47 protein-coding genes and 1 pseudogene (2 of these 48 only partly in view) are annotated in these 57,671 nt (G+C 73.1%); 20 read left to right on the top strand and 28 right to left on the bottom strand.

From position 1 onward, the window contains the following. On the bottom strand, positions 1-663 hold the 5' end (the start) of the coding sequence (locus ASE27_RS19485; RefSeq protein WP_235534607.1) for an ABC transporter family substrate-binding protein. It extends 1,131 nt beyond the left edge of the window; 663 of the gene's 1,794 nt are visible here — the first part of the coding sequence; its start codon is at positions 661-663; the stop codon falls past the left edge of the window. 444 nt (positions 664-1,107) lie between these two features. Between ASE27_RS19485 and ASE27_RS19480 the strand changes: the two genes are divergently transcribed. Then, a complete protein-coding gene (locus ASE27_RS19480) occupies positions 1,108-1,665 on the top strand; it encodes a hypothetical protein (RefSeq protein ID WP_157257730.1) in 558 nt (185 codons plus the stop codon). A gap of 58 nt (positions 1,666-1,723) precedes the next feature. Here ASE27_RS19480 and ASE27_RS19475 read toward each other — a convergent pair whose 3' ends face one another. From ASE27_RS19475 to ASE27_RS19450, 6 genes are all read right to left on the bottom strand, one after another. Continuing rightward, the gene (locus tag ASE27_RS19475; RefSeq protein ID WP_056654567.1) at positions 1,724-2,095 is read right to left on the bottom strand and encodes a zinc ribbon domain-containing protein YjdM; all 372 of its coding nucleotides are present in this window, start codon (positions 2,093-2,095) and stop codon (positions 1,724-1,726) included. A gap of 85 nt (positions 2,096-2,180) precedes the next feature. Next, positions 2,181-3,431 (bottom strand): DUF6357 family protein, encoded by a 1,251-nt coding sequence (locus tag ASE27_RS19470; protein ID WP_056654602.1) that lies wholly within the window; start codon positions 3,429-3,431, stop codon positions 2,181-2,183. Continuing rightward, positions 3,428-4,081 carry a hypothetical protein gene (locus ASE27_RS19465; RefSeq protein ID WP_056654565.1) on the bottom strand — a complete coding sequence of 218 codons (654 nt, stop codon included), beginning with the start codon at positions 4,079-4,081 and terminating at the stop codon, positions 3,428-3,430. Before ASE27_RS19465 ends, ASE27_RS19470 begins: the two co-directional genes overlap by 4 nt. A 105-nt stretch (positions 4,082-4,186) precedes the next feature. Beyond that, positions 4,187-5,272 (bottom strand): redox-regulated ATPase YchF, encoded by a 1,086-nt coding sequence (ychF, locus tag ASE27_RS19460; protein ID WP_030152107.1) that lies wholly within the window; start codon positions 5,270-5,272, stop codon positions 4,187-4,189. 136 nt (positions 5,273-5,408) lie between these two features. Continuing rightward, the gene (locus tag ASE27_RS19455; protein WP_056654563.1) at positions 5,409-6,995 is read right to left on the bottom strand and encodes a hypothetical protein; all 1,587 of its coding nucleotides are present in this window, start codon (positions 6,993-6,995) and stop codon (positions 5,409-5,411) included. After that, the gene (locus tag ASE27_RS19450) at positions 6,977-7,885 is read right to left on the bottom strand and encodes an ABC transporter ATP-binding protein (protein ID WP_082609171.1); all 909 of its coding nucleotides are present in this window, start codon (positions 7,883-7,885) and stop codon (positions 6,977-6,979) included. The genes ASE27_RS19455 and ASE27_RS19450 overlap by 19 nt, the downstream gene beginning before the upstream one ends. Positions 7,886-8,017: 132 nt before the next feature. Between ASE27_RS19450 and rmuC the strand changes: the two genes are divergently transcribed. Continuing rightward, positions 8,018-9,628, top strand: a complete 1,611-nt coding sequence (rmuC, locus tag ASE27_RS19445; protein WP_235534606.1) for a DNA recombination protein RmuC — start codon at positions 8,018-8,020, stop codon at positions 9,626-9,628. A gap of 218 nt (positions 9,629-9,846) precedes the next feature. On the opposite strand, the gene ASE27_RS19440 is transcribed toward rmuC, so the two are convergent. Then, complete coding sequence (locus ASE27_RS19440; RefSeq protein WP_056654561.1) at positions 9,847-10,866, bottom strand: 4-hydroxy-3-methylbut-2-enyl diphosphate reductase; 1,020 nt, start codon at positions 10,864-10,866, stop codon at positions 9,847-9,849. 151 nt (positions 10,867-11,017) lie between these two features. Here ASE27_RS19440 and xseA point away from each other — a divergent pair, with 151 nt between their 5' ends. Both xseA and ASE27_RS19430 read left to right on the top strand, forming a co-directional pair. Further along, positions 11,018-12,289 (top strand): exodeoxyribonuclease VII large subunit, encoded by a 1,272-nt coding sequence (gene xseA, locus ASE27_RS19435; protein WP_056654560.1) that lies wholly within the window; start codon positions 11,018-11,020, stop codon positions 12,287-12,289. Between the two features lie 65 nt (positions 12,290-12,354). After that, the gene (locus ASE27_RS19430; RefSeq protein WP_056654559.1) at positions 12,355-12,615 is read left to right on the top strand and encodes an exodeoxyribonuclease VII small subunit; all 261 of its coding nucleotides are present in this window, start codon (positions 12,355-12,357) and stop codon (positions 12,613-12,615) included. Positions 12,616-12,625: 10 nt separating this feature from the next. Here ASE27_RS19430 and ASE27_RS19425 read toward each other — a convergent pair whose 3' ends face one another. The 4 genes from ASE27_RS19425 to ASE27_RS19410 all read right to left on the bottom strand — a co-directional run bounded on the left by ASE27_RS19425 (position 12,626) and on the right by ASE27_RS19410 (position 17,214). Further along, positions 12,626-13,897: an ABC transporter ATP-binding protein gene (locus tag ASE27_RS19425; RefSeq protein WP_056654557.1), complete on the bottom strand. Its 1,272-nt coding sequence runs from the start codon at positions 13,895-13,897 to the stop codon at positions 12,626-12,628. Positions 13,898-14,075: 178 nt separating this feature from the next. After that, entirely contained in the window at positions 14,076-14,930 is an 855-nt protein-coding gene (locus ASE27_RS19420) for a carbohydrate ABC transporter permease (protein WP_056654552.1), read from the bottom strand. Next, positions 14,927-15,922 (bottom strand): carbohydrate ABC transporter permease, encoded by a 996-nt coding sequence (locus ASE27_RS19415; RefSeq protein WP_082609169.1) that lies wholly within the window; start codon positions 15,920-15,922, stop codon positions 14,927-14,929. The genes ASE27_RS19420 and ASE27_RS19415 overlap by 4 nt, the downstream gene beginning before the upstream one ends. Next, the gene (locus ASE27_RS19410) at positions 15,919-17,214 is read right to left on the bottom strand and encodes an extracellular solute-binding protein (RefSeq protein WP_056654550.1); all 1,296 of its coding nucleotides are present in this window, start codon (positions 17,212-17,214) and stop codon (positions 15,919-15,921) included. The genes ASE27_RS19415 and ASE27_RS19410 overlap by 4 nt, the downstream gene beginning before the upstream one ends. Before the next feature lie 232 nt (positions 17,215-17,446). Between ASE27_RS19410 and ASE27_RS19405 the strand changes: the two genes are divergently transcribed. Continuing rightward, entirely contained in the window at positions 17,447-18,127 is a 681-nt protein-coding gene (locus ASE27_RS19405) for a carbonic anhydrase (protein WP_056654548.1), read from the top strand. A 107-nt stretch (positions 18,128-18,234) separates the two neighbouring features. Next, a complete protein-coding gene (locus tag ASE27_RS19400) occupies positions 18,235-19,644 on the top strand; it encodes an aspartate ammonia-lyase (protein WP_056654545.1) in 1,410 nt (469 codons plus the stop codon). Between the two features lie 204 nt (positions 19,645-19,848). Here ASE27_RS19400 and ASE27_RS19395 read toward each other — a convergent pair whose 3' ends face one another. Next, positions 19,849-20,337, bottom strand: a complete 489-nt coding sequence (locus ASE27_RS19395) for a MarR family winged helix-turn-helix transcriptional regulator (RefSeq protein WP_056654543.1) — start codon at positions 20,335-20,337, stop codon at positions 19,849-19,851. Between the two features lie 72 nt (positions 20,338-20,409). On the opposite strand from ASE27_RS19395, the gene ASE27_RS19390 reads away from it, so the two are divergent. Then, positions 20,410-21,765 (top strand): FUSC family protein, encoded by a 1,356-nt coding sequence (locus ASE27_RS19390; RefSeq protein WP_056654542.1) that lies wholly within the window; start codon positions 20,410-20,412, stop codon positions 21,763-21,765. Positions 21,766-21,781: 16 nt separating this feature from the next. Here the strand turns inward: ASE27_RS19390 and ASE27_RS19385 are convergent, their stop codons facing one another. The 4 genes from ASE27_RS19385 to ASE27_RS19370 all read right to left on the bottom strand — a co-directional run bounded on the left by ASE27_RS19385 (position 21,782) and on the right by ASE27_RS19370 (position 26,620). Beyond that, positions 21,782-22,444, bottom strand: coding sequence for a GrpB family protein (locus tag ASE27_RS19385; RefSeq protein WP_235535506.1), 663 nt, complete (start codon positions 22,442-22,444; stop codon positions 21,782-21,784). A 32-nt stretch (positions 22,445-22,476) separates the two neighbouring features. Next, on the bottom strand, positions 22,477-23,736 hold the full coding sequence (locus ASE27_RS19380; RefSeq protein ID WP_056654600.1) for a PhoH family protein: 1,260 nt from the start codon (positions 23,734-23,736) through the stop codon (positions 22,477-22,479). 463 nt (positions 23,737-24,199) lie between these two features. Continuing rightward, positions 24,200-25,900, bottom strand: a complete 1,701-nt coding sequence (locus tag ASE27_RS19375; protein WP_082609166.1) for a DHA2 family efflux MFS transporter permease subunit — start codon at positions 25,898-25,900, stop codon at positions 24,200-24,202. Between the two features lie 84 nt (positions 25,901-25,984). Beyond that, on the bottom strand, positions 25,985-26,620 hold the full coding sequence (locus tag ASE27_RS19370; RefSeq protein WP_056654540.1) for a PadR family transcriptional regulator: 636 nt from the start codon (positions 26,618-26,620) through the stop codon (positions 25,985-25,987). Positions 26,621-27,279: 659 nt separating this feature from the next. Here ASE27_RS19370 and ASE27_RS19365 point away from each other — a divergent pair. Together ASE27_RS19365 and ASE27_RS19360 are read left to right on the top strand one after the other, a co-directional pair. Then, complete coding sequence (locus tag ASE27_RS19365) at positions 27,280-28,437, top strand: formylglycine-generating enzyme family protein (protein ID WP_056654598.1); 1,158 nt, start codon at positions 27,280-27,282, stop codon at positions 28,435-28,437. A 3-nt stretch (positions 28,438-28,440) separates the two neighbouring features. Continuing rightward, positions 28,441-29,016 carry a DUF1697 domain-containing protein gene (locus ASE27_RS19360; protein ID WP_056654538.1) on the top strand — a complete coding sequence of 192 codons (576 nt, stop codon included), beginning with the start codon at positions 28,441-28,443 and terminating at the stop codon, positions 29,014-29,016. Between the two features lie 5 nt (positions 29,017-29,021). Here the strand turns inward: ASE27_RS19360 and ASE27_RS19355 are convergent, their stop codons facing one another. Then, positions 29,022-29,795, bottom strand: a complete 774-nt coding sequence (locus ASE27_RS19355; protein WP_056654537.1) for a hypothetical protein — start codon at positions 29,793-29,795, stop codon at positions 29,022-29,024. A gap of 378 nt (positions 29,796-30,173) precedes the next feature. Between ASE27_RS19355 and nhaA the strand changes: the two genes are divergently transcribed. After that, complete coding sequence (gene nhaA / locus ASE27_RS19350) at positions 30,174-31,442, top strand: Na+/H+ antiporter NhaA (protein WP_056654597.1); 1,269 nt, start codon at positions 30,174-30,176, stop codon at positions 31,440-31,442. A 131-nt stretch (positions 31,443-31,573) separates the two neighbouring features. Next, positions 31,574-33,448, top strand: coding sequence for an alpha/beta-hydrolase family protein (locus tag ASE27_RS19345; RefSeq protein WP_082609165.1), 1,875 nt, complete (start codon positions 31,574-31,576; stop codon positions 33,446-33,448). Positions 33,449-33,533: 85 nt separating this feature from the next. On the opposite strand, the gene ASE27_RS19340 is transcribed toward ASE27_RS19345, so the two are convergent. Beyond that, a complete protein-coding gene (locus ASE27_RS19340) occupies positions 33,534-35,039 on the bottom strand; it encodes an MFS transporter (protein ID WP_200955990.1) in 1,506 nt (501 codons plus the stop codon). A 103-nt stretch (positions 35,040-35,142) separates the two neighbouring features. On the opposite strand from ASE27_RS19340, the pseudogene ASE27_RS21055 reads away from it, so the two are divergent. Then, positions 35,143-35,337 (top strand): annotated as a pseudogene (locus ASE27_RS21055) (helix-turn-helix domain-containing protein); the annotation flags it as partial. A 359-nt stretch (positions 35,338-35,696) separates the two neighbouring features. On the opposite strand, the gene ASE27_RS20020 reads toward ASE27_RS21055, so the two are convergent. Continuing rightward, positions 35,697-36,902, bottom strand: coding sequence for a saccharopine dehydrogenase NADP-binding domain-containing protein (locus tag ASE27_RS20020; protein ID WP_082609163.1), 1,206 nt, complete (start codon positions 36,900-36,902; stop codon positions 35,697-35,699). 56 nt (positions 36,903-36,958) lie between these two features. Between ASE27_RS20020 and ASE27_RS19325 the strand changes: the two genes are divergently transcribed. Then, positions 36,959-37,597 (top strand): TetR/AcrR family transcriptional regulator, encoded by a 639-nt coding sequence (locus tag ASE27_RS19325; RefSeq protein WP_056654530.1) that lies wholly within the window; start codon positions 36,959-36,961, stop codon positions 37,595-37,597. Between the two features lie 258 nt (positions 37,598-37,855). Continuing rightward, positions 37,856-39,466, top strand: a complete 1,611-nt coding sequence (locus tag ASE27_RS19320) for a methionine--tRNA ligase (protein WP_082609162.1) — start codon at positions 37,856-37,858, stop codon at positions 39,464-39,466. A 79-nt stretch (positions 39,467-39,545) separates the two neighbouring features. Here the strand turns inward: ASE27_RS19320 and ASE27_RS19315 are convergent, their stop codons facing one another. Next, positions 39,546-41,072, bottom strand: a complete 1,527-nt coding sequence (locus ASE27_RS19315; RefSeq protein WP_082609161.1) for a helix-turn-helix domain-containing protein — start codon at positions 41,070-41,072, stop codon at positions 39,546-39,548. A gap of 177 nt (positions 41,073-41,249) precedes the next feature. On the opposite strand from ASE27_RS19315, the gene aceA reads away from it, so the two are divergent. The 3 genes from aceA to ASE27_RS20400 all read left to right on the top strand — a co-directional run bounded on the left by aceA (position 41,250) and on the right by ASE27_RS20400 (position 46,052). Continuing rightward, positions 41,250-42,665 (top strand): isocitrate lyase, encoded by a 1,416-nt coding sequence (gene aceA, locus ASE27_RS19310; protein WP_235535504.1) that lies wholly within the window; start codon positions 41,250-41,252, stop codon positions 42,663-42,665. 108 nt (positions 42,666-42,773) lie between these two features. Beyond that, on the top strand, positions 42,774-44,555 hold the full coding sequence (gene aceB, locus ASE27_RS19305) for a malate synthase A (RefSeq protein WP_082609160.1): 1,782 nt from the start codon (positions 42,774-42,776) through the stop codon (positions 44,553-44,555). 471 nt (positions 44,556-45,026) lie between these two features. Continuing rightward, entirely contained in the window at positions 45,027-46,052 is a 1,026-nt protein-coding gene (locus tag ASE27_RS20400) for a hypothetical protein (protein ID WP_157257728.1), read from the top strand. Positions 46,053-46,079: 27 nt separating this feature from the next. Here the strand turns inward: ASE27_RS20400 and ASE27_RS19295 are convergent, their stop codons facing one another. The 7 genes from ASE27_RS19295 to ASE27_RS19265 all read right to left on the bottom strand — a co-directional run bounded on the left by ASE27_RS19295 (position 46,080) and on the right by ASE27_RS19265 (position 55,729). Further along, positions 46,080-48,014 (bottom strand): glycerophosphodiester phosphodiesterase, encoded by a 1,935-nt coding sequence (locus ASE27_RS19295; RefSeq protein ID WP_157257726.1) that lies wholly within the window; start codon positions 48,012-48,014, stop codon positions 46,080-46,082. 62 nt (positions 48,015-48,076) lie between these two features. Then, positions 48,077-48,937 (bottom strand): DUF1353 domain-containing protein, encoded by an 861-nt coding sequence (locus ASE27_RS20715; protein ID WP_056654523.1) that lies wholly within the window; start codon positions 48,935-48,937, stop codon positions 48,077-48,079. Positions 48,938-48,946: 9 nt separating this feature from the next. After that, the gene (locus tag ASE27_RS21050; protein WP_056654521.1) at positions 48,947-50,095 is read right to left on the bottom strand and encodes a 5'-nucleotidase; all 1,149 of its coding nucleotides are present in this window, start codon (positions 50,093-50,095) and stop codon (positions 48,947-48,949) included. 74 nt (positions 50,096-50,169) lie between these two features. Beyond that, complete coding sequence (locus ASE27_RS19280; RefSeq protein ID WP_056654519.1) at positions 50,170-50,688, bottom strand: hypothetical protein; 519 nt, start codon at positions 50,686-50,688, stop codon at positions 50,170-50,172. Positions 50,689-50,787: 99 nt separating this feature from the next. Further along, a complete protein-coding gene (locus ASE27_RS19275) occupies positions 50,788-53,607 on the bottom strand; it encodes a multicopper oxidase domain-containing protein (RefSeq protein WP_235535503.1) in 2,820 nt (939 codons plus the stop codon). Continuing rightward, positions 53,604-54,731, bottom strand: a complete 1,128-nt coding sequence (locus ASE27_RS19270) for a hypothetical protein (protein ID WP_056654517.1) — start codon at positions 54,729-54,731, stop codon at positions 53,604-53,606. Before ASE27_RS19270 ends, ASE27_RS19275 begins: the two co-directional genes overlap by 4 nt. Then, positions 54,731-55,729: a metalloregulator ArsR/SmtB family transcription factor gene (locus ASE27_RS19265; RefSeq protein WP_082609157.1), complete on the bottom strand. Its 999-nt coding sequence runs from the start codon at positions 55,727-55,729 to the stop codon at positions 54,731-54,733. The genes ASE27_RS19270 and ASE27_RS19265 overlap by 1 nt, the downstream gene beginning before the upstream one ends. A gap of 67 nt (positions 55,730-55,796) precedes the next feature. Between ASE27_RS19265 and ASE27_RS21225 the strand changes: the two genes are divergently transcribed. The 3 genes from ASE27_RS21225 to ASE27_RS19250 form a co-directional block, all read left to right on the top strand. Next, complete coding sequence (locus ASE27_RS21225) at positions 55,797-56,690, top strand: DUF2249 domain-containing protein (RefSeq protein ID WP_056654511.1); 894 nt, start codon at positions 55,797-55,799, stop codon at positions 56,688-56,690. A 188-nt stretch (positions 56,691-56,878) separates the two neighbouring features. Beyond that, positions 56,879-57,148 carry a DUF2510 domain-containing protein gene (locus tag ASE27_RS20520; RefSeq protein WP_056654509.1) on the top strand — a complete coding sequence of 90 codons (270 nt, stop codon included), beginning with the start codon at positions 56,879-56,881 and terminating at the stop codon, positions 57,146-57,148. A gap of 357 nt (positions 57,149-57,505) precedes the next feature. Further along, a protein-coding gene (locus ASE27_RS19250; protein WP_056654507.1) for an alpha/beta fold hydrolase crosses the window boundary here: on the top strand, positions 57,506-57,671 show its start. It continues 662 nt past the right edge of the window; 166 of the gene's 828 nt are visible here — the first part of the coding sequence; the start codon lies at positions 57,506-57,508; the stop codon falls past the right edge of the window.

The raw sequence follows: 57,671 nt of genomic DNA, 5'->3' as shown, positions 1-57,671 counted from the left end.
GAGCTGAGCGACGTCGCCGTTCACGATGGCGTCGCGCAGGGCGTCCTTGGCCTTCTGAGCGTCCTCGATGCCGAGCGCCTTCTGGCCGACCACGTGCGCCGGGACGAACTGGTTGGTGAAGTTCAGGGCCCAGTCACCGAACGGCTTGTCGTACACGAAGGTGATCGACTTGCCGTCTTCGCTGATCTCCGGGATCGCGCTGATGAGCGAAGAGCCGGGGGTCGTGCCGTCGAAGTAGACGCCCGCGTCCAGGGCAGCCTGGTTGGAGACGTTGCCCTCTTCGTCGTACTCCGCCTCGACGTTGTTGTACTTGGCCGAGGTGGCGACCCACTGGAGCAGGATGTCCGTCGCGTCGAACGCGGTGCCGTCGGACCACTTGGTGTCGTCCGCGACCGTGTACTTGACCGTCAGCGGGTCGTCGGAGACCTTCTCGTACGTGCCGAACGAGGAGTCCTCGACCAGGTCGAGGTTCTCGTCGTAGTAGTTGAAGCCCGAGTTCAGCATGTAGCCGATGACGGCGTTCTGCGTCGCGTTGCCGTTCGTCGAGCTGAGGTTGAGCTCGTTGAGCGGTGCTTCCCAGGCCACGGTGACCGCGGACTCCTGGTTGATGCCTGCGTCGTCAGTGCTCGCGTCGTCGGAAGTGCCGCCGCATGCGGTCAGCACCAACGCGACCGAGGCCACGGCCGCGGTAACGGCACTTGTGCGCCTGATGTTCAATGTTCCTCCTCAAGGGGATGGCGACTCCCTTGCCCCGAAGGAACGCGCGGGGTGACCCGCAGGGCGTCCCTCGGCGGCGTCGTCAGGGAAGCCCACCATGGTTTGGGGCAACGGTACCGACCAAGATGGGCGACTTCACCCGGTTGCGCCTTTCGGGCAGCCGATCGTTACCGAGTTGATACTGGCCGGTACGGTCCTGTTTCCATCGTGATACCGGGAGAAACCGGTACGTAACACCCTGGACACGAAGAACGGGCACCTGCCGCGTCTCACGATACGGCGGCACGCGTCCCACGGACGGGCAGTGTGACCGGTCTCTCGGAGACCTCGGTCACGCTCCGCACCAGCGGCCCACGAGAGGCAGGAGCTCGTCGCCATAGGCTCCTCGTCGTGACCATGCCCCCTCCGGCGACAGCCGCCCTCCCCGCCCGGACGCTGCGCACCGCCTCGATCATCGTCCTCGCCTTCGCGGCCGTGCTCCTGCTGTTCGGCCTGAGCATGCTCAGGGCCGCGCTCGGACCGGGCCTGGAGGCCAGAGAGCTCGTCGCGTCGGGGCAGTCGGGGACCGTGACCGATGCCCGCGTGCACTCCTGGTCCGCGGACCAGCAGATGCACAGCTCGCTGGAGCTCACGTTCACCGGCACCGACGGAGAGCGGCTCGTCGCCGAGACCGACCACCGGCCGGAGTACGTCCGCGGTCGGTCCGTCACCGGGTGGGCCGACGAGTTCCAGGGGAAGGACCAGCTCATCGGCCGGCCTGTCACGTACCTGCTCGGCGACCCGCCGACCGTCGAGCTCACGAGCGAGCTGCCGGCCCTCGCGTCCGGCGGGTGGGGCTTCCCGCACTTCCTGGGACTGGCGTTCGTCGTGATCGGCTGCGGCGCCGCCGTGGGCGGGCTGATCAGCCTGCGCCGTGCCCGGCGGCGGATGGCGCTCGAACTGTCCTGAGCTCGCCGCGCACGAGGAGGCAGACCAGGTACCGGTCGGGCCGGACGCATCGAACGGGCTAGAGAACCTTCTTGACCACGCTCGACTTCAGCTGCATCTGCCCGAAGCCCGGCACCTTCGCGTCGATGTCGTGGTCACCCACGCCGTCGGAGATCAGCCGGATGCCGCGCACCTTGGTGCCGACCTTGACGACCCCGCCGCCCGCGCCCTTGACCTTGAGGTCCTTGGCGATCGTGACGTCGTCGCCGTCCTCCAGCGGATTGCCGACGGCATCCTTCACGACACGTGCGTCTGGCGCGTCGGCGTCGTCGGTCTCCTCGACGCTGCTGGGCGCCCACTCGTGGCCGCACATCGGGCACACCAGCAGCGCGCCGGACTCGTACGAGTAGTCGCTCGCGCACGAGGGGCACGGGGGCAGCTGATCAGACATTGGACCTCCAGGTCGTCGTGTGTCGTGGAATCGGCCTCGAGCCGACTCTCGTTCCTCGTCGAGGCGTGGGTGCGTCGAGCCGGGACTACCGGGCGTCGCGCCGCCGGCGTGCACGCTCGAGCTCGGCGGCATCCGACATCCACGGGCCGTGCTGGTCGAGCCCGGCGCAGCCGCCGCGGACGAAGGCGCTCACCACGGTCCGGTACCCGCTCATCCCGTCGACCAGACCGTACTCGACCCGGTACTCCGGTTCCGCCCCGCCGACACCCTTGCGCAGCGTCGTGACCCGGGCGATCGAGTCCGCGTAGAAGTGGAGCTGGATCCCTTCGCCCATCGTCTCGTCCTCGATGGTGAACACCTCGTTGTCCGAGGCCGACCGATCAGCGACGAACTCCCAGAACTCCGCGTCGGCAGTGCGTGGGCCACCCTGCTGCCACCGCTTCTCGACCTCCTTGTCGTCCGTGAACGTCAGCCTCGTCCTTCTCGCGCCGGCATGGTCGCCCAGCACCACGGCTTCGTCCTCCACGGGCAGGTCCCGTGTGCGGTCCGCGACCTCCGAGCACATCAGGAAGCTCACGGTGCGTACCGCGTCGTCGACGAGCTCAGGGTGTGCGCCCCGCACCGCGGCCTCGACCGCCTCCGCCACGCGGTCCCACTCGCGCTTGTCCGTGGCACGCCTTCCCCGTCGCGGGTCGAGGCCGATCCGCATCCCGGAGCTCGCCTGCTCCGCGGTCGCGATCACGCGCATGACCTCGGAGAGCAGCGCAGGGTCGACGGCGTCCGGAAGGCGTCGCGGGATCGTCGCACCGTGCAGGTACTGTCCGGTGAAGCTCAGGATCGCGGCGTCGAGCGGGCCGAGGACCACCCCACGCCCGGCTCGACGACGGTCCGCCGAGTACGCCTGCGCTCGTCTCCCGTCGGGCGTCTCCGACGCCTCGCGCATCGAAGCGCAGACCTGACCGCGCTCGAGCAGATCGATGTGGGCCCCGTGCGCGACGAGCCGGCTCCTGTCCCACGGGATGCGCTCGAACAGCGCGTCGACGTCGGCGGGCAGCGAGAGGAGGACCGGGTCCAGGAGCGCGACAGCGGCGTCCTCGTCGAGGCGCCCCCGGGTCCCGGCCGCGTCGCAGAACGGAAGGACCGCGCTCCACAGCAGCAGGTGTCTCGCCAGGTCCTCGCGGATCACCGCCAGATGGGCTTCCCCGATCGGGAACGTGAAGGTCCGCGGATCGTGGTTGGCGTCGGCCCCGGCAGCGAGCATCAACCTCAGCTCGCCGTCCTCCCGGATCACGGTCGGGATCCAACCGCTCGCGCGCGTGAAGACGACGTCCCTCATGACCACTTCTCGAGCTCGACGTCGAGGCGTTCGTCGGTACGCACCCAGACCTCACCTGCGGCGGCCCCGGCCGCGGCATCGACCCGCTGGAGCCCGAGGAACGTGATCAGTCCGAGCAGCTCGGCTCGATCTGCCGGGGCATCGTCGAGAGCGTGCGCATCGAAGAAGACGTAGAACTGGTCGCTCGGGTCGACGATGCCCGAGTCTCCCCAGATCCGAGCGACATTCTCGATCGCCTCGGCTTCGGTCGTGATCGCCGCGGCGCGGGCGGCACCGCGAGCCTCCGGTGACGCGTCGAGGTCGTCGAGCTCCGGGAGCCACTGGCCGAAGCGGTCCAGGCCGGCATACCCGTTCTCGAAGAACAGCATGGCGCTCGGCAGGTAGCGATGGGGCCCGTCGACCGTGAGGTGCTCGCTCCGGGCCCGTCCCGTCACCTCGCTCCGCGCGATCACACCTCGACCGGGCATGAGCACCAGGCGTTGGCCTGCCGGCTCGTCGTCGACGGTGTAGGTGTCGGACTCTCGACCTCTGAAGAACGCAGAGAACACGACGTAGGCCTCCTGCGGGTCACCCACGGAGACCTCGTGGTCGTTGCCGTCGCCGACGCCGAAGACGAACTGCTTCGGTCCCGGGTGGTACGGGCGGGCCATGGCTGTCCTCCGTCGTCGTTCGTGCGGTCCCCACCGCCGTCGTCGAGCCGGCGCCGGGCCGGGCCGGCGCCGACCTGGCCCGGCCCGGTCCGGGCTTCCGAGCGACTACACGTTGAAGCGGAACTCCACGACGTCGCCGTCGACCATGACGTAGTCCTTGCCCTCGATGCGGGCCTTGCCCGCCGCGCGGGCCGCCGCGACCGAACCGGTCTCGACGAGGTCGTCGAACGAGATGACCTCGGCCTTGATGAAGCCGCGCTCGAAGTCGGTGTGGATGACGCCCGCCGCCTGCGGCGCGGTCCAGCCCTTGCGGATGGTCCAGGCACGCGACTCCTTGGGCCCGGCGGTCAGGTAGGTCTGCAGGCCGAGCGTGTCGAAGCCGACGCGCGCGAGCTGGTCGAGCCCCGACTCCTCCTGGCCCGTCTCGGCGAGCATCTCGGCCGCTTCCTCGGGCTCGAGCTCGGCGAGCTCGGACTCGAACTTGGCGTCCAGGAAGATCGCCTGGGCCGGCGCGACGAGCGCGCGCAGCTCGTCCTTGCGGGCCTCGTCCACGAGCCCCGCGTCGTCGGTGTTGAAGACGTAGATGAAGGGCTTGGCCGTCATGAGCTGCAGGCTCGCGATCTCGGCCAGGTCCAGGCCCGCGGCAGCGGCGCCCTGGAACAGCGTGATCCCCTGCTCGAGCAGGGACTGCGCCTTCTGCGCGGCCGCGACCAGGACGGGGTCGCCCTTCTTGATCTTGACCTCCTTCTCGAGGCGCGGCAGCGCCTTCTCGAGGGTCTGGAGGTCGGCGAGGATCAGCTCGGTGCTGATGGTCTCGATGTCGTCAGCGGAGTCCGTGGACCCCTCGACGCGGATCACGTCGGGGTCGTCGAACGCACGGGTCACCTGGCAGATCGCGTCCGCCTCGCGGATGTTCGCAAGGAACTTGTTGCCGAGGCCCTCGCCCTCGCTCGCACCCTTGACGATGCCCGCGATGTCGACGAACGAGACCGTCGCGGGCAGGATGCGCTCGCTGCCGAAGATCTCCGCGAGCTTGTTCAGCCGGGGGTCCGGGAGGGACACCACACCGACGTTCGGCTCGATCGTCGCGAACGGGTAGTTCGCTGCGAGGACCTGGTTGCGCGTCAGGGCGTTGAAGAGGGTGGACTTGCCGACGTTGGGCAGGCCGACGATGCCGATTGTAAGAGCCACGGGGCCTGAGTCTACGGGAGCGGCGCACGGGCCCGCTCGCGCTCTCGGTGACCCGCTGCCCGACGGCGTCGCCCACCCGGGTGCGCGCGTGCAGGACGGCGCGTGCGCACCCGGGCGAGAGCCGGCGTCGGGCCTGCTACTTGTAGCTCATGACCTGCTGGAGCAGCTCCGGCCCCCGCTGGTCCACCAGACGGCCGCCCCAGCGCATGCCCAGCACCAGGAAGAGCCCACCCAGACCGATCCCGACGACCAGCGCGAGCCAGCCCCACACCGCGTCGCCCGTCAGGACGTTCGTGAGCGCCAGGCCCGCCGCCGGCAGCGACAGCGCGAGGAGCACGAGCATCGTGATCATCTGGGCGAACATGGTCGCCATCGCGGCCCCCTGGGGCGACTTGAAGGGGCTGTCCCCCGGCTTGGGCACCGGGTAGAGGAGCCGCGCCGAGACCACGCTCGACACGCCGAGCCCCGTCGCGAGCACGCCCAGGCTCAGCCCGACCGTGGCGACCAGGAGGTCCCACCGCCCCGTGAAGGCGACCGAGACGACCGCGAAGACCGTCACGACCGGGACCCCCAGCACGGCGGCCGCGAGCACACGACCCGCACGGTCCGCGAAGCCCGTGACCCCGGACGAGAGCTGCGTCCAGAACGCCGTGTGGTCGTAGGCGATGTCCGCCGAGATCGCGAACCCGAACGTGAACGCCGTGAGCGGCCCGAGCACGAGCATGAGCTCGCGGAACCCGTCACCGCCGTCGATCCCCATGCTCGAGCCGACGAACCACAGCAGGACCGGGAGCAGCGGGACGACCGCGATGGACCCGGAGTAGCGCGGGTCGCGGAACCAGTACGTGAGGCATCGCGCTGCGACGGCCCCGACCGGGGTCGCCGGGAAGCGGTCGAACCAGCCCAGGCCCTTGGACTTGCCCGCGCTCGCACCGCCGCGCGGGGCGACGAGCGCCTTGGCGAGCGCGCGGTCCCACACGACCCACGCGAGCGCCACGACGACCACGGCGATCGCGAGCCGGGCGAGTGCGAGGCCCCAGGCGCCGTCGGCGACCGCGGACGCGACGGCCCACGGCGCCCCGAACGGCGTCCAGCCCAGGACGGCCGCGATGACCGGCAGGACGTCCTGACCGCGGGCGATCGCCGCGGTCGCCCAGCCGATGAGGGGGCCGGCGAGCATGAGCGGCACGAACGCCGCGATCGACAGGACCTCGCGGTAGCGACGCGAGTCGAGCAGGGGCGCGAGCGCCGTCGTGGTCGCGCGCGAGCCCACGACGCACATCGCGACCGCGAGCAGCCCGCCCACGACCGCGGCGAGAGCCGCGACGGGAGAGCGCCACCACGCGAGCGTCGTGCCGAGAGAGACCAGGAGCGTCACGACGCCCGGGATGCCGACCAGGCCCGCGACCGCGAGGCCCGCGAGGAGCTGACGCTGGGGCACCGCGAACGTCACGAAGCGCTGCGGGTCGAGCGTGGCGTCCACGCCGAACGCGAACAGCGGCACGACCCACCACGCGATGACCACGACCGAGCCGACGATCGTCACGATCTGCCCAGCGGTCTCCGGGGCCGTGGTACCCAGGACCGCGAGCCCGATCAGCGCCATGGTCGCGATGCCGAGCCCGTAGAGGATCCCGAGGGCCAGGCCGATCGTCTGCCACACGCTCTTCTTGAGCGTGTTGCGCATGAGCGTGAGCTTGAGCCTTACGAGGTGCGCAACCACGACAGCCCCTCCGTGGTGTGACGGCCGCCGACGAGGTCGACGAAGCGGTCCTCGAGGCTCTGGCCCGCGCGGACCTCGTCCACGGTGCCCGCCGCGAGCACGTGCCCGCCCGCGATGACCGCGACGTGGTCGCACATGCGCTGGACCAGGTCCATGACGTGCGAGGAGACGATCACGGTGCCGCCGCTCGCGACGTACCCGTTGAGGATCTCGCGGATGTTGGCCGCGGAGACCGGGTCGACGGCCTCGAACGGCTCGTCGAGCACGAGCAGGCTCGGCGCGTGGATGAGGGCCGAGGCGAGCGCGATCTTCTTGGTCATGCCCGCCGAGTAGTCGACGACGAACGTGTTCGCGTCGGCAGCCAGGCCCAGGGCCTCGAGGAGGTCCGCGGTGCGTTCGGCGACCGTCTGCCGGTCCATGCCGCGCAGCAGGCCCGCGTAGGTGATGAGCTGGGCGCCCGTGAGGCGGTCGAACAGACGCACGCCGTCGGGCAGGATGCCGAGCATGCGCTTGCCCTCGAGCGGGTTGGCCCACAGGTCCAGGCCGTGCACGTGGACCGCGCCGAAGTCGGGGCGCAGCAGACCGGTGGCCATGGACAGCGCGGTCGTCTTGCCCGCGCCGTTGGGGCCGACGAGCCCGTAGAACGATCCGGCCGGGACGTCGAGGTCGATCCCGGCCACTGCGATCTTCTCGCCGAACTTCTTCCACAGCCCGCGCACCGAGAGCGCGGGGGCCGCGGGCCCCTGCGTCGACGGGGCCGGGGGCGCTGCAGGGGCGAGCACAGGTGCGGTCGGGGCGGACGCCTCGGGGTGTCCGGGAGCGCCATGCGCTCCCGTCGTCCCAGGGGTCGCGGGTGGAAACTGGTCGCGGGGCTCAGGATCGTGGGCCATACGGACAAACGTAGCGGAGCCGGGCCGCCGCTCCCCCTGTGAAATGTCACTACTTTCGAGGTGGGAGGCTCGTCCGCAGGCCCGACGGCGTCGCTCACCGGTCCTGTCGGTGGCACCTGGCAGAGTGCGGGCATGGACAACGCCTTGCCGTGGTTGATGCTCGTCGTCGGGCTCCTCGTGGGTGCCCTCCTGGGGTGGTTCGCGCGGCGGTCCGCGCCCGACTCGGGACGGGAGGAGATCGGTCGGCTCACAGGCCTGCTGTCCCAGGCGCAGCAGGAGGCCGCGCGCGGCGCCGGGCTCGCCGAGCGCCTCGCGGCCGAGCGCGAAGGGTTCGAGCGCCAGCTCCGCACCGAGCGCGAGGGGTTCGGACGTCACCTCGCGGGCGTCGAGCGAGCAGCGGACGAACGGTTCGACATCGAGCGCGCCAACCACGAACGGGCGATCGAGGAGCTGCGCGCGGGCTCGGAGAAGAGGCTCGGCGAGATCCGCGGCGACCAGGCCCGCCTCGAGGCGCAGTTCGAGGTCCTGGCCCGCAAGGCCCTCGCGACCAGCAGCGAGCAGTTCCTCACCCAGGCCGAGGAACGCTTCAAGCGCAGCCAGCAGGTCGGCGAGTCCGAGCTGGCCAAGCGTGAGCAGGCCGTCCAGCAGCTCGTCGAACCCCTGAGCAAGGCCCTCGACCAGGTCAAGGCCGAGGTCACGGCCGCCGAGCAGGCCCGTCGGGAGGCGCACGGCACGCTCACGGAGCAGGTGCGCAGCATGCGCCTCGACTCCGAGGCCCTGCGCTCGGAGACGGCCCAGCTCGTCACGGCCCTGCGGTCCTCGCAGGTGCGCGGGGCGTGGGGTGAGCTCCAGCTGCGCCGCGTGGTCGAGGCCGCGGGCATGATCCCGCACGTCGACTTCATGGAGCAGGACCAGGTCAGCACCGACGACGGCGCGCTACGCCCGGACATGGTGATCAAGCTCGCGGGCGGCAAGAACGTCGTGGTCGACGCCAAGGTCGCGTTCCTCGGCTACCTCGACGCCCAGCAGACCGCCGACCCTCGGGTGCGTGCAGAACGCCTGGCCGCGCACGCCCGCCACTTCCGCAAGCACATCGACGACCTGGCGGGCAAGCGGTACTGGGACCAGTTCAGCCCCGCCCCGGAGTTCGTGGTCATGTTCGTCCCCGCCGAGTCGTTCCTGTCGGCCGCGGTCGAGCAGGACCCCTCGATCCTCGAGTACGCGGTCGCCAAGAACGTCATCATCGCGGCCCCCATGACCATGATCGCGCTGCTGCGGACCGTCGCGTACGCGTGGCGCCAGGACGCCCTCGCGGCCAACGCCCAGCAGGTGCTCACGCTCGGCAAGGAGCTGCACGGTCGCCTCGCCGTCATGGGCAGCCACCTGGCCAAGCTGGGACGGTCCATCCAGGGCGCCGCCGAGTCGTACAACAAGACGGTCGCGTCGCTCGAGACCCGCGTCCTCGTCAGCGCCCGCCGGTTCGCCGACCTCAACGTCGTGGACGAGGACCTCGAGACCCCCGCCCCGGCCAACCCGCAGCTGAGCGCCGTGAGCGCCCCCGAGCTCCTCGCCTCGGTCAACGAGTCGGTCGTCGCGCTCGACGAGCTGAGCGGCCCCTCGGGTACGGGCGCGGAAAACGGCCCGCGCAGCGACAGCGGGACCGGCGTCCTCGACGCGGGCATGCTCGGGACGATCAACGGGCCCGGGCGGCACGAGCGCGACCGCGGGGCCGACGCGTCCTGACCCGCAGCGCGACCCGGGACACCGCGAGGCGAGCGTCCCGTGCCGTCGGCCTCCGCATGCCGTGAGCGGCACGAGCGGTGAAGCGTCGCAGGGTGGGCGGCACGGTGCCGGACGCACCCCGGTGAGCGGCGCCGTCGGGCCGGACGACGAAGGCCCGCCCCCGGCATCGGGGGGCGGGCCTTCGTGCGGCTGCTGCGTGCGGCCGGAGCCTCGACGGGTCAGACGGGCTCGACCGAGAGCGACGTACGGTTCTCGCGGCGCGGGCGCGCAGGCGCGTTGCCCGCGGCCTTGAGGTCCGCGCGCAGCTCCTTGGGGAGGGAGAACATGAGGTCCTCGGTCGCGGTGCGCACCTCCTGGACGTCGCCGTAGCCGCGCTCGGCCAGGTACGCCAGCACGTCGTTGACGAGGATCTCCGGGACCGAGGCCCCCGACGTCACACCGACCGTCGTCACGCCCTCGAGCCAGGACTCGTCCATCTCCTGCGCGCGGTCGATGCGGTACGACGCGTCCGCGCCGGCGCCCAGGGCGACCTCGACCAGTCGCACCGAGTTCGACGAGTTGGCCGAACCGACCACGATCACGAGCTCGCACTCGGGGGCGAGCTTCTTCACCGCGACCTGACGGTTCTGCGTCGCGTAGCAGATGTCGTCCGACGGCGGGTTCTGGAGCGTCGGGAAACGCTCGCGCAGGCGGTCGACGGTCTCCATGGTCTCGTCGACCGACAGCGTCGTCTGCGAGATCCAGACGACCTTCTCCGGGTCGCGGACCGTGACGTTCGCGGCGTCGTCGGGCGAGTTGACGACCTGGACGTGGTCCGGCGCCTCGCCGGCCGTCCCCTCGACCTCCTCGTGCCCCTCGTGACCGATCAGCAGGATGTCGTAGTCGTCCGCCGCGAAGCGCACGGCCTCCTTGTGCACCTTGGTGACCAGGGGGCACGTCGCGTCGATCGTCTGGAGGTTGCGCTGGGCGGCGGCCTCGTGGACGGCGGGCGAGACCCCGTGGGCCGAGAACACGACGCGCGCGCCCTCGGGTACCTCGTCGGTCTCGTCGACGAAGACCGCGCCCTTGTCGCTCAGCGACTCGACGACATACTTGTTGTGGACGATCTCCTTGCGGACGTACACGGGGGCGCCGTAGTGCTCGAGCGCCTTCTCGACCGCGATCACGGCGCGGTCGACTCCCGCGCAGTAGCCGCGGGGGGCGGCGAGGAGGACACGCTTACCAGTCGGGGAAGTCACCCCACGAGTCTAGGCGACGGGCCCCCGGGGCCGGGCCGTGCGGGTGGGTCGGCGTGCGGTCCGGGCCAGGTCCTGGCAGCAACTCCACAGGATCCCCACGGGTCGGCGCGCACACGGTGGCCCTGTCAGTCCCATGAGGCAGTCTTGACCCGTGACCGACCGACCCGCCGACACCGCCGACCCCACGAGCCCCGCCCCGCCGCCCGCGCTCCCCGCCCGGGCCCTCGACACGACCGCGGAGAACCCGTGGCCCGTCCGGCTGCTGTCGAGCAAGATCACGGCCTACATCGACAAGATGGCCCCCGTCTGGGTCGAGGGGCAGGTCGTCCAGCTCAACCGTCGCCCCGGTGCCTCCATGGCCTTCCTGACCCTGCGGGACACCGACGCCGACATGTCGCTCCCGGTCGCCGCCCTCGCCAAGGTCTTCGAGGCCGCGAGCACGCCGCTCACCGAGGGCGCGCACGTCGTCGTCCACGCCAAGCCCGTCTTCTGGCCCAAGCGCGGGTCGTTCCAGCTCCAGGCGAGCGAGGTGCGCACGGTCGGGATCGGCGAGCTGCTGGCCCGCATCGAGCACCTCAAGCGGGTCCTGGCCGCCGAGGGCCTGTTCGACGCGGCCCGCAAGGTCCCGCTGCCCTTCCTCCCGGCGGTCGTCGGCCTGGTGTGCGGCCGCGAGTCCAAGGCCGAGCACGACGTCGTGGTCAACGCCCGCGCCCGCTGGCCCCAGGTGCGCTTCGAGATCCGCGAGGTCGCGGTCCAGGGCACGGGCGCCGTCGCGCAGGTGAGCGCCGCGATCGCCGAGCTCGACGCGCGCCCCGACGTCGACGTGATCGTGGTCGCGCGCGGCGGCGGCGCGGTCGAGGACCTCCTGCCGTTCAGCAACGAGGCCCTGGTCCGGGCCGCGGCGGCCTGCCGCACCCCGCTCGTGAGCGCGATCGGCCACGAGACCGACACCCCGCTCCTGGACCTCGTCGCCGACTACCGCGCCTCGACCCCCACGGACGCCGCCAAGCGCATCGTGCCGGACGTGGGCGAGGAGCGTGCGCGCGTCCTGCAGGCCCGGTCCCGGATCCGCGCCGCGATCACGCACCAGCTCCAGCGCGAGCAGTCCCGTCTGGACAGCGCACGCTCGCGCCCGGTGCTCGCGGCCCCCGAGACCATGATCTCGACGCGCGAGCAGCAGGTCCTCACCGCGAGGGACCGGGCCCGGCGCTCGCTCGACGCGATCCTGCTGCGCGCGCACGGCGAGGTCGACCGGCTCGCGGCCCAGGTGCGCGCCCTGTCCCCCGCCTCGACGCTCGAGCGGGGCTACGCCGTCGTGCACGGACCGGACGGGGCGATCGTCCGCTCCCCCGACGACGTGAGCCCGGGCGACGCGCTGCACGTCCGTCTCGCCCAGGGCGCGATCGACGCCACCGTGCGCTGAGACCGTCCGGCCACCAGCACCACCCCGCCCCACCAGACCAGCCCAGCCCAGGAAGGCCCACCACCATGACCACCACCCCTCCCCACGCCGACGTCGCGGACCTCACCTACGAGCAGGCCCGCGACGAGCTGGTCCAGGTCGTGTCGCGCCTCGAGGCCGGCGGCGAGCCGCTCGAGGCCTCGCTCGCGCTGTGGGAGCGAGGCGAGGCCCTCGCGGCCCGCTGCCAGGAGTGGCTCGACGGCGCCCGCGAGCGCCTCGCGTCGGCACGCGCTGCAGACGCCCCGTCCGCGACGGGCGGGGCCTCCGAGGCGACCGAGGACGACTGACCGGTACCGCTCAGGCGCTGGCCTTCTGCGCCTGAGCGTCGGCCTGCGCCTGAGCCCGCTCGAGCGAGGCGCGCCGGTCCTCCTCGTTCTCGCGGTCGAGCCGGTCCACCTCGTCCTGGTCGTGCGTGAGGTTCTCCCCCGTCTCGGGGTCGAAGACCATCATCTTGTCGGGGTCGAACCAGAGCTCGGTCGTGTCACCGTCCCGCACGCGCGACGCCGAGTCGAGCGCGACGACGAACTGGGTGCGCAGGCCCTCCCCGTCGAGCTCGCGGTCGAGCTCCTCGAGCTGCTCGGCGACCGACGCGTGCATCTCGAACGGCACGTAGGCGTAGAGCTCGGCGCCGAGCCACTCCGTCACGTCGATCTGCGCGTCGAACGTCCGCCCCCGGTCCTTCTTGGTCGGGTCGACCAACCGCGCGTCCTCGAAGTGCTCGGGGCGCAGCCCCACGATCACGAGCTCGCGGCCACCGACGGCGCTCACGATCCGCTCGGGCATGTCGAACGTCCCGAACGGCAGCTCCATGCTGTCCCCCGAGACCTGCCCCGGGAGGAAGTTCATGGGCGGCGACCCGATGAACCCCGCGACGAACAGGTTGACGGGCTGCTCGTACAGGGCCCGCGGGCTCGCGAGCTGCTGCAGCTCCCCCTTGCGCAGGACCGCGACACGGTCGCCGAGCGTCATGGCCTCGGTCTGGTCGTGGGTCACGTACACGGTCGTGGTCGCGAGGCGGCGCTGGAGCCGGGCGATCTCGGTGCGCATCTGCCCGCGCAGCTTGGCGTCCAGGTTGGACAGCGGCTCGTCGAACAGGAACGCCTTGGCGTCCCGCACGATCGCGCGCCCCATCGCGACACGCTGTCGTTGCCCACCCGAGAGGTTCGCGGGCTTGCGGTCCAGGTGCTCGCGCAGCTCGAGCAGGTCCGCGGCGTGCTCGACCTTCTCGCGGATCTCGGCGTCGGTGAACTTCCCCTTGGTCAGGCGCAGCGGGAACGCGATGTTCTCCCCGACGGTCAGGTGCGGGTAGAGCGCGTAGTTCTGGAACACCATCGCGAGGTCGCGGTCGCGGGGCGCCTTCTCGTTGACGCGCTGACCGTCGATCATCAGGTCTCCCGAGGTGATGTCCTCGAGGCCGACGATCATGCGCAGCAGCGTCGACTTCCCGCAGCCCGACGGGCCGACGAGGATCACGAACTCCCCGTCGGCGATGTCGATGCTCACCCCGTTCACGGCGGGGAAACCGTCGCCGTACTTCTTGACGATGTCCTTGAGGGTGATCGACGCCATCAGGTCTCTCCTCGGTCGGGGGTCGGGCAGCGAAGGGTTCGGGGGCGGGACGGGGTCTCAGGCGGGTGCCCGACGGCGCCGCGCACCGCCGGGAGAGATCGCACCCGCGCGCGGCGCGCCGTGCGCAGGGTGCGGCGACCTCTCGGGGCGAGCGGCGCCGTCGGGCCGGTGGCTCTGCTCATCCCTTGACCGCCCCCTGCGTGAGGCCCGAGACGATCTGGCGCTGGAACAGCACCACGAGGATCACCACGGGGATCGTCACGACCACGGCAGCAGCCGAGATCGCGCCCGTCGGCTCCTCGAAGTACGACGCCCCCGTGAAGAACGCGAGGGCAGCGGGCACCGGACGGGCCGCGCTCGTCGACGTCAAGGAGATGCCGTAGATGAAGTCGTTCCACGCGATGAAGAACGCGATGAGCGCCGTGGTGAACACGCCGGGCGCCGCGAGCGGCACGATGACCTTGCGGAACGCCTGCCAGGGCGTCGCGCCGTCGACCTGCGCGGCCTGCTCGAGCTCCCACGGGATCTGGCGGAAGAACGCCGCGAGCGTCCAGATGGCGATCGGGAGCGTGAGCGACAGGTACGGGATGATGAGCCCGAGCCACGTGTCGTACAACCCGATGTTGCGCCACAGGTTGAACAGCGGTGTGACGATCGAGACCACGGGGAAGATCGACACCCCGAGCGCGGTCGTGAGGATCAGCCGCTTGCCCGGGAAGTCGAGGCGCGCGATCGCGTACGCGGCGAGGGTCGCGAGGACCACCGCGATGGCCGTCGCGATGAGCGAGATGCCCACCGAGTTCCGCAGGGCCGACAGGAAGAGCTCCTGCGCGGACCCGCTCGAGGCCAGGATCTGCCCGTAGTTGTCGGTGCTCCACTGCGGGGGCAGGAACGTGCCCGAGTTGATGTCGCTCGGACCCTTGAAGCTCGTCATGAGGATCGAGACGACCGGGAACAGGGCTCCGACGAGGACGACGACCGTGATGACGGCCCACCACACGCGGGCCCGGGTGCTCAGGACGCTGCCCATCATCGCTCCCCTCTCGCGCCGGCCAGATCCACCTTGAAGAGCTTGATCGCGACGAAGCAGATCCCGATCACGCACAGGAACAGCAGGACCGAGATGGCCGAGCCCATGCCGATCTGGAGCTGACCGATCGAGGTTCGGTAGGCCAGCAGGGACAGGACCTCGGTGTTGTTCGCCCCGTTGGTCATGATGAAGACGTTGTCGAAGATGCGGAACGCGTCGAGCGCGCGGAACAGCACGGCGACCATGATGGCGGCCTTCATGTTGGGCACGATCACGCGCGAGAAGCGCTGCCAGGCTGTCGCCCCGTCCACCTTCGCGGCCTCTTCGAGGTCTCCCGGGACCTGGGCGAGGCCCGCGAGCAGCAGGAGCGAGATGAACGGCGTGGTCTTCCAGACCTCGGACGCGATGATGACGAACAGGCTCGTGCCCTGGTGCGCGAACCAGTTGAGGTCGGGGCCGATCCCGGGCACCCAGTCGAACCAGCTGTTGACGTACCCCGAGGTGATGTCGAACGCGTAGAACCACGCGAACGCCGAGACCACCGTGATGATCCCGTAGGGCACGAGGATCGCGGTGCGCAGCAGCCCACGGAGCCGCCTGATCGCGCGGTGCATGACCAGCGCGAGCGCGAAGCCCAGGACGAGCTCGACCACCACGGAGACGACCATGATGAAGAACGTCACCGCGAAGTCGCGCCACCACACGGGGTCGGTGAGGATCACGACGTAGTTGCCGAGGCCCACGAACGAGCGGTCGTCGGGGGCCGTGAGCTTGTAGTTGAACAGCGAGTCGTAGAAGGCCTGGAGGATCGGGTAGAGCGTCACGGCCAGCATCACGACGAACGCGGGTCCGGCGAGGTACCACCCGAGGCGGGCCTCGGCCCGGGCCCGGTCGCTGCGCGCGGCCCTGGCCTTCTTGTCGGGTCCGCGGTCCGCGCCGGGCGCGGGGTCCGGCGTGGGCCGGGCCGGGTGGGCGCCCCGGGTCTCGGTGCTCACAGGAGTCGCTCCCCTCGCAGGACGGCGGTGATGAAGTCGGTCGACTTCACGGGGGTCCCGTCCTCGGTCACGCTCGACGGCGGGTACCAGGTCTGCTGGAGACCTGTCGAGACCTCGTTGTAGAACGGGGTCTGCGGCCGGGGTGCGGCCTGCTCGAGCGACTGCCGGATCACGTCGTACATGGGATAGGCCTCCTGCACGGCCGGGTCGTCGTAGGCCGTCGTGCTGGCCGCCGGGTTGCCGTCCGACACGAAGTACGCGGCCTGGTTCTCGGGGGTCACGATGCACTGCGCGGCCTCGTAGGCGAGGTCGGTGTGGTCGCTGAAGGCCCCGACGCCCAGGCTGATGCCGCCGTAGGGCGGACGCGTGTCCTTGCCCTCGACGGTCTGCGGGTAGAGCGTCCAGCCGATGTCGTCGAGCAGCGACTGGTCGAGCGAGCCCGCCTCGACGCCGCCCTGCGTCGAGGACCAGACGAACGGCCAGTTGACCATGAACGAGCCCTTGTCCCCCTGGAAGAGCGTGAGCGAGGCCGACTCGTCGGCGCTCGGCAGGCCCGGTCCGCCGACGCCCGACGTCCCGATCTCACCGATGATGCGGGCCGCGTCACGACCCGCGTCGGTCTCGAGCCCGAGCTTCAGCTCGTCCGCGGGGGCCTCGGGGTTCTCGAGGATCTGACCGCCCGCCGACGCGACGAGGGCGTTGATCCACACGGTCAGCGACTCGGCCTTGGCGCCCTGGACCGCGAGGTACTTGTCCTGGGACTGCGCGGCGTCGATGAGCTGGTCCCAGGTCACGGGCTGAGCGAGGTCGAGCCCCGCGGCCTCGGCGACCGACTTGCGGTACCAGAGGAGCTGGGTGTTGGCCCAGAACGGGATCGCGACGAGCTCTCCCTTCCACGTCGAGCCGTCGATCGCGCCCTGCACGACGTCTTTGGTCGCGGCCGTCGCGACGTCCTCCGGCACGGGGGCGAGGAAGCCCGCCTCGGCGAGCTCGGGGATGAACGGCGGGTCGAGGCTCATCAGGTCGATCGACGAGTCCTTCGCGGCGAGGCGCCGCGCGAGCTGCTCGCGCTGGGCGGCGGCGTCACGCGGCAGGAGGGACGTCTCGATCGTGTAGGCGCCCCCTGCCGCCTCGGTGCAGGACGCCGCGATCGCGGCCTGTCCTCCGTTGTCCGGGTTGATGTACCAGGTGAGCACGGGCGGGCCGGAGCCCTCTCCCGTGCTGCACGCGGCGAGCGGCACGACGGTCGCGACAGCGAGTGCCGCGGCGAGTGCCCGGATGCGTCGGTGCACGGTCTCCCCTTCGTCCAACGGGCGCTGCGCCGTGCCCGTTCTCGGTTGGTTCACTCCTCCCAGGGCTACACCGTTCCCGGACGACTCGCCACAGGAGGGACATTCCGATGGGCCGTCGAGCCGCTCGTCCGAGGGCCCGACGGCGCCGCTCGCCCGCGCGGCCGGGTCGCCGTGTCCACGGCGAGGGTCGGATCGTGAACACCGCCGACGGGACGGGCCCCCATGAGCGAGCATGGAGGTTGTGACCACGACTGAGACGACCGAGCAGACCCCACCCGCGCTGACCCCCGCCAAGGCCTGGGCCATGCTCCGCGACGGGAACGGGCGCTTCGTCCGCGACGAGATGGAGCACCCCTCGCAGGGTGCCGCTCGGCGGGCGGAGCTCAGCGTCGCGCAGCACCCGCACACCGTGATCTTCGGCTGCGCCGACTCGCGTGTCGCCGCCGAGATCATCTTCGACCAGGGACTGGGCGACGTGTTCGTCGTGCGGACCGCGGGTCACGTCCTGGACACGACCGTGATCGGGTCGATCGAGTACGGGGTCAACATCCTGGGCACGCCGCTCGTGGTCGTGCTCGGCCACGACAGCTGTGGCGCGATCGCCGCCGCGGCCCACACGCTCGCGACCGGCGAGCAGGCCGACGGGTTCGTCCGTGCGGTCGTGGACCGGGTCATCCCCTCGATCGTCAACATCACGAGCAGCACGGGCAGCCTCGCGACCCTCGACCCGGACACGCTGCGCCGCGAGCACGTGCGCCACACGGTCGACATGCTCCACGGCTACTCGGCAGCCCTGGCTGACGCCGTGGCCGAGGGTCGGCTCGCGATCGTCGGCGTCGAGTACACGCTCGCGGACGGCCGCGCCCGGCTCGTCGAGGTCGTGGGCGACGTCGAGGACACGCCGGACGTCTGAGCGCCCGACTCCCGCACCGGAACCGGCCCGCGCGGGTGACGTGCAGCACGCACCCACCCCGCGGCCGGGTTCGAGATCATCCGCGCTCGTGCGGCACCATTAGCCCCATGACTTCTGCCGACGCTTCCGACTACCGCATCGAGCACGACACCATGGGTGAGGTCCGCGTCCCCGCGGCCGCCCTCTACCGCGCGCAGACGCAGCGCGCCGTGGAGAACTTCCCGCTGTCGGGCACTCCTCTCGAGCGCAGCCACATCGAGGCCCTCGCTCGTGTCAAGAAGGCCGCCGCGCGCGCCAACGCCGAGCTGGGGGTGCTCGACGAGGACGTCGCGGCCGCCATCGTGGCCGCCGCCGACGAGGTCGCCTCGGGCGCGCACGACGCCCACTTCCCGATCGACATCTTCCAGACGGGCTCCGGCACGTCGTCGAACATGAACACCAACGAGGTCCTCGCGACGCTCGCCACGCGCTCGCTGGGCCGCGAGGTCCACCCGAACGACCACGTCAACGCCTCGCAGTCGTCCAACGACGTCTTCCCGACGTCGGTGCACCTGGCCGCGACCGCGGGCGTCGTGCACGACCTGATCCCGGCCCTGACGCACCTCGCGGAGGCCCTCGAGGCCAAGGCGACCGAGTTCGCGACGGTCGTCAAGTCGGGCCGCACGCACCTCATGGACGCGACCCCGGTCACGCTCGGCCAGGAGTTCGGCGGGTACGCGGCAGCCATGCGCTACGGGATCGAGCGCCTCGAGTCGGCGCTCCCCCGTGCGGCCGAGGTCCCCCTGGGCGGCACGGCCGTCGGCACGGGCATCAACACGCCGGCCGGCTTCCCGCAGCGCGTCATCGCGCTGCTGGTCGAGGACACGGGCCTGCCGCTGACCGAGGCGCGCGACCACTTCGAGGCGCAGAGCTCGCGCGACGGGCTCGTCGAGCTCTCGGGCGCGCTGCGCACCATCGCGGTCTCGATCACCAAGATCTGCAACGACCTGCGCTGGATGGGCTCGGGCCCCAACACGGGCCTCGGCGAGATCTTCATCCCCGACCTGCAGCCGGGTTCGTCGATCATGCCGGGCAAGGTCAACCCCGTCGTCCCGGAGGCCGTCCTCATGATCGCCGCGCGCGTGATCGGCAACGACGCGACCGTGGCGTGGGCCGGCGCGAGCGGCTCGTTCGAGCTCAACGTGCAGATCCCGGTCATCGCGCTGGGCGTGCTCGAGTCGATCCGCCTGCTCTCGAACGCGTCGGTCGTCCTCGCGGACAAGACCGTCACGGGCATCACGGCCAACGTCGAGCGTGCGCGCGCGCTCGCGGAGTCCTCGCCGTCGATCGTCACGCCGCTCAACCGCGTGATCGGCTACGAGGCGGCGGCCAAGGTCGCCAAGCACTCGGTCAAGCAGGGCATCACGGTCCGCGAGGCAGTGATCGACCTGGGCTTCGTCGAGCGCGGCGAGGTCACCGAGGCGCAGCTCGACACGGCGCTCGACGTCCTGTCGATGACGCGCCCGCCGCAGGCGTGACCCTCCAGAACGACTGAGGCAGCGGCGCCCTCGGGACGCGTGCCTCGGCGAGGACGACGGACGGCGTGGGCCGGGTGACTGCACCCGGCCCACGCCGTCCGTCGTTGCTCCGTCCTCCGATGCCGGACGCCCTGTCCGCGGCGGGGCTGGGCAGGGCCGGGCCGGCTGCAGCAGGGGCCGAACCACGGGCCCGCCACGCCAGGCTCAGTACTCGACCGGGTCCACCCGGCGCAGCACGATCGCGAGCAGCTCGGCGAGGCGCTCGCGCTCGTCGTCGGTGAGCCCGTCGAGCGCGGCACGTTCGCGGTCGAGCTGGGCGGGGAAGAGCTCGTCGACGAGGCGCTCACCCTCCTCGGTGAGCGAGAGCAGCACCCCGCGCCGGTCGCGCTCGACGACGGTCCGCTCGACCAGGCCCTCGCGCTGGAGGTGGTCGAGCCGCTTGGTGATCGAGGCGCCGGGCGCGCGCGTGATGGTCGTGACCTCGCGTGCGCGCAGTGGCCGCCCCGCGCGCCGCAGGGCCGTGAGCACCTCGAGCTCGGGCCGGGTCAGGGACCGCTGCGCGAGGGCGGCGTCGCTCGCCTCGGCCAGGAGCGCCGCGATACGGGTGATCCGGCCGATCGAGTCGGCGGGCGACACGTCGACGTCGGGCATCTGCTCTGCCCACTGCTCGCGCAGGCGCTCCACGTAGTCCACGGGACCAGCGTAGTGCCCGGCCCAATTAGTTCACTAGTGAAACATCTGCGAACGAGGCGTATCCTGGACGGGATGCCACTCTCCTCGTCGACCGCCACCGTCATGCCCGCCCACGCCACCACCGAGCAGCACTCACCCGACCAGCGCACCCCGGTCCGCACCGCCGCGCGCGAGGTCCTCGACCCCGCGCACCTGCGGGCCGCCCTGCGGCTCACCTCGGTCGACGCGACCCTCGCGGCAGCCCTGCGGTGCGGGGCGAGCGTCGCGCTCACGCTCGTCCTCGCCGCGACGAGCGGTCATCAGGACCTCGCGGGCTTCGCGGCCCTCGGCGCCCTGACCTCGCTCTACGGCCGGTTCGACCCGTACCGCCGTCGCGCCGCGCTGCTCGCGCTGGTCGGCACGACCATGATCGGCTCGATCCTGCTCACGACCGCGGTCACGGCCGCGGGCGCCCCCGCCGCGGTGACGCTCGGGATCGTCGCGCTGCTCGCCGGCGGCATGACCGCGCTGTGCCAGCTCCTGCGCACGGGCGCACCCGGCGCCACGATCGTCGTCTTCGCCGCGGGCGCGGGCCTGGCGGGATCACCCGCGTTCGCCGACCTGGCCCCGCGAGGCCTCGCCGCGCTCCTGGGAGTCGTGGTCACCTGCGTCGTGTGCCTGGCAGGATTTCTGGTCCGGCCGAGCGGTCCGGCACGGCTGGCGGTGCGGCGCGCGACGCTCGCCGCCGAGGCCGCAGCCCTCGCACCCGACGACCGTGGCGCCGTCGGGCGGGCACGGGACGCCGTGGCCCTCGCCCGGACCGTCCTCGCCGACGACGCCTCGCACGGCCGCACGCGCGTGACCGCGCTGCGGCTCGCCGACGAGCTCTCCGGCGCGGCCGGGACGCCCGCCGACCTCCCCTCACGCCTCTCGTTGCGCGCGACCGCCCGCGCGTCGCTCACCGACGGAGGCTGGGGTCTGCGCGCGGCGCGCGTGACGCTCGCAGCGGCCGCCGCGGCGGGGCTCGCGCAGGTCGCCGGGTTCGGGCACCCGGCCTGGGCCGCGATGGGCGCCACCGCGACGATCCAGGGCACGACGACGCAGCACGCCGTGGTCCGTGCGCTCCAGCGGGCGCTCGGCACGGTCGCGGGCGCCCTGATCGCGTGGCCGCTGCTCGACGCGCACCTCGGCTTCTGGGCGACCGCGGCGCTCGTCGTCGTGCTCCAGGTCGTGACCGAGATCGTCGTGGGGCGTCACTACGGCCTCGCGATGCTGACCATCACGCCCATGGCCCTGCTCATGACGTCGCTCGGCGGGTCGGGCGAGGGCATCGCGCTGGACCGGGCCCTCGACACCGCGGTCGGCGCCCTGGTCGGCGTGCTCGCCGTGGTGCTGGTCCACGCGCGGAGCCGTCCGGCAGCACCCCTCGCCGGAGATGCCGCGGTCTGAGCCAGGGGCTTCGAGCCTAGGCTCGCACCCGGCGCTCGATCTCGTCCTGCACCTCGTCGAAGAACACGGTCTTGGCTCGCGTGTAGTCGTCGTAGTCGCCGTCCTCCGCGTGCTCGCGAGCCAGCCGGCTCTTGAGGCGCTCGTACTGCGCACGCCGGCGCGGGTCGTCGCGCAGGAGGTCCCGGAGCGCGACGGTGTACGCGCCCCAGGGCGAGTCGGACCGCCGGACGTGCAGGATCGCGGCGGGCACGGCCGAGACGAAGAGGGACTTCCTCCAGAGGGTCTCGTCGTCGCGTCCCGTTCGCCCTCGCGGGAGATCGAACGTGACACCCGGGGAGTCGGGCCTGCTGCCGTGCGCCTGACGGAAGGTCGTCGACCCGAGGGCGTGCGCCCAGTCCTCGACAGGAAGCAGCACCGGGACACGCACCTGGAGATCGAGGAAGGGCTTGGCGGCGAGCCCGGGGACCGCCGTGGACCCGATGTGGTCGTAGCGCATCTCGTCCGCTCCCTCGAGGGGAGCGAACGCACGACGCACGTCCGCGAGAAGGGCCGCGGCCCGCTCGCCCCACGCCGGGTCCGAGGGGACGAGGACCGCGGGACCTTGCTGACCTGTGCTGACCCAGGTCCCGCCGGTCGTCGAGCCCAAGAGCCCGGGCGTCCCGCCGACCGGTACCGACACGCCTCCCCCACGACGCACCGGATCCGGCGAGGTCAGACCTCGATGCTCTCCAGCATCTCGGTCACGAGCGCCGCGACGGGAGAGCGCTCGGAGCGCGTGAGGGTCACGTGCGCGAACAGCGGGTGCCCCTTGAGCGCCTCGATCACCGCGGCGACGCCGTCGTGCCGACCGACGCGCAGGTTGTCGCGCTGGGCCACGTCGTGCGTGAGGACGACCCGGGAGGACTGCCCGATGCGCGAGAGCACGGTCAGCAGGACGTTGCGCTCGAGCGACTGGGCCTCGTCGACGATGACGAACGCGTCGTGGAGCGAGCGCCCGCGGATGTGCGTCAGCGGCAGGACCTCGAGCACGTCGCGGTCCACGACCTCGTCCATGACCTCCTTGGACACGAGCGCGCCCAGGGTGTCGAACACGGCCTGCGCCCACGGGTTCATCTTCTCGGCCTCGGAGCCGGGCAGGTAGCCGAGCTCCTGGCCGCCCACGGCGTACAGGGGGCGGAAGACCATGATCTTGCGGTGCTGCCTCTTCTCGAGCACGGCCTCGAGGCCCGCGCAGAGCGCGAGCGCGGACTTGCCCGTCCCGGCGCGCCCGCCGAGCGACACGATCCCGATCTCCTGGTCGAGCAGCAGGTCGATCGCGATGCGCTGCTCGGCCGAGCGCCCGTGCACGCCGAACACGTCCTGGTCCCCCCGGACGAGCTGCACGTGCTTGTCGGCCGTGACGCGACCCAGCGCGGAACCGCGCGGCGAGTGGATCACGAGCCCCGAGTGCACCAGGAGCGGCTCGGCGGCCGCGACCGTGGCGGCGTCGAGAGCCGAGAGCTCGACCGACTCGTGCTCCCACAGGTCGGCCATCTGCTCGTCGCTCACGTCGATCTCGCCCATGCCCGTCCAGCCCGAGTCGATCGCGAGCTCGGCCCGGTACTCCTCGGCCCGCAGCCCCACGGCGGAGGCCTTGACCCGCATGGGCAGGTCCTTGGACACCACGGTCACGTCGCAGCCCTCGCTCGCGAGGTTGGCCGCGACCGACAGGATGCGCGTGTCGTTGTCGCCCAGGCGGAACCCGGCGGGGAGCACCGTCGGGTCCGTGTGGTTGAGCTCGACCCGGAGCGTCCCGCCGACGGCCCCCACGGGCAGCGGGGCGTCGAGCCGACCGTGCTTGACCCGCAGGTCGTCGAGCATGCGCAGCGCGCTGCGGGCGAAGTACCCGAGCTCGGCGTGGTGCCGCTTGGCCTCCAGCTCGGTGATGACGACGACGGGGAGGACGACGTCGTGCTCGGCGAAGCGCAGCATGGCTCGCGGGTCGGACAGGAGCACGGACGTGTCGATGACGAAGGTACGACGGGCCGCGGAGGTCGCGGGGTCGGGGCTCGTCGGGTCAGGGGACGCGACGCCCGTGACGTCGGGTGCAGCTCCAGAAGCAGAGGCGGTTCGGACCACAGCAGGCTCCCTCCGGCGCGCGGCGCCGTTCTCGCTGGGTGGGGCAGGCGACCGGCCGACGGATGGCCGGTGCCGGCCCTCCTGCGCGGAGCAGAAACTCCATCGGATGGCCTCCCGGAGGACGACGTGTGTCGTCCGTCACGTTCGAAACTACGCCCGTGAAGTTCGGCCGTGTCGACCTGACACGCCGCGCGTCCGAGATGTCACCTGCCGTTCACGCGAGCAGGGCTCGCCCACCCCCTGGGACGGGGCGGGCGAGCCCCGGGGGCCCGACGGCGGCACGTGCGCTCCGCCGTCGGGCACCGTCCGCGAGTGCTCAGTCCGCGTGCGCGACGTGCGTCGCGCGCATGGCGAGCGCCGCGACGAGCCCGATCACCAGGACCGCCGACGTGACGAGCAGCGTCTGCCCGACCGCGACCGAGAAGCCCTGGTGCAGCGCGGTCGTGGCGGCCTCGCGGATCTGCGCCGCGGCCTCGGGCGGGATGCCGGCGGGCAGCTCCATGGCCTGGGCTCCCCCGGTGAACGCCCCGCCGGCCGACGCGAAGCCGTCGACGAACGGCTGACGCAGGTCGGCGGGCAGGCCCGCCGCGGCGTCGCGCGCGGCCGCGGGCAGGGTCGCCGAGAGCCGGCTCGTGAGGGTCGCGACGATCGCGGCCGAGCCGATCACGCCGCCCACCTGGCGGAACGTGTTGAACGCGCCCGCACCGGCGCCCGCCGTGCGGTGGTCGAGCCCCGAGGTCGCGAGGTTCGCGAGCGGCGAGAACACGGCCCCGGTCCCGATCCCGAACAGGGTCATGGGCGCGACGATGGACAGGGTGCTCGCGTCGGGCGTGATCGCGACGCTCAGCCACACGACCGAGGCGGCGAGCAGCGCGAAGCCCGTCGCGACGACCCACTTGGCCGGGATCCGGTCGGACAACCTGCCGGCGAACGGCGCCACGACGCCGGACACGAGCGATCCCGGCAGGTTGATGAGCGCGGCCTCGATCGGCGAGAGCCCCAGGATCGACTGCAGGAAGATCGTCAGCGGGAAGAAGATCCCGATCATCCCGAACGACACGGCCATGCCGGACACGTTCGCGAGCGAGAAGTTGCGCGAGTGGAACAGCGTGAGCGGCAGCAGGGCGCGGTCGCCCAGGTGCCGCTGCCACAGCACGAACGCCGCGAGCACCAGGACGCCCAGGCCGATGATCGACCAGATGGTGAGCGGTCCCACGACGGTGCCCCAGTGGTAGGTCTCGCCCTCCTGCAGGCCGAACACGAACAGGAACAGGCCCACGATCGAGAGCGCGACGCCGATCATGTCGAAGCTGCGCTTGTTGGTGGGAAGCGACGGCAGGCTCCGCAGCGCCAGGACGAGAGCCACGACGCCCACGGGGATGTTGACGAAGAAGATCCACTCCCAGCCCCAGGTCTCGACGAACACGCCGCCGAGCAGCGGGCCCGCGATGGTCGCGACGCCCGCGACCGCTCCCCACAGACCCATCGCGGCCCCGCGCTGGCGCGGCGGGAAGACGCGCGTGATCATCGACATGGTCTGCGGGGTCATGAGTGCCGCGCCGACGCCCTGGACCGCGCGCGCCACGATGAGCATCTCGACCGATCCCGACAGCCCGCACCACAGCGACGAGAGCGTGAAGACCACGAGGCCCAGGACGAACACGGGCTTGGGGCCGAACCTGTCACCCAGGCGCCCGGCGAGCAGGAGGAGCACCGCGTAGCTGAGCAGGTAGGCGCTGTTGACCCAGCCCACCGCGGTCAGGGTCGTGTCGAACGTGTCGACCAGCGTGGGGACCGCGATGTTCACGATCGTGGTGTCGACCATGATCATGAAGAAGCCCAGGCACAGCGCGGGCAGGATGCTCCACGGGCTGCGCCCGCCGAGGTCGACGAGCGGTGGTCCGGCAGGAGCACCGGCCGGCGGGCCCGCGGGCGCGTCGGCGGGGGCGGGTGGCGTGGCGGGGTCCGTCCGGGTGCCGGCCGTCGGCAGGCTCCCGGAAGAGGGTGGCGTGGTCATGGGTGGTCCTCGGGGCTCGGAGAGGTGCGGGGGTGTGCGAGAAGGCTGCGCGAGCAGCGGTACCGGCGTGACGCCGGCGGCCCGTCAGGGCACGTGATCCGTCGCTGCCGCGTGCGAGCGGGCGGCAGCGAAGTCACGGAAGGACTGCGGGACGGACTCGTCCCAGTCCAGGGCTCCGGAGTCGAGGTCGGCGAGCAGGCCGTCGAGCCAGGCCAGCTCGGACTCGATCCGGTGGATGTCGTACTCGACGTCGAGCAGGAGGCGACGCGGCAGCCCGTGGCGCCGGACGACGTCGTACCTGCTGGTGTAGGAGGCGAGCTCGTCGGCCGTCGCGGTCCGGCGGGCACGCAGCGCGTCGACCGCGCTCTGGCGGTCGATCGCGTGGGCCTGGGACAGGGCGAGCGGGAGGCACGGGTGCTCGCGCCGGGGGTGGCCGAGGAGCAGGGCCGTGCGGTCTGCGAACGCGTCCCGCCCGGCGTCCGTCAGCCGGTACGTGGTCCGCTGGGGCCGGTTGCCCTCGCGGTCGGTGCCGACCACCTCGACGTACCCGTCCGCCGCGAGGCGGTCCATCGCGTGGTAGACCGAGCCCGGCGTGATGCTCGCGAGCCGGTCGTCCCCGCGCTGTTTGAGCGTCTGGTGGACCTGGTAGGGGTGCATGGGCTGCTCGTGGAGGAGCCCGAGGAGGAGGAGAGCGGCGGCGGACAGCTCCTTGCGTGCCATGCTCTCGCCTCCTGACGGCGGTTCGTTCGTTCGTCGCTTGGTTCGGGCGGCCGGGCGGGCCGTGATGGTCGGCGGGGCCGGCCGACCGACGGGCCGGGCGCTCGCGCCGAGCGCTCGGACGGGTTCGCTCCCCCAGGAATATTCCCGTCGGAATATACGCCCCTGCGACCGCCGGGTCGAGAGAGAAGCCCCCGCCGTGGGGCACGTCACGCGCCCGGGACATGGTCCGCCGAGGTAGAGGGCCGGCGTCGAGGTAGAGGGCACGAACCGTCTACCTCGACGGCCGGCCTCTACCTCGCGTTACATGGCCCGACGGACACGACAGAGGTGCTCGACTGCTGCCGAGGTGTTGACTACTCCCGCCACCGCTCGCGGCACTAGGCTCGGTCGGGCGGGTCGTGCGAGCAGGCCGGGCGGCATCGCTGCAGGTCACAGCACACCCGACGGCCGCCCACCAGCGGCGTCGGCGCGGTGGCAGGCACACGCGGCGGCAGGCACAGCCCGCCACCGGAGCAGCACCGGAGCGGTATCAGAGCAGTATCGAGAACGAGCTCGACACGAGGAGACGCATGGACACGGCAGCGGGCACGTCATCGGCACCCGAGCAGGCACGAGGTCCGGTCGGCGAGACGACGGCGGGCGCCGCCCTGCCCGGCTCGATGCCGGGCTCGACGGCCCGCTCGACGACCCGCGCGACGACGGGCGGAACCTCGCCCCTCTCGCCCCTGGTCCCGCTGCCCGGCGGCACCTACCGGCGGGGATCGACCGATTTCTACCCCGACGAGGCCCCGGTCCACGAGGTCACGGTCGGCCCGTTCGAGATCGAGCAGCACCCCGTGACCAACGCGCAGTTCGCGGCGTTCGTCGACGCGACGGGCTACGTCACGGTCGCCGAGCGCCCGCTCGACCCGGCCGACTACCCGGGCGTCGCGGTCGAGGACCTCCAGCCGGGGGCGCTCGTCTTCACCCCGACCGCGGGCCCGGTGAACCTCTCCGACTGGCGCCAGTGGTGGCGCTGGCAGCCCGGGGCCCGGTGGAGCGCACCGCACGGCCCGGGCAGCTCGATCACCGGGCGCGAGGACCACCCGGTCGTGCAGGTCTCGTTCGAGGACGCCCAGGCGTACGCGGCGTGGGCGGGCCGGTCGCTCCCGACCGAGGCCGAGTGGGAGTACGCGGGTCGCGGCGGGCTCGACGGCGCGCGGTTCGCCTGGGGCGACGAGTACCGGCCCGACGGCGAGCTGCTCGCGAACCACTGGCAGGGCTCGTTCCCCTACCGGAACACGGGCGCGCGGGGCTGGGTGGGCACGAGCCCTGTGGGGACGTTCCCCGCGAACGGGTTCGGGCTCGCCGACATGACGGGCAACGTCTGGGAGTGGACGTCGTCCTTCTACACCCCCAGCCACGCGGCCGACGCACGCACGGCCGAGGAGGTCGCGGCCGCGCGCGACGCGCTCACGATCGAGATCCCCGCGTGCTGCGCGCCGAGCACGGGCGCGGCCATGGCAGCGGCCCACCCCGCCCCGCACGACCCCCTGGGCAGCCGGGCGACGGTCGAGGGAGTCGGCGACGCGCCGGGCGACGCCTCGGACGCGCTCGCGGCCGCGAGCGCCGAGCCCGGCTCGGCGATCCCCCGCAAGGTCCTCAAGGGCGGGTCGCACCTGTGCGCACCGGAGTACTGCCTGCGCTACCGGCCCGCGGCTCGTTCTCCCCAGGCGGTCGACACCGCGACGAGCCACATCGGCTTCCGCTGCGTGGTCCGCCCGCCCGTGGCGGTGGCGCCGAGCATGCCGGCCTCGACGCGCAACCTGCTGGGCTGAGGCGTGGCCGGGTCCGGTGTCCCGTCGGCCTGCGCGGTGCTGCTGCGCGGGGTGAACGTGGGAGGGGGCCGCAAGGTCCCCTCCGCAGACCTGCGCGCGGTCGCGCAGGACGCGGGGTTCGCGGGCGCGCGCACGCTCCTGAACAGCGGGAACCTCGTCGTCTCGCCGGGGACGTCGGGAGCCTCGGGGCCCGACGACGTCGCGCGCCTCGTGCGCGCGGGGCTCGCCCGGCGCCTGGGTCTGGACGTCGACGTGCTCGCACTGACGGGCGCGGACCTCGAGCGGGCGGTCGCCGCGAACCCCTTCCCCGAGGCCGCGAGCCAGGACCCGTCGCACCTGCTGCTGACGTTCTACCCGGCGGCACCGGACCCGGAGCGGGTCGCCGCCCTGGACCCGCTGAGCTACGGCGTCGAGCACATGGCCTGGTCCGGGCCCGTCAGCTACACCTGGTACCAGGGCGGTGTCGGGACCTCGAGACTCACGCCCGCGGTGCTGCTGCGGACGGTCGGGCTGTGGGGCACGGCGCGGAACTGGAACACCGTGACCAAGCTCGCCGGGCTGGTCGCCGAGGCGGGCTGACGGCCTCAGGCGCGGCGCTCGACGCCGACCGCCCCCGTGGGGGCAGCCGGGGAAGCCGGTCGCCAGTGCTGGGCGGCCCCGTCGTCCCGTACGACGACCCCGATCGCCGCAAGGTCTGCTCGCAGCGCGCGGACGTGGTCGGTCTTTCCCGCGTCCATCAGGCCGGCCCGTGCCCGCAGGAGCGCGTCGGCGCCCGTGGGAAGCCCCGGGTCGCCGATCTCCCAGCGGCGGTAGGCCGCACGGAACGGGTCGCCGGTCTCCCGCCAGGGCCACCCGTGGCTCGTGAACGCCTCCCGGACCTTCGCGAGGGGCAGGTCCGCGGGCCACCGACCGACCTCCCGCTCGCCTGCGAGGAGGACGATCTCCTGGTCCTCGACGTACACGTCCGTCACGTCGGACCGCCCGATGGTCTCGAGGGTGTCCTTGGTCCTGAACCCGGCCCCCGTGGACGTCACGGCGATGCGCCCCATGGTCTCGACCAGGTGCTGGGCGAGGACCGCCCCGAGGAGAGCGCCCAGGATCCCGAGCCCGACGACGGTGCACGCCCCCCACCTGTCGGCGAGCGTGTCGACCGACCGGGCGATGCCCTGCCACGGCGCCCACGACAGACCGGCCATCCAGGCCGCGAGCCAGCGCAGGCCGACCCCGGCCACGGCGCCGAGGACCGGGAGGACGACGCGGAGGAACAGCGTGTCGGCGGACGAGCACCCGACGACGGTCTCCTCCGGGGTGCCAGGAGGGACGTCGGGCTCGGGCCGGTCGGAGAGTTTCTCGTACACCTGTCCATGCTCCCGTGGGCGAGGTGTCCGAGACATCCCCCTTTCGGCGGACCTGTCGCCCGCCGAGGTCCACCTTCCGGCGTCCCCGGGCGATCCCACCGTCCTCCTTCAGGACCGTCCGCCGAGAGCCGGCCCAGGCCGACCGAGCCGCTCGACCGGTAAGATGGGAGGCTGGTGTGCCGGGAAGTCTGGTCGGCGTGACGTCGACGACCCCTCAACCGCAGGAGACCTGTGAGCACGCACGAGCAGCACACCCCCACCCCGGACGACTCCCCTCGCACGAGCGACGCGACCCCCGGCCCGGCGACCGCGGACGGTGCGACGAACCTCCCGGCGAGCGCGTCGCCGTCGGGCAGCCAGAACCCCGCCCCCGCTCCCCTGCCGACGACGCGCCCCACCGCTGCGCAGCGCTGGAAGCGCTGGGTCACGCGCGAGACCACGGGCGGTGCGCTCCTCATCGGGGCCGCGATCATCGCGCTCGTGTGGGCCAACTCGCCCTGGCGTGCGGCGTACTTCGACCTGTCCGCGCTGACGTTCGGTCCCGAGGCGCTGCACCTCGACCTGTCGCTGTCCACGTGGGCCGCCGACGGGCTGCTGGCCATCTTCTTCTTCGTGGTCGGCGTCGAGCTCAAGCAGGAGTTCGTCTCGGGCTCGCTGCGCAACCCGCGCCAGGCCGGGGTGCCCATGCTCGCGGCCGTGGGCGGCATGGTCGTGCCCGCGATCCTCTACGTCACCGTCGCGCTGTGGGGCGGGGGCGCCGACGCGGTGCACGGCTGGGCCATCCCGACCGCGACCGACATCGCGTTCGCGCTCGCGGTCCTCGCAGTGTTCGGCCGCGGGCTCCCGACCGCGATCCGCACGTTCCTGCTCACGCTCGCCGTGGTCGACGACCTGCTCGCGATCGTCGTCATCGCGGTCTTCTACACCGAGACGCTGCACTGGGCCCCGCTGGGCCTGGCGCTCGTGGGCGTCGCGCTGTTCGCGTTCCTGGTGCGCCGACGCCGGACGCACTGGTGGCTCCTGCTCCCGCTCGCGTTCCTCGTCTGGGCCCTGGTCCACGCGTCCGGGATCCACGCGACCGTCGCGGGCGTGCTCCTGGGCTTCACGGTCCCGGCCGTCGTCCTGTTCGGCGAGAAGTCCTCGCGCACGCACCAGTACGAGCACGTGGTCCGGCCCGTCTCCGCGGGGATCGCGCTGCCGATCTTCGCGTTCTTCGCGGCCGGCGTCTCGCTGGTCGACGGCGGCGGGGTCGGCGAGATGATCGGCCAGCCGGTCGCGATCGGCATCATCGTGGGGCTCGTGGTCGGCAAGGGCATCGGCGTGCTCGGCGTCACGGCGCTCGTGACGAGGCTGACGCCGCTGCGCCTCGCCCCCGGTATCGGGGTGCGCGACCTGCTGCCCGTGGGCCTCCTCGCCGGGATCGGGTTCACGGTCTCGCTGCTCATCGCCGAGCTGTCGTTCCCCGACTCCGAGCACACCGAGTCGGCCAAGGCCGCGGTCCTGCTGGCGTCGGTGATCTCGGCCCTGCTCGCGGCCGCCGCGCTGCGCTGGGACGCGCGGCGCAAGCGCTCGAACGACATGAACGAGGACGGGCTGCCCGACGACGTCTCGACGTACATCGGCGACGCGGCCGACGACGAGCGCTGAGCAGGCCCCTGGCTGGGTGAGGGTGCCGGCGGGCCGGAACCGCGGGCCCGTCCGGCCCGTCGGGCCCCCGGCTCGTCCGCTTCACCCGGCGCCCGGTGGCGCGAAACCCCCAGCCCCGTACGATCGCACCCGTGCAGCCAGACGTCACGCAGAAGCCCGAGAACGCTCCGGACGCCGGGTCGCCCGAGGTCGCCGAGCCCGTCGGCCAGGCCGAACCTGCCGGGCCGACGGACGAGCCCGGCGCGCGCTCGACCACGCCCGACGGCGAGCCGGGCTCCCGGCCGTCGCGGCGCCGTCGGGCGTGGGCGTGGCTCCAGCACTACGCACGGCGCTTCTCCACGACCGGGCTCGTCCTCGCCCTCCTGTTCTTCTGCTACTCGCTCACGCCCTCGCTCATCCCCCGCGCCTGGTACTACCAGGCGCTCATCACGGGCATGAGCATGGTCGGCGGGTACGGGATCGGGGCGTTCGTCGAGTGGTTCGCCCTCAAGGTGGGCCTGCGGATCCGCTGGAGCCCGCGCGTGAGCCGGATCGCCTGGTGGGTCCTGGGGGCCGCGACGATCGTCCTCGTGCCGCTCTTCCTGGTGCTCGGCGCGCGCTGGCAGCACGAGCTGCGCGCCCTGTTCGGCATGCCCGAGCAGGCGCCAGCCAACGACGTCGCGGTCGTGTTCGTCGCGGTCCTCATCGCGATCGGCGTCCTGCAGCTCGGCCGCGCGCTGCGCCGTGTCGCGCAGTGGGTGAGCCTGCTGGTCGACAACATCATGCCCAAGCCGATCGCCCGCTTCCTGAGCGGGGTGATCGTCGCGGTCGTGGTCGTGCTGCTCTTCAACGGCGTGATCTGGGCCGGGGCGCTGCACATGCTCAACAACGTCTACGCGAGCGCCAACGAGCAGATCGACCCGAAGCTCGCCCCGCCGACCTCGCCCGACCGGTCGGGCTCGCCCGAGTCCGGCTCGTCCTGGGAGTCTCTCGGCGCCGAGGGGCGCCGGTTCGTGGCGCTCGGCCCCACGCAGGCCGAGCTGACAGAGTTCGCGGCAGGCGGCGACGTGATCGACCCGGCAGACGTCCAGGAGCCCATCCGCGTGTACGCGGGCCTCGACCCCGAGGGCGACCTCGACGCGACCGCGCAGCGCGTGGTCGACGAGCTCGACCGCACGAACGCCTGGGACCGCTCGGTCCTGGTCGTGGCCACCACGACCGGCACGGGCTGGGTGGACCCCGGCATGAGCAACTCGCTCGAGCTCATGCACGGCGGCGACACCGCGATCGCCTCGATGCAGTACTCGTACCTGCCGAGCTGGATCAGCTTCGTCGGTGACCGGAGCACCCCGCCGAACGCGGGCAAGGCGCTCTACGAGGCCGTGTACGAGGCGTGGTCGAAGCAGCCCGAGGACTCGCGTCCCCGGCTCATGGCGTTCGGGATCTCGCTCGGCTCGTTCGGCGCGCAGGGCGCGTTCAGCGGCCTGCAGGACATGACGACCCGCACGGACGGCGCCATGTTCGTGGGCACGCCCAACTTCACGCCCAACTGGACCGACTTCACGACCCACCGCGACGCCGGCTCGCTCGAGTACTCGCCCGTGTACGAGGAGGGCGCACAGGTCCGGTGGGGCACCGAGGTCTCGAGCGCGGCCAACATCTGGTCCGTGCCCGGCACGTGGGAGACCCCGCGCGTCGTGTACGTCCAGCACGCGTCCGACGGCGTCACGTGGTGGTCCCCCACGACGCTGTGGTCCGAGCCCGACTGGATGCGCGAGCCCCACGGGCCCGACGTGCTCGACGCCGTCGAGTGGCGACCCGTCGTGACGTTCTGGCAGCTCACGGGCGACCTGTTCGTGGCCGCTGCCTCCGACATCCCCGCGGGTCACGGGCACGTCTACTACCTCGAGTACGCCGACGGCTGGTCGGCGCTCAATGCCCCCGACGGCTGGGACGAGGACGAGACCCTGCGCCTCAAGGAGCAGATGCTGACCAAGCAGCCGGCCGCGTCGAGCTCGACGGGCTGAGGCACCCGCTCCCCGCGCCCGACGGCGGCGCGCACCTTCTCGGGGAGGGTGCGCGCCGCCGTCGTCGTTCCTGGGCGAGCACAGGTCAGGCGCGAGCGACGCCCGCGCGCGCCGACGGCAGCGCCCCCGCGACCACCAGCGCGACAAGACCCACGACGGCGGCGAGCCCGAAGGCCACCGAGAACGGGGTCGTCGAGGAGACGGTCCCGCCCTGGACCACGGCCCCCGCCAGGAGCGCGGTCGTGACCGGGGCCGCGACGGCCGACCCGACCGTGCGCAGCACCGCGTTGAGCCCCGTGGCGGCCGCGACCTCGTCGGCCGGCGAGAGCATCGTCACGAGCTGCGCGCACACCGCGAACCCGATCCCGTTGCCGAGCCCGAGGAGCGTGAAGAACACCAGGACGGACCACATCTCGCCCGGCCAGACGGCCAGGCCCGCCCCCGCGACGGCCATGACCAGGACGGCCGTGATCGCCAACGACTTGGCGCCGAAGCGGATGCTCAGCGCCGGAGCGACGCGCCCGCCCACGAACACCAGGACCGCGCTGGGGAGCAGCACCAGACCGGTCTGCGTGACCGTGAGTCCCGACCCGGCGCTGGGCTGCGCCTGGAGGATCAGCGGCAGGCTCACGTAGAACACGTAGGGCACGAACCCGAGGGCGAGGGTCAGGACGCTCGTGATCACGAGCGACCGGTTGCGGAACGTGCGCACGTCGACCAGGGGAGCGGCCGACCGCAGCTCGACCAGGACCAGCACGGCCAGGGCGCAGACCGCCGCGAGCCCGACGCCCCAGGTCAGCGGCGACGTCCACCCCCACGACCGGCCCTGGGAGACCGCGAGCAGCAACCCTGCGAGACCTCCCGCGAGCAGGATCGTCCCCGCCCAGTCGGTGCGCGCCGCGCGTCCCGCAGGACGGACGCGTGCCGCCGGGACCCAGGCAAGAACCATCGCGAGCGCGACGAGGACCAGGGCCGCGGTCGACCAGAAGAGCCAGTGCCACGAGAGGGACTCGACGATCAGACCACCCAGGACCAGCGCGACGCCCGCCCCGACCCCGACCATCCCGGACAGCCACCCGAGGGCGGTGACCAGGTGCCGACCGTCGAGCGACCGGCGCGAGATCGCGAGGGCCAGCGGGAAGGTCGCGGTGCTCACACCCTGGACGACGCGCGCCGCGAGCAGGACGCCCAGGTTGGGCGCGAGGCCCGCGGCCACGGTCGCCGCGGCGAAGACGACGAGCGTAACGACGAGGACCCGACGGTGCCCGTAGCGGTCGCCGAGCGAGCCGACGACAGGGGCGAGCACGGCACCCGCGACGAGGAAGGCAGTGAGGATCCATCCCGTCCCCTGCGGCCCCGACCCGAGGGCCTCGCCCAGCGTCGGGAGGGCCGGCACCAGGAGCGTCTGCATGAGCGAGAAGGCCAGGACCGCGGTCGAGAGGGCAAGGATCACCAGGGCCGGCCTGGCCCGCACTCCCGAGCCGCTCTCTCCGGGCGGGGCCGACGGCGCCGTGGCCGTGGCCGTGCCGGGAAGGGTGGCGGTGGACGTGCCGGGAAGGGTGGCGGTGGACGTGGGGGCAGGACGGGTCACGGGCACGGCTCTCGGTCGATGGCCGGCGGACCGGCAGCGGGTGGAACGGAACGGAATCTCCGTTCCGTTCCAAAGTAGCATCCACGACGGCTACCGTGAAGGCATGCCTCCGGACCCGACCTCGCCGCCGCTCGCCGGTCGCAAGCGCGAAGCCCTCGCCAACGACCGCAACGTGCTGGTCGCAGCGCGCGAGGTCTTCTCCCTCCACGGTCCCGAGGCGACGATCGCGCAGGTCGCCGAGCGGGCAGGCGTCGGCGTCGGGACGGTCTACCGGCGCTACAGCACCAAGAACGCCCTGGTCCGCGCGCTGCACGTCGCGGCGATCGACGAGCTCGCGCAGATCGCGCGCGAGTGCGCCCACGAGGCCGGCACCGCGGAGGTCGCCGCGACGGGTGCCGTCGAGACCTTCCTGCGGCGGCACATCCTCGAGTCGTTCGGCCCGCTCATCATCTCCTCGGGCGAGCACCCGCCCGCGACGCCCGAGGTCGACACCGCGTCCGCCGCGCTGCACGGGGCGCTCGAGGAGCTCCTGGCGGTCGACCGCGAGGCCGGCCTCGTGCCGGCCACCCTCACCCCGGCGGACCTGATGCTGCTCATCACCCACCTGCGCCCGCCCCTCCCCCTGCCGCGCGAGCAGGCCGACGCCCTCCACCTGCGCTATCTCGGCGTGACGCTCGCCGGGCTCGCGCAGGCCGCCGCGTCAGCGGGTTCCCCGGCGACCGCCGCCTCCGAGGCCCTTCCCCCGGGCCCCTCGTGGGAGGACTGGCTCGCGATGTGGAGCGCGCGCGACACCGGGACCACCGCGGGAGACTGAGCCGCGACCCCGTCGACGAACAGCTCGACGGCCGCGTCTCCCCCGGCCGCCACGAGCCGCTCCGGGAGGTCGGCCAGGCCGTCGACCTGCTCGACGTGGCGAACGCCCGGCGGGACGCGCCCGGCGAGGACCGCGAGCGCCACCTCGGCCGCGACCAGCCCGGTGACCCTCCCCTGGCCCGACGCGACGAGCGATACCTGCGCCGCACGGTCGCCGTCGCAGGCCGTGGCGGCGAGCGCGAACCGGTCGCCGCCCACGCGCACGGCACCGAAGACCGCCGCGAGCGCGCGCCGCCCGCGCGCGCCGCGGAACGCACGCAGCACGCCCGAGCGCCGCGCCCCGAACAGCGCCGCCGTCAGCACGCGGGAGTCGAGCGCGAACCGGGTCGTCACCCGGGGCACGTCGAGCGTGCGGCGCAGGGCGTGCTGGTCGGAGAAGTCGAAGGGGTGGACCGTGCGCCGCCCGAGGGCGGGCAGCAGGACCTGGCGAGGACCGCCGTCGGGCCGTGGTCCGACCAGGCCGTCGACCGTCCAGCGGATCGCGTCCGCGCCGTGCGCCTCGCCCCCGCCGAGGACCACCGCGACGTCGATCTCCTGGGCACCGCCGACCAGGTCGTGCGCACGCCGGGCGAGCAGGTTCGTGAGCCCAGGTGCGACCCCCACGCTCAGCACGGCCGCGGCGCCCGCCTCGCGGGCGACCTCGTCGAGGAGCTCGGTCGCCTCGAGCTGGCCGCGGGACGCCGAGACGTCCACGAGCGACACGCCCCGCGCGAGGCACGCCCGGGCCACCCGGTCGTCGCCCGGTTCGACGGCCAGGACGACGAGGCCCACCCCGACGAGCGCCGCATCGAGGGTCGCGGGGTCCGCGAGGTCGACCCGTTCCGCTCGGGGCGAGCCGATCCGGCGCGCCGCCTCCTGCGCCGCGGCGAGGCTGCGCCCGGCGGGCACCACCCGGCCGGGGACGGCCTGGGCGAGCCGTGCGCACACGACCGAGCCCACCGCACCGTAGCCACCGATCACGAGCACGTCCCGTGCATTCACTAGAGTCATGCTCTAGTGAATATCACTGTAGTCTCACTACAGTCAATCGTCCCCGAGGAGTCCCCATGCCGCCCACCCGCGCCGAGAAGGCCCGCGCGACGCGCACCCGCATCCTCGACGCGGCGCACGAGCTCTTCGTCGAGAACGGCTGGACCCGCACCTCGGTCGACGACGTCGCCCGAGCCGCAGGCGTCGCGACACAGACGATCTACTACACGTTCGGCACCAAGCACGCGCTCTTCAAGGAGCTGCTCGACGTGCGCGTCGCGGGCGACCACGACGACGTCGCGACGCTCGACCGGCCCTGGGTGCACGAGGTGCTGGCCGAACCCGACCCCGCACGCCACCTCGCCCTGCACGCCGCCGGCGCCCGGGCCGTCCTGGACCGCGTCGCCCCGCTGCTGCGGGTGCTGCGCGACGCCGCGCCCGGCCTGCCCGCCCTGACCGACCTGTGGGCCGCGAACCAGGACCAGCGGCGGACCGTCGCCGCGACCCTGACCGCCGCGCTCGCCCGCAAGGCGACGCTCCGGACCAGCACCGAGGCCGCGGCCGACGTGACCCACACGCTGCTCGGCCCCGACACCTACGGGACGCTCGTGCTCGACCTGGGATGGTCCCCCCAGGCGTGGCAGGACTGGGCCGCCGACGCGCTCGCGCTCCAGCTCCTGGCGTCGTCCGACGCGTCGGGCACGGCGGGTCGGTGAGCGCCGCTGCCCGACCGCCGCACGGGAGCCGCCGGGCTCTCGGGCCACCGACGCTCCCCTGCTAGGGTCGACCGTATGAGCCACTCGTCGACCGTCATGATGCGCCCCACCCGGGGCCCTTCGTGATGCGCTGACCGCGCTCGTCACCACCCAAGGCCTCGCCGCAGCGAGGCCTTTCGTGTGTCCGGGCCCGGTGCGGTCGAGGCGTCCGTCGAGGCACCCGCCGAGGTGCCGCAGTCCCCGAGAGGACCCTGCGCCATGACCGTCCCGCCCGCACAGCCCACGCCGGCCGGCAGCACCGCACCGCCCGCCGGCCCCACCTTCTACGTCACGACCGCGATCCCCTACGTCAACGGCGACCCGCACCTGGGTCATGCGCTCGAGCTGGTCCAGACCGACGTCCTGGCTCGCCACGCACGCCTGCGCGGGCGGCCGACCCGCTTCCTGACCGGCACCGACGACCACGCCCTCAAGAACGTGAGCGCCGCCCGCGCTGCGGACCGTGAGGTCGGGGGGTTCGTCGCCGAGCGCGTCGAGGACTTCCGCGCCCTGCGCCCCGCGCTGTCGTTGTCCACGGACGACTTCCTGTCGACGTCGTCCGACCCTCGTCACCGGCCGGGCGTCGAGGCTCTGTGGCGTCGCTGCGCCGAGGCCGGCGACTTCCACCGACGCTCCTACGAGGGCCTGTACTGCGCGGGCTGCGAGCAGTTCTACACCCCCGACGAGCTCGACGCGTCGGGCCGCTGTCCGGAGCACGTGCCCCTGCCCGAGCGCGTCGTCGAGGAGAACTGGTTCTTCCGGCTGTCCCGCTACGGCGACCGCATCCGTGAGGAGATCGCGACGGGGCGCGTGCGCATCAACCCGGCCGCCAAGCGCAACGAGGTCCTCGCGTTCGTCGACGCCGGGCTCGAGGACTTCAGCGTCTCGCGGCCCGCAGCCCGTTCGGACGGGTGGGGCGTCCCCGTCCCGGGCGACCCCTCGCAGGTGGTGTACGTGTGGTGGGACGCGCTGACCAACTACGTCACCGCGCTGGGCTACGGCTCGGACCAGGCCGACCCGGGCGCCGCGGACGACTACCGCACCTGGTGGTCCGGCGGCGACGAGCGCGTGCACGTGATCGGCAAGGGCATCACACGTTTCCACGCGGTGTACTGGCTCGCGCTCCTGCTCTCGGCGGGCGAGCCGCTGCCCACCACGATCCACGTGCACGACTACGTCACGGCCGGTGGCGCCAAGCTCGCCAAGTCCGCGGGCACCGCGGTGCACCCCGTCGGGCTCGTGGACGCCTACGGCACCGACGCGCTGCGCTGGTGGTTCGCGCGCGAGGTCCCGCTCCTGGGCGATGCCGAGTTCACGACCGAGCGCCTCGTCGCGCGGCACGACGACGAGCTGGCCCACGGCGTGGGCAACCTGGTCAACCGCACGCTCACGCTCGTGCACCGGTTCCGGGACGGCGTCGTACCCGCGCTCCCCCGCACCCGGGCGAGCGCACCCGGCGAGCTGGGCTCCGCCGTCGGGCAGGTCGCCCCTGCCGTGGACGCGGCCCTCGCGGACGCGGACCTGCGGACCGCGACCGGGGCCGTGTGGCGCATCGTCGACGCGGCCAACCGGTACGTCAACGCCGAGAAGCCGTGGGAGCTCGCAGCCCGCGAGTGCGCCGGGGACACGGACGCGGGTGGACGACTGGACGAGGTGCTCGCGCGGCTCGTCGAGGCGTGCCGGGTCGTGGCGGCCGAGCTCTCGCCGTTCGTGCCCGACGGCGCCGCGCGGCTCCGCGAGCAGCTCTTCCCGGCCGCGGCGGCAGGTGGGCAGGGGGTCGGCGACGACCGGGTCGGCACCCCCGACCCGGTCTTCCCGCGCCTGGGCTGACCCGCTTCCCGCTGGGTGCGGAGCCGCCCAGGCGCGGCACGCCGGGGCGCACGACACCTGCTCCGCACTCAGCAGACGGCTACCGCAGCGCCGGTGCGTGCGCCTCCAGGAACCGGTAGACCTCGGTCTGGTCCACCCCGGGGAACGCCCCCACGGGCATCGCGGCGAGCATGCTCGCGTGGGGGCGCGCGCTGGGCCACGACTGGTCGCCCCAGCGCTCGGTCAGGGCCACGGGCGGTCGCCGGCAGCACGACTCGTCGGGACAGCGCGAGACCGTTCGCTCGCTCGTCTCGCGCCCCCGGAACCACTTGACGTGCGCGAACGGCACGCCCACGCTCACCGAGAACTGGCCGTCGTCGGAGTCCTGGACGCGCGACGTGCACCAGTAGGTGCCGGTCGGGGTGTCGGTGTACTGGCTGAACGGGCTCAACCTGTCCTCGACCGCGAACACCGTGCGCGCGGTCCAGTTGCGGCACACGTACTGGCCCTCGACCGCGCCGAGGGGGTCCGCGGGGAAGCGCACGCCGTCGTTCTCGTAGGCCTTGTGGATGATCCCGGACTCGTGGATCTTCATGAAGTGCACCCCGATGCCCAGGTGCGTCGTGGCGAGGTTCGTGAACCGGTGGGCCGCGGTCTCGTAGGAGACCGAGAACGCGTCGCGCAGGTCTTCGACCGAGATCTCGCGGGCGTCCTTGGCCTCCTTGAGGAGCTTGACCGCGTCCCGCTCGGGCAGCAGCAGCGCGGCCGAGAGGTAGTTGGCCTCGACGCGCTGGCGCAGGAACTCGGCGTAGTCGCGCGGTTCGTGGTGGCCCAGGACGTGCGACGCGAGCGCCTGGAGCAGGGCCGAGCGCGGGTCGCTCGACGCGCGCGTGCCCGTGCTCGGCAGGTACACGCGGTGGTGGCGCAGGTCGATGACCGAGCGGGTCGAGTGCGGCAGGTCGTGCACGTAGTGCAGCGAGAAGCCCAGGTGCGTCGCGAGGTCCGCGGCCACGCGCTGCGACATGGGACCGCGGGCGTGCCCGACGCCGTCGAGCAGCTCGCGCGCGGTGGTCTCGAGCTCGGGGAAGTGGTTGTCCTGGGCTCGCATGGTCGCGCGGAGCTCGGTGTTCGCGCGGCGCGCCTCCTCGGGGGTCGCGGCCCGCTCGGTGTGCAGGCGCTCGAGCTCTCGCTGGAGCCCCACGATGGCCTCGAGCGCGTCGCTCGGGAGCGACTTGCCGACCCGCACCGCGCCCAGCCCGAGCGAGGCGAACAGCGGCCCGCGCTGCGCACGCTCGAGCTCGATCTCGAGGGCCGCCCGGCGCGTGGGCGGCTCGGCCGAGAGCAGGTCCTCGACGCTCGCGCCGAGCGCGCGTGCGATGGCCTGGAGCTGCGAGAACTTGGGTTCGCGTCGCCCGTTCTCGATCACGGACACCTGCGAGGGTGCCCGCCCGATCGCGGCTCCCAGGTCGTCGAGCGTCATGCCCTTCTCGGTGCGCAGGTGCCGGATGCGGCGGCCGATCGTCAGGGCGTCGGCCTCGTCCTCGACGGCCAGCGTGCCGCCGAGGAGGCCGCGGTTCTCGCGGGGCGGCGCAGCGATCTTCTGCGCCGGGCCGGGTTCAGTTGCCATGACTGAGGGTGACACACGTCACTCCTTGCGCACAACAGAAGAACTCGACTTCTTCTACGAAAGAAGTCCTTGTGGACCCCTTGCGCGGCGAAGGAAGGTCGTTCCACGGCCATCGCTCACCCCGAGCGGCGACCGGAACGAGTACCACCGCACGCAACGAAGCTCTGGAGGCACCCCGTGACCACCCCGCCCATCATCAGCCGTCGCTCCGAGAACGAGTACGCCACGCCCCGCCCGGCGTCCGCGGCCTCCCGGACCGAGGCCGTCACGGCCCCCGTCTCATCCTCTGTCAGCTCCCCGGCACGGGCCGGCGACCAGCGCCAGTCCGCGGCCGACCTCGCGCTCTCCTGGTCGACCGACCCTCGCTGGGCCGACGTCCAGCGCGACTACACGGCCGAGGACGTCGTCGCCCTGCGCGGCTCGGTGCGCGAGGAGCGCACCCTGGCCCGTCGCGGCGCCGAGAAGCTGTGGGACCTCATCCACACCGAGGAGTGGGTCGCCGCGCTCGGCGCCATGACCGGCAACCAGGCCGTGCAGCAGGTGCGTGCGGGCCTCAAGGCCATCTACCTCTCCGGCTGGCAGGTCGCGGCCGACGCCAACCTGTCGGGACAGACCTACCCGGACCAGTCGCTCTACCCCGCGAACTCGGTCCCGGCCGTCGTGCGCCGCATCAACAACGCGCTCCTGCGCGCCGACCAGATCGAGACCGCTGAATCGGACCTCGGGACGCCCGAACGCGACTGGATCGCCCCCATCGTCGCCGACGCCGAGGCCGGCTTCGGCGGCGCCCTGAACTCCTACGAGCTCATGCACTCGATGATCGAGGCCGGCGCGGCGGGCGTGCACTGGGAGGACCAGCTCGCGTCCGAGAAGAAGTGCGGCCACCTGGGCGGCAAGGTCCTCATCCCGACCTCGCAGCACATCCGCACCCTGAACGCGGCCCGCCTCGCCGCCGACGTCGCGGGCGTCCCGACCGTCATCATCGCCCGCACCGACGCGCTCGCCGCCGACCTCATCACGTCCGACGTCGACCCCCGCGACCAGGAGTTCCTCACGGGCGAGCGCACCGCCGAGGGCTTCTACCGGACGCGTCCGGGCGTCGACACGGTCATCTCGCGCGGCCTGGCCTACGCCCCGTACGCCGACCTCATCTGGGTCGAGACGGGCGAGCCGGACCTCGAGCTGGCCCGCCGGTTCGCCGAGACCATCCACGCGCAGTTCCCCGACAAGAAGCTCGCGTACAACTGCTCGCCGTCGTTCAACTGGAAGAAGCACCTCGACGACGCCCAGATCGCGAGCTTCCAGAAGGAGCTCGCCGCGATGGGCTACGCGTTCCAGTTCATCACCCTGGCCGGCTTCCACGCCGTGTCCCACTCCATGTTCGAGCTCGCCCGCGGGTACAACGACCGCGCGATGAGCGCCTACGTCGAGCTGCAGGAGGCCGAGTTCGCCTCCGAGGTCGACGGCTACACGGCCACCCGCCACCAGCGGGAGGTCGGCACCGGCTACTTCGACCGGGTCGCCACGGCTCTCAACCCCGACAGCGCCACCCTCGCGCTCGCCGGGTCCACCGAGACCGCCCAGTTCCACTAAGCCTTGCCCGCCTCGCCGAGGGAGAGGTCTCGCGTCGAGGTAGAGGGCTCCAGCCCTCTACCTCGACCACTCCCCTCTACCTCGCGGCACAGACCATCGGAGCCCGCCATGACCAGCACCCTCACGACCCACTCGTCCGGCCCGACGACGTCACGCACCTCGTCCGACCGGCCCACCTCGTCCGGTCAGCACCCCGGCCACCACCAGGGGCGCGACGACGACGCGCGGCGCGCGACGCCGTCGGGCACCCTGGACGTCACCGGACACCTGGGCTCGCGCTACCGCGAGATCCTGACCCCCGAAGCCCTGGACTTCCTCACCGCGCTGCACGACCGCTTCCTGGCCGCCCGTCACGGGCTGCTCATGGACCGCCAGCAGCGCCGCCAGGACGTGGCCGACGGGATCGACCCCGACTTCCGCGCCGCGACCCGGCCCGTGCGCGACGACCCGTCGTGGCGCGTCGCCGGCTCGCACGGAGCCCCCGGCCTCGAGGACCGGCGCGTCGAGATCACCGGCCCGACCGATCCCAAGATGGCGATCAACGCCCTCAACTCGAGCGCCAAGGTGTGGCTCGCCGACCAGGAGGACGCGTCGTCGCCCACGTGGCGCAACGTGATCGAGGGCCAGCTCGCGCTGCACGACGCGATCCGCGGCACGCTCGCGTTCACGTCCCCCGAGGGCAGAGAGTACGCGCTGCGCTCGACCGAGCTGACCGACCTGCCGACCATCGTGTTCCGGCCCCGCGGCTGGCACCTGATCGAGAAGCACCTGCGCTACGTCGACCGCGCGGGCGTGGCGGTCTCGGCCTCGGCGTCGCTCGTGGACTTCGGGCTGTACTTCTTCCACAACGCACGCGAGCTCGTCGAGCGCGGCCGCGGACCGTACTTCTACCTGCCCAAGCTCGAGGGCTACCGCGAGGCGCGGGTCTGGAACGACGTGTTCGTGTTCGCGCAGGAGTACCTGGGGATCGAGCAGGGCACGATCCGCGCGACCGTGCTCGTCGAGACCCTGCCCGCCGCGTTCGAGATGGAGGAGATCCTCCACGAGCTGCGCGACCACTGCGCGGGGCTCAACGCGGGCCGCTGGGACTACCTGTTCTCGGTCATCAAGTCGTTCCGCACGCGCGGCGACCAGTACGTCCTGCCCGACCGCTCGCAGGTGCCCATGACCGCCCCGTTCATGCGGGCCTACACCGAGCTCCTCGTCGCGACGTGCCACAGGCGCGGGGCGCACGCGATCGGCGGCATGAGCGCGTTCATCCCCGACCGCCGCCGGCCCGACGTGACCGAGAAGGCGTTCGAGCAGGTCCGCGCGGACAAGCGGCGCGAGGCCGGCGACGGGTTCGACGGCACCTGGGTCGCGCACCCCGACCTCATCCCCGCGGCGCGTGCCGAGTTCGACGCCGTGCTGGGCGACCAGCCGCACCAGGTCTCGCGGCTGCGCGACGACGTGAGCGTGGGGCAGCACGAGCTGCTCGACATCGGGTCGGTGCGCCGTGCGGGCGCGACGGTCACCGCGGCCGGGCTGCGGTCCAACGTCTCGGTGGGCGTGCGGTACATCGAGTCGTGGCTGCGCGGCGTGGGCGCCGCGGCGATCGACCACCTCATGGAGGACGCCGCGACGGCCGAGATCTCCCGCTCGCAGGTGTGGCAGTGGATCGCGTCCGGGACCCGTACCGAGAACGGCGTGCCCATCACGCGGGCCCGCGTCGAGGCGCTGCTCGCCGAGGTCGTCGACGACCTGCCGCGCGGGGAGGGCAACCGGGTCGACGAGGCCGCGCACGTGTTCCGTGCCGTCGCGCTCGCCGAGGACTTCCCGACGTTCCTGACCATCGGGGCGTACTCGCAGTTCCTGGTCGGGTCGGCCGTGGACGGGCCGCGCGAGGGCTGACCACCTGAGCGCGGGCCGGTGCCTGCGGGGGCTGGGCGGCTGGGGACCCGCGGGTGCCGAGTGCCCGCGGGTGCCGAGTGCCCGCGGGTGCCGAGTGCCCGCGGGTGCCGAGAACGAGGTTGTGGTCGTTATCGAGGGGATAGCGACCACAACCTCGTTCTCGTGTGCGCGGAACCTCGTGCTCGGCACCACCAGCACCAGGACCCGACCCTGCCCGACCCGGCCCAGGCCCAGACCCAGACCCAGCCCCAGACCCAGACCCAGACCCAGACCCAGACCCAGACGGCAGTCACGCTCGTTCCGGGCACCACGGGCGCCAGCCTCCGCCGGTCGACCCTCCGACGTCCTGGCCTGCACGGATACCCCTGGCGCGCAGCCACCCCCAGGTGGGATGATCCGGGCGCGCGGCGCGCGAGCTGCCGAGCGACACCCTTCCCGGACCCGCCGGTCCCGTCGCACCGTGGAGCACCCGTGAGTGACCTGTTCGCCCCGCCCTCGTCCCCGCACCCCGAGTCCGGAGCCGGCACGCCCGCCGGGCCCGTACCGCCAGCACAGCAACCGCCGACGACGCAGCTACCGCCGACCTCGGCACCGGCACCGCAGCAGCCGCCGGCCCTGGTCCCCCCAGCCGCCCCCGCTCCGCCGAGCATCTCCGCTCAGCCTCCGGCGAGCGCACGGACCACCACCCACCCGGACGTCGCCCCGGGCATCCCCCCGTCGGGCAGCAGCCCGTACCCCGGGCAGGTATCACCCCTCTCGGCCGCACCGGGGGCGCCCAACCCGTACGGTCCCCCGCGCCCGCATACCCCGAGTCACGGAGCCGCGGGCTTCCCGGCGGACGGGACGGCCAGGACGCCGGGCCCCTCGCGCGTCCTGGTCGGGGTGCTCGCGGGGGTCGCCGGCCTGCTGATCGGGGGCGTCGGCGCGACCGCGGTGACCCTGGCCGTGGTGGCGGGCAACGAGCTCTTCGCCGACGCTGCGGCCGAGCCGTGGTCTGCCGGTCCGGCCCCCGACGAGGAGGAGGCGTGGGACGGGCACGGCGACGACCAGGTCGCGGGCGAGGACGGCGGGACGTTCGACGACCCGTGGGCGCTCGAGGGCGAGGTGTACACCGACGAGTGGTCGGTCCTGCTCGAGATCCCGCACGAGGCGACCGCCGAGATCCTCGCGCACAACGACGTCAACGTGTCCCCGGCCGACGGCATGGAGTACTGGATCGTCCCGGTCGACGCGATGTACCTCGGGCCGTCGAGCACGGTGACGGCCCACGGGTCGATCGACCTCTGGTTCGTCGACCGGGACGGCAACGAGTACACGGAAGGCTGCGGCGACGTCCCCGACTCCCTCGTCGGCACGGGCCTGATCGGCACCGACGACTCGGCCCAGGGCAACGTCTGTCTCGAGGTCCCCGCAGGGGCGGACGGCCTGTGGGTCCTCGCGGTCGACGACTACATGCCGGTCCACCTGTCCACCGACGTGGCGATCACCGAGTCCTGAGGCACCGCGCTCCTCGAGGGCCGGGCGTCACCACGCGAGCGCGTCGCGCAGCTTGTCCTCGAGCCGTGCCGACAGGGCCAGGTCGTCGCGCACCGCGGTGCGCTCGGCCACGGCGCGGCGCGGGCTGCTCGTGATGATGCCGTCGACGCCGCTGCGGAGCTGGGCCCGCATCGCGGCCGGGTCGTTGACGGTCCACACGTAGACGTCGATCCCGGCCGCACGCGCCTCGGCCCGCACGCGCGTGGTGTCCGACGACTGCTCGATCGCGACGAAGTCGACGGGCAGGACCCCGAGCGGGCCGCGCAGGAACGGGACGACGTACCCGACCGCGATCTCCGGGCCGAGCGCGTGCACCTCGTCGGCCTGCTCGGGGTAGATCGACTGGACCAGGTAGTCGTCCGCGACGCCGTGCGCCCGCAGGAGCGCGACGACGTCCGCGACGAACGTCGGTGTCTCGTGGCCGTGCGCCTTGAGCTCGACCAGGAGCGGCACGTCGAGCTCCTGGGCGCGCTCGACGAACTCCTCGAGCGACGGGATGGTCGCCTCGAACCCGCCCTGGCGGATCGTCGTCGAGGTCAGCTCGTCGAGAGTCATGGTGTGCACGGCGCGGTCGGAGCCCGCGAGGCGCCGCAGGGTCAGGTCGTGGAAGACGACGAGCCCGCCGTCAGCGGCCTGGAGGACGTCGAGCTCGACGTAGTCCGCGCCGAGCGCCGCGGCGGACTCGAGCGACGCGATCGAGTTCTCGACGCCCCCGCCCGGGTCGCCGCGGTGCGCGATCACCGCGCCGGGCTCCTCGCGCGCGAGGGTCGTCATGGCGCGGGTGTTGGCCGCGGTGACCGCGACGAGCACCAGCACGGCCGCCAGCCCGACGGCGGCGCGCACCCCGCGCGGCCGGCTCGCCCACCCGCTCCCGAGGACGGGCGGCACCTGCCCGGGCGACGAGGCGTCGCCGACGGGAGCTGCGCCGTCGGGCAGCGACTCGCGCCGCTCCCCCGCGACCACGACCACGACCTGCGTGAGCAGCGCGGCGACGAAGCCCACGAGCACGAACCCGACCACCTGCACGACCGTGAGCGTCACGCCCGCGACGATCGGCGCGGCACTGGGCGCGGCCAGGTCGGCGACGCGCGTGGGGACCAGCGCGAGCATCACGATGCCCGCCGCGACCACGACCACGCCGAGCGCGACCACCGCGAACGTGCCCAGGAGGCGCGGCCAGAGCCCGCGCGTCGCCCGCCAGCTCGCGGCCATGGCACCGGACACCGAGGCGTCGGACGTGAGCAGGAACGCGAGCGTCAGGACCAGTCGCAGGTTCAGGAACAGCACGCCTGCGAGGAACGCGAGGTAGACGTAGACGCCGCCGTCGAACTTGAGGAGCTCCCCGACGACGAACTCCGGGATCGCGATGCCGCGCACCAGGAACGCCGCGGTCCCGAAGTTGCCCACCGGCACGAGCACGAAGAAGTAGCCCACGAACAGCAGGAGCTGGGGGCCGAGGAGCTTGCGGCTCGTGCGCGCGAGGTCGGCGCCCACGGCCCGCACCGAGACGGGCTCGCCCGCGCGCAGCCGGGCGCCGATCGCGAGGAACGCGCCCTGCTGGCACAGGACCACGACCGACGCGACGAGCGCCACGACCAGCAGGAGGAGCACCGCGACCGGGCTCGACAGGACGCGCAGCACGTTGAAGTGCGTGAGCGCGCCGGCGCCCGCGGCCGCGAGCGCCATGTCGAACAGCCACACCATGAGCGGGACCGCGACGAGCGCCGCCGCGCCCTGCAGGAGCAGGACCGCCCCGAGGTACGTCGGCAGGTGCGCGCGGACCGTGCGCGCGGCGGGTCCGAGCAGCGCGGTGCGCTGCGGTCGGTCGCGGGCAGAGCGCCGCGCGGCGTCGCCGTCGGGACGCGGCATGCCCGAGCGGGCCGGGGAAGTGCGGGGGGCGGTCGGACGGGCGGCTGGTGGCACGAGCGAAGCCTACGGTCGCGTGGGAGGGCCGTTCGTACCGCGCACCACCTGCGCGGGCGAGTTCACCCGGGCGACGTGTAGGTGATGCGCGTGGCTGGGAGCCCGGCGGTTGGGACGCCCTGCGCCCGGACCCCGCCGGGGCCGCCCTCGCCCGCGCCCACGACGAGCTCAGCGACGGTCGTGAGGACGATCAGCGGGAGCAGCAGCGGCAGCGCGACGAAGCCGGTCGCGGCCGCGCCGAGCAGGCTCCCGACGGCGCCGGGCACCCACCGTGGACGGGGCCTGTCCGGGGCGGGTCGGCTCTCGACGCCGAGCAGCACGGCCTGGACGAGCAGCGCGGCGGCCGCGCCCCCTGCGACGGTCCCGGCGCCCAGGACCCACGGCGTCCCGGCTCCGGCGGCGCCCAGGCAGAGCGCCGCGAGCCCCGCGACCACGGACAGCAGGAACGTGATCGCGAGACCGAGGTGCCCGAAGAGCCGGACCGCAGCCCACATGAGCAGGCGACGCACAGGGCCCGTCCCCGACTGGCGCAGCGTCTCGCGGAAGAGGTGGTCGGCGTCTCGGCGGGCCGCTCGACGAGCGCTCGCCGGGGCGTCGGACGTGGCGAGCTCCCGCGAGGCCGCGTCGTGCAGGATCGCCGGGAGCGTCTGGCGGCCGTAGCTCGCGATCACGCCCCACAGCGGCATGGGTACCGACGCGAGGTCGGTCACGAGTCCCGCGGGCACGGTCTGCTCGACGCTCGCGCGCCGCCAGACCGGGCCGTCCGCCGTCTGCTCGTCGGCGGGCCGCGAGCTGTGGCCGAACGCGGTGAGGACCTCGAACCACACCTTCCAGCGGCCCGTCACGGGGAGCTGGCGCAGGTCGACCGTCGTGGCTGTGGTCCACCGGTCGGGGTCGCCCGGGAGCGGGGCGAGGAAGGGCACGGCGCTCCCTCAGCCGGCGGGGACGAGCGCCGGGGCGTCGGGCGCAGGTGGCGCCACCTCGTTCGTCACGCCGTACGGCACCAGGACGCTCGCGACCTCGCGCGCCACGGGGTCGAGGTGCCCGCGCTGGTCGTCGAAGAAGATGTGCGGCCGCAGGACGCGCAGCACGCGGCCCTTGTCCGCGCCGCCCAGGAAGAACGCGTCGTTGACCGTGACGCCCCACGAGCGCAACGTGTTGACGGCCCGCTCGTGCGAGGGCGCGCTGCGGGCCGTGACGATCGAGACGCGCACGCGGGGCCTGTAGCCCGGGTCCTCGGCGACCCGTTGCTCCTCGCGTCGCTGGATGGTGCTCAGCGCGCGCAGGAACGGGAGGATCGGTCCGGCGTGGTGCTCGGTGATCTTGCGCGCGCTCTCGTACTGGTGGAACTGCTCGAGCCCGCCCGACTGGAAGATGCGCTCGGCGCTGTCGTCGGCGAGCACGCCGTCGAAGTCGAACGCCACGCGCAGCTCGCCGACCTCGGCGTCGGCGGTGCTCTCTTCGGAGATGTCGGCGGTCGCGTCGCCCATCACGGCCACCCCGGTCGCCATGGCCGCCTCGACCGTCTGGACCGCCGGCTCCACCGTGACCGGTGCGTCGCCCGGGGCGACGCGAGCGTGGGGCGTGCGCTGCGCCGTCGGGCCGGACGAGGCGCCCTGCCCGACGGCGGCGCTCCCCAGGACCTGCCCGGCCGGGTGTCCCAGCGTGGTCGCCGTGCGCACGTCGCCCGCGTCGCCCGAGAGGAACAGCGAGATGTTGAGCGCGGGGATGTACGCGTAGGGCGCGACGCCCTGCGTGAAGATCGCCCGGCTGATGGGCAGCCCGTGGGCCGCGACCGAGCTCATGACGCGCAGGCCCGTGGACGGGTCGTTCTTGGACAGGATGAAGACCTCGACCAGCGGGTCGCCCGCGGCGGGAGACAGGTCGTTGAGGCTCAGGAGCCGCTGGACGAACTCGAACGCGACACCGGGCCGGAGCATGCGGTCGCGGTACCTGTCCTGGTAGGCGCGGTAGGCGTCGATGCCCTGCTCGTCGAAGACGCGTTGGGACGTCGAGAGGTCGAACAGCGCGCTCGAGGCGACGCCGACGACGAGCCGGTGGTCGAGGTCGTAGGGCGGCACGGGCGCTCCTTCGGGACGGGCGGGGCAGGCTGGGCAGGCGGGAGCAATCGGGGCGCGCGGCGCGTCGGGCGGGTTCAGGCAGGCTCGGGCGGGCGGCGCACCTGGTCGTGCGGGTGGCGGCGCGAGTACCGCTTCACGCACTCCTTGCACATCGGCATGGTCGGGAGGCGCTCGGCCTCGCGCGGGGTCATCTCGCCGATGACCTTGGCCCCGCACAGCCCCCGGTCGGGGTGCACGATGTGGCCCCACTCGGACTCCCACCGGTAGCCGAACCGGTAGGGCGGGCGCACCTGGAACTCGCGCACCTGCGGGGCCGAGCGCAGGACCGCGGCCTTGTCGAGCGTCTCCTCGCCGTACCCCTGCGGCTGGCGCTGGCACACGTGCCGCACCCGGAACGGCATGGTCGGCGAGTACGCGAGCTGCGTCCCGGGCACGGCCCCCCGGTTCGACGTCAGGAACCAGCGCACCTCGTCCCCCGCGTGCGCGCTGCGGACCTCGTCGAGCGCGAAGGCCCGACGACGGCCGTCGTAGCACGGCAGCCACTGGACGTCGGCGCCGCACTGCTCGCAGCGACCGACCCGTACGCCCGTCACGCGAGCGGGCTCGGGGTCTGGACGTGCATGCTGCCTCCGGCGGGTGATCGGTACGGGCGGACCGATGACACCCTACGTCCCGCCCACCACCCCGGCCGTCTACCCCGTGACCGCGAAGAACCCGTGCGCGCCGCGCTCGGCGTCGATCATGGCGTGGGTCACGAACGGGTAGCGCCCCGCCTCGGGGAACGCGAGCTCGACGAAGCCTCCCTGCGCGACCGCGAGCCCCAGCACCTGCGACCCGCCTGCCTCGGCGTTGCCGGGACGCAGCCGGTAGGCGCCCTCGCTGAACACCGTGTCGAACTGGCCGCCCACGACATGGAACGCCGTCCCCCGGTTGGGGCCCGCCGCGAGCACCCACACGCGCACGCGCTCGCCCACCCGGGCCGGGAGCGGCGCCGCGTCGTACTGGTTGGCGTAGCCGTTGAAGGCCACGACGTCGGGATCACCCGTCGCGAGCCGGTCCATGTCGACCTCGCCACCCTGCTGCCCGAGGTAGTACTCGGACTGGACGAGCAGGTACTCGCGGTCGACCGCGGGCAGGTCCGGCGGGTCGATCACGACCGCGCCGAACATGCCGTTCGCGATGTGCGCGGACATGGGCATGGTCGAGCAGTGGTACATCCACACCCCGGACATGGTCGCCGTGAACGTGTAGGTGAGCTCCTCGCCCGGCGCGATCGTGCGCATGGGCCGGTCGGGGGCGAGCGCCCCGGCGTGGAAGTCGATCGAGTGCCCGATCGTGCCGTCGTTGACCAGCGTGATCTCGAAGCGGTCGCCGACCTTGCCGCGCAGCGTCGGACCGGGGGCCGTGCCGCCGAACGTCCACAGCGTCTGCGTCACCCCGGGCGCGACCTCGGTCACGAGCTCGGAGACGGCGAGCCGCACGCGGTGCACGGTCTCGGCGCTCGCGGGCGCGAGCTCGGCCGGGTGCGCCGTGAAATCGTCGCCCGGGGTCGCCATGAAGTCCAGGTCCGTCGCGGCGCTCGGGGCGCCCGACGCGTCGTCCCCACCACCCGGGCCGTGGTCCATGCCGGCCATGCCGTCGTGCCCGGCCTCGCTGTCGCTGCCGGCGCCGGCGCCGTCAGGTTCGGCACCGCCGTCGGCCAGGCTCGTCCCGCCCACAGAACCGCCCACCGGCTCGATCGTCAGCACCATGCCCATCTGCCGGTGGCCCACGATGCTGCACCACCCGTCGACCGTGCGGCCCACTACCCCCACCTCGAACGTCTCGGTCGTCCCCGGGGCGAGCCGCCCGCTCGTCGCGCCCGTGTCGAGCACGAGGTCGTGGACCGTGGAGTCGGTGTTGGTCACCACGAGCACCAGGGTGTCCCCGGCAGGCACCTCGATCGTCGCGGGGAAGAAGCGCATGTCGCGGGCCTCGACCTCGACGGTCGTCGTGCGCCCCGTGGGCACGACGGCACCCGACGCACCGGCCTCGGTCGGCGAGGCTCCCGTCCCGGTGCCGAGCGCGGCCGGGTCCAGGGCCACCCCGCCCGCGGCGACCAGGAGCAGGACGCTCAGCGCGGCCACGGCCAGCCCCTTGCGACGCGGTCCGGTCACGGCCTCCACGGGAGGCCCCTGGCGGGCGTCTCCGGACCGCGCGCGCAGGTCCTGCCCCAGGGCGTGGGCCGCCGCGACGTCCTCGGCGGTCGGTGGCACGAACGGCGTGCGCCGGGCACGGCGGTGGACGCGCAGGGCCCCGACGAGCAGCGGGAGGAAGGCCACGAGCGCGCCGAGCGCGATCAGCGACGCGAGCACGTGCACCAGGCTCGGCGCGGGCAGGACGAAGAGCGCGAGCGCTCCGTCGAACAGCACGACCCGCAGCACGGCCCCGCGTTCGAGCACGGCCGTGGTCGAGCGCACGGCCGCGGGACCGCCGCCCAGGACCACGGGCACCAGGTAGGTCAGCGCCCCGAGCAGGACCTGGGCCGCGAAGCCCGCGACGAGCGGCACGGTCACGATCCCGACCCGTGCGGCCGCTGTCTCCCACGTCCCGCTCAGCGCCAGGACGCCGACCAGCGTCGCGAGCGACCCCACCAGCCAGGCCAGCGCGCAGGCCGCCGACCACGTCGCGAAGGTCGCGGGCGGACGCCGTCGGGCCGCCGTGACCATGGGCCGCACCGAGACACCGATGCCCGCGAGGTACGTCGCCAACCCCACGGCCGCGACGGGCGGCGAGGCCGCCAGGACCGCGGCGACCCCGCCCGCGAGGCCGACCAGCATGAGGGCGAGCGTCGTGCGCGCGGCGCGGGGAGCGTCGTCGGCCATCTTCGTCCGCAGCATGGTCGGCCACAGCGTCATGAGCGTGCCCATGACCGTGAGGCCCACGAAGCCCAGCAGGTTGAAGCCCGCGTGCGCGAGCACGACCCGCGTGTGCCACCCCTCGTCGAGGCCGCGCGCGAGCGTCGCACCGAGGCCCGCCCCGAACGGCAGGAGCCAGGCCGCCGCGACGTAGAAGCCCACGCAGATCGCGAAGCGGGCCGCGAGCGCCTGCCGTGACTGGAGCCACAGGGCTGTGCCGTGGGCTGCGACCGCGACGCCCACGCCGACGGCCCCCACGAGCGTCACGACCCACGTCGCCGTGACCATCCCCGCGACCGTCGCGGCGACCGCGCCGTTGAGCAGCACCAGGCGCGCGACCTGCCAGCGCCGCGAGGCGGGCGTGATCCGGCGGCGCAGGAGCGCGTCGGTGAAGTGCTGGCTCCACACGCAGATCGCGTTGGTCACCGCGCCGAGCAGCAGCAGGTGCACGAGCAGCCAGGGCGACGCGGGGATCCACCGGTGGCCCACGGCGACGACCACGGTCGCCACGAGCCAGGCGACCACGGGGGCGTTGGCGCGCAGGTGCCAGGCGGAGCGGTCGGTCAGGGGCCTCAGGGGCGCGGGAGGCGCAGCCGGGGACAGGTCGAGCTTCACGGAGCGGTCTCCTCGAGCAGGGACGGTGCAGGCCCGACGGCGGAGCGCGGCCGCGTCCCGGGCGCGGGCGCGACGCGCGCGCGGATCCCGACCCCGAGCATGAGCACCACGAACGCGAGCAGCGCGACCACGTTGAACACTCCCCCGACCTGGTGGGCCACGGGCAGGTCCCGGGCGTCGCCCAGCCCCAGGCGGACCAGCAGGCCCAGGTGCAGGAGGACCGCCGGCCCGTACATCAGGGGCGTGTACGGCAGCCGCACGCGCAGCACCGCGGGCAGGATCACGGGCGCGTGGGCCATGATCATCGAGATCGTGAAGCCCAGGAAGACCGCGTGGATCACGGCGTCGTACCCGGGCCCCGTGACCTGGCGCCCGGCGAGGAGCCAGATCGCTCCGGCGACCGCGAGCCACGCGTACGCCGCGAGCAGGCACGCCGCCATGTAGCGCGCGAGCCCCGTCGAGCGGATGGTGCGCCGGGCGACGTCGTGCACCGCGAGCCAGCCGCACAGCACCAGGACGGCCGCACCCAGCAGGACGTGGCCGGCAGCGGGCCACAGCAGGGTCGCCACGCACCCCACCGCGAGCGCCCAGCAGACCCACAGGATCAGGCCCGCGCCCCGGCCGAGGAACACGATCCGGGCGAGCTCGAGCCGCTCGCCCGCGATCGTGGTCACCACGAAGCACGCGAGCCACGGCAGCACGTCGGCGACGCCCACGCCGCCGAGCCACAGGAGCGCCCCGCCCGTCGCGAGCAGCGCGCCGACGAGCTGCACGAGGACCGCGTCGTCGTGCTGGCGCCGCCACAGCGGGACGTAGACCAGGCACAGCGCGCCGCAGCCCGCGACGAGGAGCACCTGGCCCACGGCGAGCGGGGCCGGGCTGAGCAGAGCCAGCGCGCCTGCCCCCAGCAGCCCCGGGGCCGCGAAGCCCCACCGCGTGCGCAGCGCGACGGCGCGCTCGAGCGCGATCACCGTGCCGACGAAGCCCAGGACGAGCAGCACGCCGTGGATCTGGGGCAGGCGCTCGGTCGTGAGCGGGGCCGGCAGGCCGAGCAGCAGGAGCGCCGCGTCGAGCCCCGCGAGGAGCGCGAGGCCGGCCGGCAGCACGAAGACGACGCGGCGCATCAGCGGTGCGAGCTGTCGGCGTGGCCGGGGGTGCTGGTGGCCTCGGCCTCCGGCATGGTCCGGTCCGGGGTCCCTTCCGGGGGTCCGTCCGCGGGGCGCAGGTGCAGGCGGCACGCGCCCGGCTCGGCGAAGGGCAGCAGCGACGTCCCCTCGCGAGGAGCCCCCAGCCGCTCGAGCGCCCCCTGCGCCAGGCCGAGGTGCACCGCGCACACGACCTCGGGGTTGCGGTACGCGGCCTCGAGCAGAGGGCAGCGGGTCAGCGCTACCGAGGCCGCGTCGTCGTCGGCCCGAGGGGCGAACCCCAGGCGGTCCAGCAGGTCGACGACCTCGTGACGCGCGGCGCTCGCGGCGTCGTCGGCACCTCGGCTGGGTCTCCCCTTCTCGGGGGCCGCTGGACCGTCGCCCGCGCTGCCCGGGTGCCCGACGACGTCGGGTCCCCCGCTGGGCTCCCGGCGTGCGTCCGGCGCGCTCTCCCCGCGCCCTGTGCCACCCACGCCCGCAGGGTGCGAGGCGCCGTCGGGAACCGTGCCCGGACCCGAGGGGGGCTCGACGTCCCCGACGAGCTCCGCGCCCCAGGCGCGGCCCGCGGCGAGCGCGTCGCCCACGGGGTCGGCGCTCGACCGGGCGATCTGGGCCGCGAGCGCCGACGCCAGGCCCGCGTACTCGGCGGCGCCCGCCGTCGTCGGCGACTCCGTGACCGCGGCGTAGAGCCGGGCCGGGCGGCCCCGGCCGTGCGCCGGGGCGCTCTCGCTCGTCGCGAGTCCCGCCTCGACCAGGCCCTCGAGGTGCTCGCGCACGGTGTTGGTGTGCTGGTCGAGCGCGGTCGCGACCGAGCTGACCGAGCAGGGCTCGGGCTGGGACGCGAGGACGTCGAGGACCGCGAGCCGGGCCTTCGAGAGCCGCGCCGGGCGGACCGCGCGCCGCACGAGCGGAGGGCCGTACCCGGGGCACGGGGGCGCGGGGTGCTCTGCCCGTCCAGCAGGCTGCGTATTTTCCACGGAATAAAGTGTACTAATGTTTGGCGCGTTGGAGAACCACTCCCACCGCTCCCGGAGGTCTCACGTCATGAGCAGCATCGTCCTGGCCACGTCGGCCGAAGACTCACGCGCCGTCGAGGCCGTCGTCGCCCACCACACCGAGATGAACGGGACCCTCGGGCTGCTCGTCGAGGCGCTGGTCCAGGCCGTCGAGTCCGGCACCGCCACGACCGTCGCCCACCGCCGACTCGTGGACTGGACGCGGACCGACCTGCTGCCGCACGCGCTCGCCGAGGAAGCCGCGATGTACCCCCACGCGCACCGCGACGAGCACGCCCGGCTCCTGGTCGACGCGATGATCGCCGAGCACGGGGTGATCGGCGAGCTGGTCGACGCCCTCGACCGCGCGACCACCCCCGTCCGCGCCGCAGCCCACGCCCGCGCGCTCCAGGTGCTCTTCGAGACCCACATGACCAAGGAGAACGAGCAGATCCTGCCGCTGCTCGCCCTGTCCTCCGACGTCTCGCTCGCCGACGTCCTCGACGGGATGCACGAGCTGCTCGGCGGGCACTCCCACGGGGAAGGCGGGGAGGCCGGGGAGGCTGCGGCGGGTGCCGAGCCGGGCGGCGCCTGCGGCTGCGGCGGCGGTGCCGGGGGCTGCGGTGGCGCCTCGGAGGGGGCGACCGCGGCGGCCATGGGCGATGCCCCCGCCGAACCCGCGGGCCACTCGTGCGGCTGCGGCGGGCACGACGACGCCGGCAACCTCCCGGTGCTCGACGCCCGCGCGGTGCCGCACGCGATCCGGCACGCGACCATCTTCGGGGCGCTCGAGGGCGTCGCGCCCGGCTCGGGCATGGTGCTCCTCGCCCCGCACGACCCGCTGCCGCTCCTGGCGCAGGTCGACGCCCGGTGGCCGGGCACGTTCACGGTCGACTACCTCGAGCGCGGGCCCGAGACCTGGGCGCTGGCCTTCACGCGCTGACGTCAGCTTGGTTGTCAGAAGCGCACCGGGGTATGCCCCGGTGTGCTTCTGACAGCTTGGCTGGCCGTGTCGACCCGGTAGCCTCTGCACGGGAAGAGGCAGCCGCGCCGGGAGCGTCCGGCCCTCGCACCACGGTCGACGCCACGCACCCACGCGCGGATGACGGCACCGCAGCCGAGGAGGACATCGTGACCCACCAGCCTGGTTGGTACCGCGACCCGTACGCCCCGCAGCGGGTGCGCTGGTTCGACGGGCAGCAGTGGACTCAGCACTCGCAGCCTGTCCAGGCCTCGCCGTCTCCACCTTCCCGGAAGCTGAGCACGGGTTCGATCGTGCTGATCGTGGTGGGCGTGATCCTGCTCCTGTGCGCGATCGCCGTGATCGTCGCCGGTTTCGCCTTCGTGGCGTACATGATCCAGGGGGTCGTCTGCGGAGAGAGCCCGCACTACTGCACGTGACCGGGAGGTCGTCGTCGACGCCCCGAAGAGCGAGATGGATCCGGCTCCCCTCTCGCACCGACCGCGATCAAGACGAGCAGCGATCGAGATGCGGCCAAGGGGGGTTCACGGTGGCGTGACGGCCCCCGTTGGCCGCATCTCGAAGTAGCCGGGTGGGGCGAGCCGAGCTTCTTCACGGCTCGCTGACCGCGAGGCTCGACGGGACCCGACAGGGGCCCTGTCTCGCCGAGCACGAGGTTGTGGTCGTTCCGGGCACCGAGACGACCACGACCTCGTGCTCGGCGACCGACCGGGCCGCGCCTGGCAACCGACCCGCACGGGTGGCCCCCGCAGGGCCGCAGTGCCACGATCGGTCTCATGGTCGCGAATGGCGAGGGATGGACCGAGGGAACCGTCGACGTCGAGGGGCACCCCGTGTTTTACCGGCGCAGCGCCGACGTCCCTGACGCCCTGCCGATCGTCCACGTGCACGGCTTCGCGATCTCCGGCTCGTACCTCATGCCCACGGCCCGGGTGCTCGCCG

Origin of the sequence: Oerskovia sp. Root918, assembly GCF_001428945.1 — a bacterium.
GTDB lineage: Bacteria > Actinomycetota > Actinomycetes > Actinomycetales > Cellulomonadaceae > Oerskovia > Oerskovia enterophila.
This window is presented reverse-complemented; position numbering and strand designations above follow the sequence as displayed.

Excerpts from the sequence above, each read along its gene's own strand:
- ASE27_RS19430 (WP_056654559.1), top strand. The coding sequence starts at position 12,355 with ATGACCACCACCCCTCCCCACGCCGACGTCGCGGACCTCACCTACGAG.
- ASE27_RS19270 (WP_056654517.1), bottom strand. The coding sequence starts at position 54,731 with ATGCGCCGCGTCGTCTTCGTGCTGCCGGCCGGCCTCGCGCTCCTCGCG.
- ASE27_RS19365 (WP_056654598.1), top strand. The coding sequence starts at position 27,280 with ATGCCGGGCTCGACGGCCCGCTCGACGACCCGCGCGACGACGGGCGGA.
- ASE27_RS19375 (WP_082609166.1), bottom strand. The coding sequence starts at position 25,900 with ATGACCACGCCACCCTCTTCCGGGAGCCTGCCGACGGCCGGCACCCGG.
- ASE27_RS19390 (WP_056654542.1), top strand. The coding sequence starts at position 20,410 with ATGCCACTCTCCTCGTCGACCGCCACCGTCATGCCCGCCCACGCCACC.
- ASE27_RS19450 (WP_082609171.1), bottom strand. The coding sequence starts at position 7,885 with ATGGCCCACGATCCTGAGCCCCGCGACCAGTTTCCACCCGCGACCCCT.
- aceB (WP_082609160.1), top strand. The coding sequence starts at position 42,774 with ATGACCAGCACCCTCACGACCCACTCGTCCGGCCCGACGACGTCACGC.
- ASE27_RS19475 (WP_056654567.1), bottom strand. The coding sequence starts at position 2,095 with ATGTCTGATCAGCTGCCCCCGTGCCCCTCGTGCGCGAGCGACTACTCG.
- ASE27_RS20020 (WP_082609163.1), bottom strand. The coding sequence starts at position 36,902 with ATGACTCTAGTGAATGCACGGGACGTGCTCGTGATCGGTGGCTACGGT.
- ASE27_RS19425 (WP_056654557.1), bottom strand. The coding sequence starts at position 13,897 with ATGGCGTCGATCACCCTCAAGGACATCGTCAAGAAGTACGGCGACGGT.
- ASE27_RS19420 (WP_056654552.1), bottom strand. The coding sequence starts at position 14,930 with ATGATGGGCAGCGTCCTGAGCACCCGGGCCCGCGTGTGGTGGGCCGTC.
- ASE27_RS19465 (WP_056654565.1), bottom strand. The coding sequence starts at position 4,081 with ATGGCCCGCCCGTACCACCCGGGACCGAAGCAGTTCGTCTTCGGCGTC.
- ASE27_RS19315 (WP_082609161.1), bottom strand. The coding sequence starts at position 41,072 with ATGGCAACTGAACCCGGCCCGGCGCAGAAGATCGCTGCGCCGCCCCGC.
- ASE27_RS19370 (WP_056654540.1), bottom strand. The coding sequence starts at position 26,620 with ATGGCACGCAAGGAGCTGTCCGCCGCCGCTCTCCTCCTCCTCGGGCTC.
- ASE27_RS21225 (WP_056654511.1), top strand. The coding sequence starts at position 55,797 with ATGAGCAGCATCGTCCTGGCCACGTCGGCCGAAGACTCACGCGCCGTC.
- rmuC (WP_235534606.1), top strand. The coding sequence starts at position 8,018 with ATGGACAACGCCTTGCCGTGGTTGATGCTCGTCGTCGGGCTCCTCGTG.
- ASE27_RS19400 (WP_056654545.1), top strand. The coding sequence starts at position 18,235 with ATGACTTCTGCCGACGCTTCCGACTACCGCATCGAGCACGACACCATG.
- ASE27_RS19320 (WP_082609162.1), top strand. The coding sequence starts at position 37,856 with ATGACCGTCCCGCCCGCACAGCCCACGCCGGCCGGCAGCACCGCACCG.
- ASE27_RS19380 (WP_056654600.1), bottom strand. The coding sequence starts at position 23,736 with ATGCTGCGCTTCGCCGAGCACGACGTCGTCCTCCCCGTCGTCGTCATC.
- ASE27_RS19405 (WP_056654548.1), top strand. The coding sequence starts at position 17,447 with ATGGAGGTTGTGACCACGACTGAGACGACCGAGCAGACCCCACCCGCG.
- ASE27_RS19470 (WP_056654602.1), bottom strand. The coding sequence starts at position 3,431 with ATGAGGGACGTCGTCTTCACGCGCGCGAGCGGTTGGATCCCGACCGTG.
- ASE27_RS19325 (WP_056654530.1), top strand. The coding sequence starts at position 36,959 with ATGCCGCCCACCCGCGCCGAGAAGGCCCGCGCGACGCGCACCCGCATC.